The 56,893-nt window shown below is 66.0% G+C and carries 53 protein-coding genes, 4 tRNA genes and 2 pseudogenes (1 of these 59 only partly in view); 33 read left to right on the forward strand and 26 right to left on the reverse strand.

Annotation, left to right across the window (positions count from 1 at the left end):
- The 4 genes and pseudogenes from G6N25_RS13195 to G6N25_RS13210 form a co-directional block, all read right to left on the reverse strand.
- Positions 1–270, reverse strand: the 5' portion of a protein-coding gene (locus G6N25_RS13195) for an LCP family protein (RefSeq protein WP_083072241.1). It extends 1,824 nt beyond the left edge of the window; only the first 270 of its 2,094 coding nucleotides appear in the window; its start codon is at positions 268–270; its stop codon lies off the left edge, out of view.
- A gap of 81 nt (positions 271–351) precedes the next feature.
- Entirely contained in the window at positions 352–1,494 is a 1,143-nt protein-coding gene (gene dusB / locus G6N25_RS13200) for a tRNA dihydrouridine synthase DusB (protein WP_232065946.1), read from the reverse strand.
- A gap of 55 nt (positions 1,495–1,549) precedes the next feature.
- Positions 1,550–2,572, reverse strand: a complete 1,023-nt coding sequence (locus G6N25_RS13205) for an acyl-ACP desaturase (protein WP_083072239.1) — start codon at positions 2,570–2,572, stop codon at positions 1,550–1,552.
- 87 nt (positions 2,573–2,659) lie between these two features.
- Positions 2,660–3,348, reverse strand: a pseudogene (locus G6N25_RS13210) (TetR/AcrR family transcriptional regulator).
- A 67-nt stretch (positions 3,349–3,415) separates the two neighbouring features.
- Between G6N25_RS13210 and G6N25_RS13215 the strand changes: the two are divergent.
- Entirely contained in the window at positions 3,416–4,486 is a 1,071-nt protein-coding gene (locus G6N25_RS13215) for an oxygenase MpaB family protein (protein ID WP_083072237.1), read from the forward strand.
- 31 nt (positions 4,487–4,517) lie between these two features.
- On the opposite strand, the gene G6N25_RS13220 is transcribed toward G6N25_RS13215, so the two are convergent.
- Genes G6N25_RS13220 through G6N25_RS13230 form a run of 3 tightly spaced genes read right to left on the reverse strand, consistent with a single transcriptional unit; the run spans position 4,518 to position 5,709 of the window.
- The gene (locus G6N25_RS13220) at positions 4,518–4,721 is read right to left on the reverse strand and encodes a zinc transporter Slc39a7 (protein WP_083072236.1); all 204 of its coding nucleotides are present in this window, start codon (positions 4,719–4,721) and stop codon (positions 4,518–4,520) included.
- 39 nt (positions 4,722–4,760) lie between these two features.
- The gene (locus G6N25_RS13225) at positions 4,761–5,159 is read right to left on the reverse strand and encodes an ArsR/SmtB family transcription factor (protein ID WP_083072235.1); all 399 of its coding nucleotides are present in this window, start codon (positions 5,157–5,159) and stop codon (positions 4,761–4,763) included.
- Positions 5,160–5,208: 49 nt separating this feature from the next.
- Positions 5,209–5,709 carry a nucleoside deaminase gene (locus tag G6N25_RS13230; protein WP_083072234.1) on the reverse strand — a complete coding sequence of 167 codons (501 nt, stop codon included), beginning with the start codon at positions 5,707–5,709 and terminating at the stop codon, positions 5,209–5,211.
- Between the two features lie 90 nt (positions 5,710–5,799).
- Between G6N25_RS13230 and G6N25_RS13235 the strand changes: the two genes are divergently transcribed.
- Complete coding sequence (locus G6N25_RS13235; RefSeq protein WP_083072233.1) at positions 5,800–6,699, forward strand: class I SAM-dependent methyltransferase; 900 nt, start codon at positions 5,800–5,802, stop codon at positions 6,697–6,699.
- A gap of 10 nt (positions 6,700–6,709) precedes the next feature.
- On the opposite strand, the gene G6N25_RS13240 is transcribed toward G6N25_RS13235, so the two are convergent.
- Both G6N25_RS13240 and G6N25_RS13245 read right to left on the reverse strand, forming a co-directional pair.
- Entirely contained in the window at positions 6,710–7,519 is an 810-nt protein-coding gene (locus G6N25_RS13240; protein ID WP_083072232.1) for a TIGR04255 family protein, read from the reverse strand.
- A 136-nt stretch (positions 7,520–7,655) separates the two neighbouring features.
- Positions 7,656–7,728, reverse strand: a tRNA-Lys gene (locus tag G6N25_RS13245).
- Positions 7,729–7,852: 124 nt separating this feature from the next.
- On the opposite strand from G6N25_RS13245, the gene G6N25_RS13250 reads away from it, so the two are divergent.
- The 5 genes from G6N25_RS13250 to G6N25_RS13270 all read left to right on the forward strand — a co-directional run bounded on the left by G6N25_RS13250 (position 7,853) and on the right by G6N25_RS13270 (position 10,554).
- Positions 7,853–7,925, forward strand: a tRNA-Glu gene (locus tag G6N25_RS13250).
- A gap of 32 nt (positions 7,926–7,957) precedes the next feature.
- Positions 7,958–8,031, forward strand: a tRNA-Asp gene (locus G6N25_RS13255).
- A 29-nt stretch (positions 8,032–8,060) separates the two neighbouring features.
- Positions 8,061–8,137 (forward strand) — tRNA-Phe (locus tag G6N25_RS13260).
- Between the two features lie 1,432 nt (positions 8,138–9,569).
- Positions 9,570–9,917 (forward strand): DUF2384 domain-containing protein, encoded by a 348-nt coding sequence (locus G6N25_RS13265; RefSeq protein WP_083072231.1) that lies wholly within the window; start codon positions 9,570–9,572, stop codon positions 9,915–9,917.
- A 43-nt stretch (positions 9,918–9,960) separates the two neighbouring features.
- Positions 9,961–10,554: an RES family NAD+ phosphorylase gene (locus G6N25_RS13270; protein WP_083072230.1), complete on the forward strand. Its 594-nt coding sequence runs from the start codon at positions 9,961–9,963 to the stop codon at positions 10,552–10,554.
- Between the two features lie 216 nt (positions 10,555–10,770).
- Here the strand turns inward: G6N25_RS13270 and G6N25_RS13275 are convergent, their stop codons facing one another.
- Positions 10,771–11,790, reverse strand: a complete 1,020-nt coding sequence (locus tag G6N25_RS13275; protein ID WP_169924602.1) for a hypothetical protein — start codon at positions 11,788–11,790, stop codon at positions 10,771–10,773.
- A 189-nt stretch (positions 11,791–11,979) separates the two neighbouring features.
- Between G6N25_RS13275 and G6N25_RS13280 the strand changes: the two genes are divergently transcribed.
- On the forward strand, positions 11,980–12,420 hold the full coding sequence (locus G6N25_RS13280; protein WP_428838810.1) for a GMC family oxidoreductase: 441 nt from the start codon (positions 11,980–11,982) through the stop codon (positions 12,418–12,420).
- A 42-nt stretch (positions 12,421–12,462) separates the two neighbouring features.
- On the opposite strand, the gene G6N25_RS13285 is transcribed toward G6N25_RS13280, so the two are convergent.
- The 4 genes from G6N25_RS13285 to G6N25_RS13300 form a co-directional block, all read right to left on the reverse strand.
- Positions 12,463–13,743, reverse strand: coding sequence for a cytochrome P450 (locus G6N25_RS13285; RefSeq protein ID WP_083072229.1), 1,281 nt, complete (start codon positions 13,741–13,743; stop codon positions 12,463–12,465).
- Positions 13,740–15,323 carry a flavin-containing monooxygenase gene (locus tag G6N25_RS13290; protein ID WP_083072228.1) on the reverse strand — a complete coding sequence of 528 codons (1,584 nt, stop codon included), beginning with the start codon at positions 15,321–15,323 and terminating at the stop codon, positions 13,740–13,742. The genes G6N25_RS13285 and G6N25_RS13290 overlap by 4 nt, the downstream gene beginning before the upstream one ends.
- Positions 15,323–16,369 (reverse strand): hypothetical protein, encoded by a 1,047-nt coding sequence (locus tag G6N25_RS13295; RefSeq protein WP_083072227.1) that lies wholly within the window; start codon positions 16,367–16,369, stop codon positions 15,323–15,325. The genes G6N25_RS13290 and G6N25_RS13295 overlap by 1 nt, the downstream gene beginning before the upstream one ends.
- Before the next feature lie 142 nt (positions 16,370–16,511).
- The gene (locus G6N25_RS13300; RefSeq protein ID WP_083072226.1) at positions 16,512–17,405 is read right to left on the reverse strand and encodes a metal-dependent hydrolase; all 894 of its coding nucleotides are present in this window, start codon (positions 17,403–17,405) and stop codon (positions 16,512–16,514) included.
- A gap of 253 nt (positions 17,406–17,658) precedes the next feature.
- On the opposite strand from G6N25_RS13300, the pseudogene G6N25_RS13305 reads away from it, so the two are divergent.
- The 4 genes and pseudogenes from G6N25_RS13305 to G6N25_RS13320 all read left to right on the forward strand — a co-directional run bounded on the left by G6N25_RS13305 (position 17,659) and on the right by G6N25_RS13320 (position 21,776).
- Positions 17,659–18,391, forward strand: a pseudogene (locus G6N25_RS13305) (zinc-binding dehydrogenase).
- A 118-nt stretch (positions 18,392–18,509) separates the two neighbouring features.
- Entirely contained in the window at positions 18,510–19,118 is a 609-nt protein-coding gene (locus tag G6N25_RS13310) for a TetR/AcrR family transcriptional regulator (RefSeq protein WP_083072225.1), read from the forward strand.
- Positions 19,119–19,293: 175 nt separating this feature from the next.
- On the forward strand, positions 19,294–20,949 hold the full coding sequence (locus G6N25_RS13315) for an acyl-CoA synthetase (protein ID WP_083072224.1): 1,656 nt from the start codon (positions 19,294–19,296) through the stop codon (positions 20,947–20,949).
- The gene (locus G6N25_RS13320; RefSeq protein WP_083072223.1) at positions 20,946–21,776 is read left to right on the forward strand and encodes an enoyl-CoA hydratase-related protein; all 831 of its coding nucleotides are present in this window, start codon (positions 20,946–20,948) and stop codon (positions 21,774–21,776) included. Before G6N25_RS13315 ends, G6N25_RS13320 begins: the two co-directional genes overlap by 4 nt.
- Positions 21,777–21,881: 105 nt before the next feature.
- On the opposite strand, the gene G6N25_RS13325 is transcribed toward G6N25_RS13320, so the two are convergent.
- Positions 21,882–22,205, reverse strand: a complete 324-nt coding sequence (locus G6N25_RS13325) for a DUF5615 family PIN-like protein (RefSeq protein WP_197745678.1) — start codon at positions 22,203–22,205, stop codon at positions 21,882–21,884.
- Between the two features lie 15 nt (positions 22,206–22,220).
- Entirely contained in the window at positions 22,221–22,643 is a 423-nt protein-coding gene (locus tag G6N25_RS13330; protein WP_083072222.1) for a hypothetical protein, read from the reverse strand.
- Positions 22,644–23,230: 587 nt separating this feature from the next.
- On the opposite strand from G6N25_RS13330, the gene G6N25_RS13335 reads away from it, so the two are divergent.
- The 4 genes from G6N25_RS13335 (at position 23,231) to G6N25_RS13350 (ending at position 27,983) form a co-directional block, all read left to right on the forward strand.
- A complete protein-coding gene (locus G6N25_RS13335) occupies positions 23,231–24,664 on the forward strand; it encodes an FAD-dependent oxidoreductase (RefSeq protein ID WP_083072221.1) in 1,434 nt (477 codons plus the stop codon).
- Positions 24,657–25,754, forward strand: a complete 1,098-nt coding sequence (bioB, locus tag G6N25_RS13340) for a biotin synthase BioB (protein ID WP_083072220.1) — start codon at positions 24,657–24,659, stop codon at positions 25,752–25,754. The genes G6N25_RS13335 and bioB overlap by 8 nt, the downstream gene beginning before the upstream one ends.
- A 97-nt stretch (positions 25,755–25,851) precedes the next feature.
- Complete coding sequence (locus G6N25_RS13345; RefSeq protein ID WP_083072219.1) at positions 25,852–26,574, forward strand: maleylpyruvate isomerase N-terminal domain-containing protein; 723 nt, start codon at positions 25,852–25,854, stop codon at positions 26,572–26,574.
- Between the two features lie 92 nt (positions 26,575–26,666).
- Positions 26,667–27,983: a cytochrome P450 gene (locus G6N25_RS13350; RefSeq protein ID WP_083072218.1), complete on the forward strand. Its 1,317-nt coding sequence runs from the start codon at positions 26,667–26,669 to the stop codon at positions 27,981–27,983.
- 63 nt (positions 27,984–28,046) lie between these two features.
- Here the strand turns inward: G6N25_RS13350 and G6N25_RS13355 are convergent, their stop codons facing one another.
- The 5 genes from G6N25_RS13355 to G6N25_RS13375 all read right to left on the reverse strand — a co-directional run bounded on the left by G6N25_RS13355 (position 28,047) and on the right by G6N25_RS13375 (position 35,880).
- Entirely contained in the window at positions 28,047–29,138 is a 1,092-nt protein-coding gene (locus tag G6N25_RS13355; RefSeq protein ID WP_083072376.1) for a PDR/VanB family oxidoreductase, read from the reverse strand.
- Entirely contained in the window at positions 29,135–30,034 is a 900-nt protein-coding gene (locus G6N25_RS13360) for an alpha/beta fold hydrolase (protein ID WP_083072217.1), read from the reverse strand. Before G6N25_RS13360 ends, G6N25_RS13355 begins: the two co-directional genes overlap by 4 nt.
- Before the next feature lie 19 nt (positions 30,035–30,053).
- Entirely contained in the window at positions 30,054–30,962 is a 909-nt protein-coding gene (locus G6N25_RS13365) for a metal-dependent hydrolase (protein WP_083072216.1), read from the reverse strand.
- Positions 30,963–30,981: 19 nt separating this feature from the next.
- A complete protein-coding gene (locus G6N25_RS13370; protein WP_083072375.1) occupies positions 30,982–34,230 on the reverse strand; it encodes a thioester reductase domain-containing protein in 3,249 nt (1,082 codons plus the stop codon).
- 630 nt (positions 34,231–34,860) lie between these two features.
- On the reverse strand, positions 34,861–35,880 hold the full coding sequence (locus G6N25_RS13375; protein WP_083072215.1) for a diacylglycerol kinase family protein: 1,020 nt from the start codon (positions 35,878–35,880) through the stop codon (positions 34,861–34,863).
- A gap of 114 nt (positions 35,881–35,994) precedes the next feature.
- Here G6N25_RS13375 and G6N25_RS13380 point away from each other — a divergent pair, with 114 nt between their 5' ends.
- The 4 genes from G6N25_RS13380 to G6N25_RS13395 all read left to right on the forward strand — a co-directional run bounded on the left by G6N25_RS13380 (position 35,995) and on the right by G6N25_RS13395 (position 40,321).
- Entirely contained in the window at positions 35,995–36,876 is an 882-nt protein-coding gene (locus G6N25_RS13380; protein ID WP_083072214.1) for an oxidoreductase, read from the forward strand.
- Between the two features lie 146 nt (positions 36,877–37,022).
- Positions 37,023–37,952: a DMT family transporter gene (locus G6N25_RS13385; protein ID WP_083072213.1), complete on the forward strand. Its 930-nt coding sequence runs from the start codon at positions 37,023–37,025 to the stop codon at positions 37,950–37,952.
- Between the two features lie 138 nt (positions 37,953–38,090).
- Positions 38,091–39,719 carry a pyruvate, phosphate dikinase gene (locus G6N25_RS13390; RefSeq protein ID WP_372506951.1) on the forward strand — a complete coding sequence of 543 codons (1,629 nt, stop codon included), beginning with the start codon at positions 38,091–38,093 and terminating at the stop codon, positions 39,717–39,719.
- Positions 39,716–40,321, forward strand: a complete 606-nt coding sequence (locus tag G6N25_RS13395) for a MarR family transcriptional regulator (RefSeq protein WP_083072211.1) — start codon at positions 39,716–39,718, stop codon at positions 40,319–40,321. Before G6N25_RS13390 ends, G6N25_RS13395 begins: the two co-directional genes overlap by 4 nt.
- A gap of 19 nt (positions 40,322–40,340) precedes the next feature.
- On the opposite strand, the gene G6N25_RS13400 is transcribed toward G6N25_RS13395, so the two are convergent.
- Positions 40,341–42,062 (reverse strand): CocE/NonD family hydrolase, encoded by a 1,722-nt coding sequence (locus tag G6N25_RS13400; protein ID WP_083072210.1) that lies wholly within the window; start codon positions 42,060–42,062, stop codon positions 40,341–40,343.
- A gap of 62 nt (positions 42,063–42,124) precedes the next feature.
- On the opposite strand from G6N25_RS13400, the gene G6N25_RS13405 reads away from it, so the two are divergent.
- From G6N25_RS13405 to G6N25_RS13430, 6 genes are all read left to right on the forward strand, one after another.
- Positions 42,125–42,724 carry a TetR/AcrR family transcriptional regulator gene (locus G6N25_RS13405; RefSeq protein WP_142272451.1) on the forward strand — a complete coding sequence of 200 codons (600 nt, stop codon included), beginning with the start codon at positions 42,125–42,127 and terminating at the stop codon, positions 42,722–42,724.
- 11 nt (positions 42,725–42,735) lie between these two features.
- A complete protein-coding gene (locus tag G6N25_RS13410; protein ID WP_372506950.1) occupies positions 42,736–43,473 on the forward strand; it encodes a M15 family metallopeptidase in 738 nt (245 codons plus the stop codon).
- A 161-nt stretch (positions 43,474–43,634) separates the two neighbouring features.
- Complete coding sequence (locus tag G6N25_RS13415; protein ID WP_083072209.1) at positions 43,635–45,224, forward strand: methylmalonyl-CoA mutase family protein; 1,590 nt, start codon at positions 43,635–43,637, stop codon at positions 45,222–45,224.
- Positions 45,225–45,650 (forward strand): cobalamin B12-binding domain-containing protein, encoded by a 426-nt coding sequence (locus G6N25_RS13420; RefSeq protein WP_083072208.1) that lies wholly within the window; start codon positions 45,225–45,227, stop codon positions 45,648–45,650.
- Positions 45,635–46,591, forward strand: coding sequence for an LLM class F420-dependent oxidoreductase (locus G6N25_RS13425; protein WP_083072207.1), 957 nt, complete (start codon positions 45,635–45,637; stop codon positions 46,589–46,591). The genes G6N25_RS13420 and G6N25_RS13425 overlap by 16 nt, the downstream gene beginning before the upstream one ends.
- Positions 46,592–46,656: 65 nt before the next feature.
- Entirely contained in the window at positions 46,657–47,655 is a 999-nt protein-coding gene (locus G6N25_RS13430) for a CaiB/BaiF CoA transferase family protein (RefSeq protein WP_083072206.1), read from the forward strand.
- Here G6N25_RS13430 and G6N25_RS13435 read toward each other — a convergent pair.
- Positions 47,639–48,538, reverse strand: a complete 900-nt coding sequence (locus tag G6N25_RS13435; RefSeq protein ID WP_083072205.1) for a LysR family transcriptional regulator — start codon at positions 48,536–48,538, stop codon at positions 47,639–47,641. The genes G6N25_RS13430 and G6N25_RS13435 overlap by 17 nt on opposite strands.
- A gap of 164 nt (positions 48,539–48,702) precedes the next feature.
- Between G6N25_RS13435 and G6N25_RS13440 the strand changes: the two genes are divergently transcribed.
- Complete coding sequence (locus G6N25_RS13440) at positions 48,703–49,596, forward strand: SDR family oxidoreductase (protein ID WP_083072204.1); 894 nt, start codon at positions 48,703–48,705, stop codon at positions 49,594–49,596.
- A gap of 82 nt (positions 49,597–49,678) precedes the next feature.
- On the opposite strand, the gene G6N25_RS13450 is transcribed toward G6N25_RS13440, so the two are convergent.
- Both G6N25_RS13450 and G6N25_RS13455 read right to left on the reverse strand, forming a co-directional pair.
- Positions 49,679–49,996, reverse strand: a complete 318-nt coding sequence (locus G6N25_RS13450) for a DUF4286 family protein (RefSeq protein WP_083072203.1) — start codon at positions 49,994–49,996, stop codon at positions 49,679–49,681.
- Between the two features lie 30 nt (positions 49,997–50,026).
- Positions 50,027–50,365, reverse strand: coding sequence for a 2Fe-2S iron-sulfur cluster-binding protein (locus G6N25_RS13455; RefSeq protein WP_083072202.1), 339 nt, complete (start codon positions 50,363–50,365; stop codon positions 50,027–50,029).
- A 104-nt stretch (positions 50,366–50,469) separates the two neighbouring features.
- On the opposite strand from G6N25_RS13455, the gene G6N25_RS13460 reads away from it, so the two are divergent.
- The 4 genes from G6N25_RS13460 to G6N25_RS13475 are packed head-to-tail and all read left to right on the forward strand — an operon-like array spanning position 50,470 to position 54,606.
- Complete coding sequence (locus G6N25_RS13460) at positions 50,470–51,879, forward strand: class I adenylate-forming enzyme family protein (RefSeq protein WP_083072201.1); 1,410 nt, start codon at positions 50,470–50,472, stop codon at positions 51,877–51,879.
- On the forward strand, positions 51,857–52,762 hold the full coding sequence (locus tag G6N25_RS13465; protein ID WP_083072200.1) for an acyl-CoA dehydrogenase family protein: 906 nt from the start codon (positions 51,857–51,859) through the stop codon (positions 52,760–52,762). Before G6N25_RS13460 ends, G6N25_RS13465 begins: the two co-directional genes overlap by 23 nt.
- Positions 52,749–53,837 (forward strand): acyl-CoA dehydrogenase family protein, encoded by a 1,089-nt coding sequence (locus G6N25_RS13470; protein WP_083072199.1) that lies wholly within the window; start codon positions 52,749–52,751, stop codon positions 53,835–53,837. The genes G6N25_RS13465 and G6N25_RS13470 overlap by 14 nt, the downstream gene beginning before the upstream one ends.
- A 1-nt stretch (position 53,838) precedes the next feature.
- Complete coding sequence (locus G6N25_RS13475) at positions 53,839–54,606, forward strand: enoyl-CoA hydratase/isomerase family protein (protein WP_083072198.1); 768 nt, start codon at positions 53,839–53,841, stop codon at positions 54,604–54,606.
- Between the two features lie 6 nt (positions 54,607–54,612).
- Here G6N25_RS13475 and G6N25_RS13480 read toward each other — a convergent pair whose 3' ends face one another.
- Positions 54,613–55,485, reverse strand: coding sequence for a proline iminopeptidase-family hydrolase (locus G6N25_RS13480; protein WP_372506957.1), 873 nt, complete (start codon positions 55,483–55,485; stop codon positions 54,613–54,615).
- 228 nt (positions 55,486–55,713) lie between these two features.
- On the opposite strand from G6N25_RS13480, the gene meaB reads away from it, so the two are divergent.
- Together meaB and G6N25_RS13490 are read left to right on the forward strand one after the other, a co-directional pair.
- Positions 55,714–56,592 (forward strand): methylmalonyl Co-A mutase-associated GTPase MeaB, encoded by an 879-nt coding sequence (meaB, locus tag G6N25_RS13485; protein WP_083072196.1) that lies wholly within the window; start codon positions 55,714–55,716, stop codon positions 56,590–56,592.
- An 18-nt stretch (positions 56,593–56,610) separates the two neighbouring features.
- Positions 56,611–56,838, forward strand: a complete 228-nt coding sequence (locus G6N25_RS13490; RefSeq protein WP_083072195.1) for a DUF167 domain-containing protein — start codon at positions 56,611–56,613, stop codon at positions 56,836–56,838.
- Positions 56,839–56,893 lie beyond the last annotated feature (55 nt).

Below are 56,893 nucleotides of genomic sequence, written 5' to 3' on the forward strand. Positions count from 1 at the left end.
GGTGTCGGGCGCGACGTGACGGTGGCCGGGCCGGTCGGGGATCGTGGCTCCGACTTTGGCGATCAAGTCAGCGACGGTGAGTTCGCCGTCGGTGTGACATCCAGACTTTTCGGTCTCGCCCGCCTGGGGCCCGGCGGGCTGGGCGAGCGGCGGCTCGGCCTGCCATCGGTGAACGTTGTCGTCGGCCGGTGGTTCGCAGAACCGCTCCCACGGTGCCGGCTGTGGGGTGCGCCGATGGTCGAGAGTGGCGTCAGTGCCGCCGTCACTCATGTCCTATCGACCTCCGAAGCAGCACAAGGCCCACATCGTACTGAGTTATCGCCCCAGACGCGATGTCGAGCGCGTTAGCGCTCACCCGCCCGAGTGCATGACGTCCGCCCCGGCCGGCACCGTGCAGTCGTCGGGGTCGGTCAGCCAGCCTTCGGGCAGGGCCACGCGCGCCGGTGACCCCTGCCTGCCCCGCGGGCCGGTCGCCGCGTCCGGAAACGGGACAGCGCCGTCCAACCCATCGAGCAGACGGTCGAGTTCGTCGAGCGTCTTGACCAGCGCCAGCGCCCGCCGCACCTCGGATCCGGCGGGAAAACCATGCAGGTACCAGGCGACATGCTTGCGGATGTCGCGCATGCCTTTGTCCTCGCCGAAATGCTGCGCCAGCAACTGGCCGTGCCGGCGGACGATGTCGGCGACCTCGCCGAGCGTGGGCGGGGTGGGGGGTGGGCTGCCGGTGAACGCCGCCGAGAGCTCGGCGAACAGCCACGGCCGGCCCAGGCAGCCACGGCCGATGACGACGCCGTCGCATCCGGTGGTGGCCATCATCGCCAACGCGTCGCTGGCGTCGTAGATGTCGCCGTTGCCGAGCACCGGAATCGTCCGCACCTGCTGCTTGAGCCGCGCGATCTGGTCCCAGTCGGCCGTGCCGGAATACCGTTGCGCCGCGGTGCGGGCGTGCAGGGCTACCGCGGCCGCGCCCTCGGCCTCGGCGATGCGGCCGGCATCCAGGTGGGTGTGGTGCTCGTCGTCGATGCCGACGCGGAACTTGACGGTGACCGGGATGGTGGTGCCTTCGGTCGCGCGCACCGCCGCGGCGACGATCTGGCCGAACAGCCGCCGCTTGAACGGCAGCGCCGCCCCGCCACCGCGCCTGGTCACCTTGGGCACCGGGCAGCCGAAATTCATGTCGATGTGGTCGGCGAGGCCTTCGTCCGCGATCATCCTGGCGGCCGCGTAGGTGGTCGCGGGGTCGACGGTGTAGAGCTGCAGCGAGCGGGGCGACTCGTCCGGGGCGAACGACGTCATGTGCATGGTGACCGGATGCCGCTCGACGAGGGCACGCGCCGTCACCATCTCGCAGACATACAGGCCGCTGATGGTGCCGACCTTGGACTGCCCTCGTGGCGATCGCAAGCGCGGCGGAGCCGGGCGCGGCGGGTCGCCACGCATTGAACCAAATTCGCGGCACAGGGTCCGGAACGCGACATTGGTCACGCCTGCCATCGGGGCCAGCACCACCGGGCTGGCGAGCGTGATTGGACCGATGAGCAAGGCAGGACTACCGGCGGCTCATCACCAGCTTGCCGGCGGTTTGATGCAGCTCGTGTGCGGTGACCTTCTTGCCGGTACGGGCTTCCCGGTCGAGCTGGCGCTGCTTGGACACTTCGAACTTGTCGCAGGCCTGCTCGAGTTCCTTGATCAACAGGGCAAGATCGTCGCGCAATTCGGCCGCCTCACCGGTGATGTCCTCACGCTCGAAGAAGCGCCATTTCTTCAGCACCGGCATGACGACCTCGTCGAGGTGGATGCGTGGGTCGTATACGCCGCCGACGGCGATGAAGACGGCTTTGCGCCGGAATTCGGGCACCTGGAAGCCGGGCATTTGGAAGTTCCGCAGGATCTTGTGCAGCGACTTCGTCGCCCGGTTGGGGTCGATCTCGAACCCGGCCTCGCTGACGTCCCGGTAGAAGATCATGTGCAGGTTCTCGTCCGCCGAGATCTTGGCCAGCATCTGGTCGGCGATCGGCTCGTTGCAGGCCTTGCCGGTGTTGCGGTGCGAAATCCGGGTCGCCAGCTCCTGGAACGTGACGTAGATGACCGAGTCGAACAGGCTCTCGGCGAACAAGTCCTCTCGGACCTGGTGATTCTGGCCCGGGCTGAATCCCCGGTTGACCACCTCGATGCGCAGCTTCTCCAGTTCGACCGGGTCGATCGCGCGGGTCACCACCAGGTAGTCGCGCAGCGCGATCCCATGCCGGTTCTCTTCGGCGGTCCAGCGGTTGACCCACTGCCCCCAGGCGCCGTCCATGCCGAAGTTCATCGCGATCTCGCGGTGATACGACGGGAGATTGTCTTCGGTCATCAGGTTCTGCACCATCGCCACCTGGGCGAGGTCCGACAGCTTGCTCTGTTCGGGGTCCCAGTCCTGACCGCCGAGCGCGTAGTAGTTCTTCCCGTCCGACCACGGGATGTAGTCGTGCGGGTTCCAGGGCTTATGCATGCTCAGGTGGCGGTTGAGGTACTTCTCGACCACCGGTTCAAGTTCGTGCAACAGCTGTAGGTCGGTCAGCTGGGCTGACATGGCCCCTCCAGTTATCTGTGTCTTTGGGTAGCACTCAATATATCTGTGTCCCCCAGTAGCATCAAGTTTCGGTCGCCGCAGGGCGCGTCAGGGCTCTCGGTGTCGAACGTGCCGTGCGAAGCCCGCTTTTGCGGTTAGCCGGTGGGGTGCGGATGGAAACGCTACTCGGGTTTTCCCCGCTCGGGCGGGAGTACATGCGGCGCAGCCGAGGTGAAAAGCATATTGACGCAATAGTCGATGAATTGCGTGCGAGTGGCCCCCAGTTGGCCGTTGAGGTATGCGATGAAGAGGCTTGTCAGGCCGCCGACCAGGCTGGTGGCGAGCATTTTCTGCAGCACCGGGTCGCCGATCCGGGACAGCTTGCGCTGCAGCAGATCGATGAAGGTGGGCATCCACTCCGCGCCCGACCGGGTCAGTATCGGCTCCACCGCCGGCGCCAAAAGCAGCACGCGCCCGCGCACCGGGTCGTCGACCATCAGCTCGACGAATTGTTCGACGGCTTCGCGAGGGGTTTTCGCCGACGTAAGGGTATTCATCGCCCGTGTGCAGACGTCGTCATAGACCGCGCGCACGAATTCGTCACGGTCGGAAAAGCTTTCGTAGAAGTAGCGTTCCGTCAGCGCGGCCTTGCGGCACACCGCGCGGACGGTCAGCGCGGGCCCGGCATCGCTGCCCAGCAATTGCACACCGGCGGTGATGAGATTGTCGCGGCGGAGGGCGAGGCGGCTCTCTAGGGGGACGCCAGTCCAACGGCCCCGTCGTTGACCCGTCTGCACATCGCTCCTAAGCTTCGAAGTGACAACGCATGTAGTCAGAGTTGCCGATACTTGCAGGAATCTAATAGTGACTCAACATACGTCCGCAGCCTGCCCGCTGACCAGCGGCGTAGGCGGTAACGACCCGAACACCGCGGGCGAGGCGGCACTTCCCGGTGGGCCGCCGGACGGCTCCGGTGCGTCCAGCGGCTGTCCGGTGTCGCCGCTGGGCTACCAGGCACCGCCCACGCCGCTTGGCCCCGATTCGTTGACGTGGCGCTATTTCGGGGATTGGCGCGGCATGCTGCAGGGCCCATGGGCGGGATCCATGCAGAACATGCACCCGCAACTCGGTGCGGCGGTCATCGACCACTCGACGTTCTTCCGGGAGCGCTGGCCACGCCTGCTGCGCTCGTTGTACCCGATCGGCGGCGTCGTTTTCGACGGCGACCGCGCCCCGGTCACCGGCGCAGAGGTGCGCGACTACCACGTCGACATCAAGGGGGTTGACGAGCGGGGCCGTCGCTATCATGCGTTGAATCCCGACGTCTTCTACTGGGCACACGCGACCTTCTTTGTCGGCACTATCCTTGTGGCCGAGCGGTTTTGCGGCGGGTTGACCGAGGCGCAGAAACGGCAGCTGTTCGACGAGCACGTCGCGTGGTACCGGATGTACGGGATGAGCATGCGACCGGTGCCGGCGTCCTGGGAGGAGTTTCAGGCCTACTGGGATCACATGTGCCGCAATGTCTTAGAGGACAATCGGGCCGCGCGTGCGGTGCTCGACCTGACCGAGCTGCCCAAACCGCCGTTTGCCCAATGGCTTCCGGACCGGCTGTGGGCCGCCCAGCGCACAGTGCTGGCCCCGTTCTTCGTGTGGCTCACGGTCGGTCTCTACGATCCGCCGGTGCGCGAGCTGATGGGCTACCGGTGGTCACGCCGCGACGAATGGCTGCACCGGCGTTTCGGCGACTTTGTCCGCCTCGTGTTCGCCGTCGTGCCAAGGCGATACCGCAAGCACCCGCGGGCCCGGGCCGGCTGGGATCGTGCCAGCGGGGCGATCCCAGCCGACACACCGCTGGTGCACACGCCGGCGCGCAACCTGCCGCCGGTGGATGAGCGCGACAACTCGAAGCACTACTGCCCGAACGTGTCCTAGCCCATCGGTGTCCGGCGCACGCCGTGCGGCGCTAGCCGTGGGTGTGGTTGTGCCGGTCTTCCAGATCGGACTGGTGCACGTGCTGATGGGTGTGTTCGGTTCCGTCGTCGTGGGCGTGGGGGTGTTCATGCGCCAGATGGTCGTGCTCGTGCGTGGTGTGCGCGTGCGTGTGAGTCACGTCGGCATGGTGGTGTTCGTGCGCATGTGGCCCGTCGTGGGTGTGCTGTTCGGTCATGGGTTTCCCTTTCGACGTGAAATCCTCTGTGTTACTTCCTTATTCGGCCGGCATCCGACGTCTCCGCGATGATCCGGCGACCGCCTTCAGCTCGCTCTCGCCGCGGTGATGACGAGGAACCCCGGGACCGGCATGCTCGGCGTTGCAGACCGCATCGATGACCAGCTGGCGGACGTGGTCGTTCTCCAGGCTGTAGAAGATGGTGGTCCCGTCCCGGCGGGTGCGGACCAGGCGCGCCATTCGCAGCTTCGCGAGGTGCTGAGAGACGGAAGGCGCGGGCTTGCCCACGTGCTCGGCGAGTTCGTTGACGGACATCTCTCGATGCGTCAGCGACCAGAGCACCTGCACACGGGTGGCGTCGGCCAACATCCGGAAAACCTCGACGACCAGACCGGCCTGGTCGTCGGGCAGGCGGTCTTCGCTATTACCTGCATGCATACGCAGATAATAGCGAAGCGGGCGGCAGTCTCGCAATGCCGCGGTTGCTTCAGCCCGGTGGGACGGTCGTCGCTTTGCGCCGGCCGCCGTTGCGTTCGTTCCACAGGCGGTATACGTCGACCGCGGCCTCCCGGGGCTGGTAGCGCATGGGGAGGCGGCGCCGCTCCCAGGCCTTGGCGAATTCGTCGTAGAACGTGGAAACCTCGAAGTACTTGCGGTCATCGAGGTAGTACTGCTCGTACGACTCGCGGGCGATCAGGAAGATGACTTCCTTGGGCGAGCAGTAATACAGCGAGCCCAGGCACATCGGGCACGGGTGGGCCAGCGCGTAGACGGTGCTGTCGACCAGGTGCTCGGTGCCCAGCTTCATGCAGGCCTGTCGGATGGCCAGGATCTCCGCGTGCGCGGTCGGATCGTTCGTCTGGGCCACCTTGTTGGCGCTCTCGGCGAGGACCTCGCCGTCTTTGACGATCACCGTCGCGAACGGGCGACCGCCCTCCGCGACGTTTTGGCGGGCCAGGTCGATCGTCCGCTGGGCGAAGTCCGTCACAGGTCGCAGGGTAGTCCCGCCGGGGCGCGGCAACGGCCCTGTGGTAGTAACTAGATTGTCTATGTTTTCGGGTCGGGATGAGGGAGCACCATGGCGCGCACCGATCGTGATCGTTGGGATCTGGCGACGAGCGTCGGGGCGACGGCGACCATGGTCGCCGCCCAGCGAGCAATTTCTTCCGACGAGAAGTTGATCGATGATCCCTACGCGGCGCCGCTGGTGCGTGCCGTCGGAATTGACGTGTATGTCCGGCTGGTGAACGGCCAGATTCCCGTCGGCGGGGGGTCCGAATTCGATCCGCATCGGATGGCCCGGGGAATGGCTTGTCGCACAAGGTTCTACGACAACTTTTTCGTGGAAGCCACACGGAGCGGCATCGGCCAGGCGGTGATCCTCGCGTCGGGGCTGGACGCGCGTGCCTACCGCCTGCCGTGGTCGGCGGGCACCGTCGTCTACGAGGTCGACATGCCAGAGGTGATCGAGTTCAAGACGCTGACCCTAAACGATCTCGGCGCCGAGCCGACCGCGGAGCGTCGCACCGTCGCCGTCGACCTGCGCGACGACTGGGCCACCGCACTGCGGGAGGCGGGGTTTGACCCGCACGCTCCGGCGGCGTGGAGCGCCGAGGGGTTACTCGTCTATCTGCCGGACGCGGCCCAGGACGCACTGTTCGACAACATCACCGCGCTGAGCGCTCCCGGCAGTCGGCTGGCCTTCGACTCGGTGCCCGACACCACGGTGTTCGCCGACGAACGCTGGCGCGCGCACCACGACCGGATGAGCGAACTCGGCTTCGAAATCGACTTCAACGATCTCGTCTATCACGGCCAGCGCGGCCACATCGTCGACCACCTGACCCAGCGCGGCTGGCGGACGTCGTCGCAGACCGTCAAGGAACTGCACGCGGCCAATGGGTTCGTCTATCCCGACGACGACGTCGCCGAAGCCTTCGCCGACGTGACGTACAACAGCGCGGTACTCGCCCGATAGGGCCCCGGGCTTAGCTGCTGAGCAGGTCGTCCTTCAGGCGGTTGGTGAGCATCTCAGCGAACACCGTGCGCGCGGGTTGGTAGAGGTCCTGGAACGTCGTCAGCACCGCATCCCGGTCATATTCGGGAATGGCCCCGGTCGGAGTCCAGAAGCTGTCGATGTCCAGAAGGAAGAACGGTCCCTGTTGGGCCGGCAACGTCCGGCGCAGGTGGTAACTCGCGTCGAGCGCCTGGCCGACGCCCGGGCCGTAGCGCACGATCATCGACTTGCCCGGTTGGGCCTCGCGGTACACGGCGGCGCCCTGCCACTCGGTCAGGGTCAGGCCGGCCGGCGCGATGCGCTGCGGTCCGAGCAGCGGCTCCGCGATCCAGTTGCTCCACTCGATCCGGCCATCTACGCCCACGGGGACCCGGACCTCGAGGACATAGCGCAATCCGAGGCGCTCGACCCCGACGATCGGTGAGAATTGTGAGCGGGCGTCGACGACCCGCATCACCACATCGACCAACTCGTCGAAGTTGGTGTACGCGGTGGTCTCGATGACGACCGCCTGGGTCTTCATCGAGGCGGCAATCGTGTTATCTCGGTTGACGTAGCGGACGAAACGCTCGGCGGCCGGCGTCGGGTTTCCGCCAGCTCCCATCGCCCAGGCCACGTCCTGCGCCTGGCGTTCGATGGGCAGGTGGTCGGCGAGCAGGCGTCTGAGCTCTCCGCTCGATGATTCGGTGAGGGAATCCGTTGCTGGGTGACGGATTTCCATCGTTACCAGGGCTACGGGCGGGTTCTGGGAGGCCGCATCGACAGTCATCTTGCGAAGCATAGCCAAGCCGTTTTACGGCTAAACCACTGCCTGCCAGACGTGGGCCGGACCGGACAGCGTCAAGGGATGCCCGACGTCACCGCCGGGCATCAGCCGAGGTAGCGTGCGTCTTTCGGCGTCTTTCGGCGTCTTTCGGTGCCCCCACTAGGACTCGAACCTAGGACCTGCGGATTAAAAGTCCGTAGCTCTACCAACTGAGCTATAGGGGCTGCGAAAATTCAGGATACTGGGTTCGAAACGAAGCTCGTTTGAGGATTGGGCCCGCGGTGACCTAAGCTGGCGTGGCTCCCAACGGTAATTGTGTTGCGAGTGCCCCGGAGAGATTCGGTTCTGGCCCCCTTCGTCTAGCGGCCTAGGACGCCGCCCTTTCAAGGCGGTAGCGCGGGTTCGAATCCCGTAGGGGGTACCCTGCGACGCAGTGACGCGGAGCAGCAGCTAGGCCCTGTGGCGCAGTTGGTTAGCGCGCCGCCCTGTCACGGCGGAGGTCGCGGGTTCGAGTCCCGTCAGGGTCGCCGATTCGGCGAGGCATTCCCTGCCTTCCGGCCAGGTAGCTCAGTCGGTATGAGCGTCCGCCTGAAAAGCGGAAGGTCGGCGGTTCGATCCCGCCCCTGGCCACCATATTGTTTATGCAGGTGAGAAGCGCATCAGAGTGTGAATGGGCGTCGGCCCGGGGCGGTCATGCGGCCCTACTATGGGGCCAGGTTGGGGCCGCACGACCTGGTTGCTGTCTGACGGAAGGTCAGCCAGCGAGTCACACGCACGGCGATGTTGTCGAATTGCTCGTCGGCGTAGGTGTCGGCGGTCGCCGTGATCGCCGCATGGCCCATCGCCCTCCGGCAAAGGTTTGGGGTCGGCACTAGCCTGCGTGAGAAGCGATGTGTGGGCACGCCATCGTTGTGGTGGACGCCAACGTGAGCGTCCGGCGCCGACACATCGCGCCGTTTACGGCGAGGCGTGGCTCTGCGGGCTGCTGCTCCTCGTCGCCTCCGCCGCGCGGCGCCGCCGCGAGGACTCGTTCATACGACGCTATGGCGCAGGTCCAGACTGGTCAGAATTGTGCTCGGTTGAATCGTGCCGAGGTTCAGTGTGAGCCGAGATCCGGCCAGTGCCAGGGAATTACGTGACAGCCGGGAGGGAATTACGTGACGGACAACCGCTCAAACCTGGGGAATACGTGACCGCTGACACCAAGCACCGACCATAGGAGGGCGTTGGCCATCCGTTCTGGAGCTGTTCTTCATGGATAACATCAAGCTATGAATGCGGCGCCGTATGTCTTCGACTTCTCTGCGTCGACAACGGTCGACGTTGACGCAGCGGCCGCTGGCCTTTTATCCACTGTGGTACCAGTCTTTTTCATTGATAACCTGTTACCGAAGATTGTGGGCACGGCATTCTGCATCGCAACGCTGGCCAACGGCGAAGCTATCTACGCGACAGCGGGCCACGTCATTGCGGAGCTGAGGGAGTCGGCAGCGTCGAAACCCCGAGAAACGACTCCGATACGGGATCCACGCACTGGATGCTGCCATACACAAGTGACAAAGTCGTTGGGTTCCGCCAGGGGCCGTGTGATGTACACCTATTCGCGCCGACGCCACTGCCATCGACGTCCGAAGGGAAAGTTGGGACCCGACGCGGAGATGATGTCGGATGCCAATTTTGGCTGAGCATCGGCAACCCACACGGAGAACGCGCTAAACAGGCCAGACGCGATGGCAGAGCCGCGAGAACGGGAGTGCGACGTACCGGCAGTAGAGCTAAGCAGTCTCGTGGCAACAGTCTTGTCCGCCTCGGCAACCAAGCGGCAGTGCCTCCGACCTGAGCAGTGCCGTTCAAGGTTTTGCTCCGTGCGCAGAATCCAGCACTCGCAGTGGACGGGTGGCCACGCTCCGATCACGCTGTGATTCGGTGATCTGGTCACAGGCCTCGACTTGTCGAGCTGGCTGCAAGCCCTTAAGGCGCGTATCGATTGTGCGCGCCTTCTGGCAGTATTCACCGTCATCCGGTAGTGTGACCGGTAGTGAAACCGGAAGTACGGAGGCACGCTATGGCACTTACCTTGGAACGGGCCGTCGAGGCAAGCGAGATCGTGGATGCGCTGAAATCCTTCGGTGTCACGCAGGTCGACGTTGCCGCTGTGGCGCAGGTCTCCGACCGAGCGGTGCGTGGGTGGCGCACTGGCGACATCCGCCCGGACCGATATGACCGGCTTGCACAGCTTCGTGACTTGGTTCTGCTGCTCTCAGACTCGCTCACCCAACGCGGCGTCGGCCAGTGGCTGCATGCCAAGAACCGCTTGCTGGACGGTGCACGCCCGGTTGAACTACTCGCTGAGGACCGCTACCAGGAGGTTCGCGGCGCTGCCGAATCCTTTATCGACGGCTCCTACGTGTGACGATTGAGGACGCGGTCGGCACTGCACTGCACCGCGGCGCAGGCTGACCGGCCGTTACTGGCACCAGGGCCCCACCCGGCATCCCTTGGCATCCTGCGCAGACCCCGCCAAAGGGGATGGTCGCTACCACCGTAAAGGGGAGCCGGGGGTTTGGTACGCCTCCAATCGGGAGCAAGGCGCCTGGGCGGAGCTTTTTCGTCACTTCATTGATGACGGCGTGGATCCCTTCGAGGTGAAGCGCCGCATTGGCCGGGTCTCGGTCGACCTCGAGGTGCTCGACCTCACCGACAAGACGACACGATCACATCTCGGCGTGACTGAGGCGGACCTCGTATCCGACGACTACGCCTTAACGCAAACCATCGCCTACGCCGCTCGCGATGCGGGGTTTGACGCCATACTCGCCCCGGCAGCTGCCCTACCCGGATGCGAAACGCTGGCAGTGTTCGCTCATGCACTGCCCGACATCACCGCCGAGCGGTCCACGGTTCGCCAACCCCCGCCACGGCTGGCGGACCTTCTCCCGCAGATTCGACCACACGAAGACGTGACGGACACAGCGCGTCGGATTCTTCTAACCGTCGGACAGTTTGGGGCCGAAGCGATTCGGCGCCGCCGTTCGCTGAGCGATCAATAAAGCTTCACTGCAACGGTATTCGGAATAGTCAGCGAATGCGGTCGACCTGTTAATCGCTTCCGCCGTGTTCGTCGAGCTCGGTAGTGCCGCGCCGACTTGATCCCGGGCGGGGAAGCGGTGCCTCAAGGCGTCCCCCGTAGTGATGCATCACGCGCACCAGGGCGAGTTCGGCCGCTCGCCTGGCTGCGGCGGTCCGGATCGGTTCCATTTCGTCATTCATAGGGGCGTCATCTCATCACGTAAGTGTTCAGCCGCGTCTTCGCCGCGCACCCCGCTGATTCGCAGGTCGGCATATGCGCGCGGCCACAGCACCGAACGAAATCCGTCGGCAATCGTCTCGGTGATTTTCGCGCCGGCCGGTGTGGGGAACGGGCGCAGCACCAGGCGACCGCCGTCCATCTCTTGCAGGCCGGCTGCCAACGCGGCTCGGCGAACATCACTCCATGTCTTGCCCGCCACGTAGATCTCCCAGGGAGCCACCTCGGTCTGCATCGGCGCAAGCACACTCGCCGAAAGTGCGCTTGTGGCAGCCCAATCGATACCGGCAGCTTCCAAGAACTGACCGGTCTGGATGGCCCCCGCGACCGGGTCCCGCCACAGCACACCGACCCGGATCGAGATCGGCGACCGCAGCCGCTCGGCCGCCGTCGCGTAAGCGTCGAGGAACTCGTCACGATCGGCGACGCGTCGCGCGGCGCCGGGGCCCCGGGCCGCGGAGCTGACCAGATGGCCGTCCTCTTCGAGGAATTTCAGCGCAGTCACCGCACTGCCCATCGATATCCCGGCGGCTTCTATCACGGAGTTGGCGGTCGGGGTTGCCTGTCCCGAGAGGATTGCCTCGCAGACGGCGAGCGTGGCTGGCTTCCACCCGATGCGCGAGTCGTGCGGCACCGACGACGGCTTGCCCGTTGTGTCGATGATGATCGTCGTCCCCGAGGTGTCCCTAATGACGATGTCGGCTGCACCGGATTCGTCAACCCAGCCGACGCCGGCTTTCTTGGCGGCGGCGCGCGCTCCCGGTGACATCCGCGGCGCGGCGATCACGTCCGGTCGGGGCTTATCGCGAAGGGCCTCTTGGACCTGCTGCGGCCAGCCGACCGTTAGCCAGCGGACCAGGAGATCCTTGTTGTCCAGCGTCACGATCAGATCCCGGTTCGGACCCTTGGCGGTGCGCGCGCGGAGCGCGGTATGAAGCACGGTTTCCAGGGCGGTGACGGCTCTCTCCTGGTGCGCCATGACTACCACTATACCTCAATAAAAATAGGTACCTCACTGATATAGTGATGTACGCTATACTATTGAGGTATGTGCCAAGGTCACGCCAATCTAAATGCGTAAACACATACGCCAACCATTGGCGAGGGGCGTCCGGGCTTCGTCGGGAAGCTGGTTCCATGGGGCCGAAATGGGGCCAACCCGGGGGAGGTGACGCTCAATAGCGATGACCCGCATGAGCAGCCCGACATCAAGCTGAACTACCTCTCCAGTGAGCTTGACATCATCGGCTTGCGCGAGGGCGTCAGGTTCGCCTACGACATCCTCACCAAGGGTGATGGCTTCAAGGACATCGTCATCGGCCAGTACCCGTGGGATATGCCTCTGCACTCCGACGAGCTGATGAGGACGTCTATTCAAGACCGCGTTCAGACGTCATACCACCCGTGCGGCACCAACCGGCTGTCCAAGAACATCGACCAGGGCGTGGTCGACCCCAAGCTCAAGGTCCACGGCGTCAACAAACTGCGCGTCGTCGATGCGTCCGTCTTCCCGATCATCCCGGACTGCCGCATCCAAAACACCGTCTACATGGTGGGCGAGAAGGGCGCGGACCTGGTCAAGGCTGACCACAAGGATCTGTACAAGTAATGCTCTTGGCCGCGATCCTATTGTGTACCAATGATATGAACCTCATCTCACGACCCGTATCGGCACCGATGTGGGCCCGGACAGCGATGGGGTGGTGGTCCATGTGACAGGGCCGGCCAGTTCGATCCGCTCTGCGGCGTCGAGGATTTGATTCAGTGCGACACGCACTTCCAGGCGCGCCAGGTGCGCACCCATGCAGAAGTGCGCGCCGTGGCCGAAAGCGACGTGGCCGGCGCCGCCGCGGTCGATGTCGAAGTCCTCGGGCCGGTCGAAACGATCGGGGTCGTGGTTGGCGCCGGCGTAGAACAGCACTACCCGCGAGCGTGGAGGAATGGTGATGTCACCGATCGTGTACGGCGCCAGCGTTGTGCGCCCAACCCACTGCACCGGGCAGCCCCACCGCAGCGCTTCCTCGGTCGCGGCGGGAATCAGATCCCGGTTCTCCCGCAACCGGTCGTAGAGGCGCGGATCGCGGGCCAGTTGCATCAGCAGGATCCCGAGCAGGTTGGTGGTGGTCTCGCTGCCGGCGACCAACAGGATCAGCGCGGCGGTTAGTGCCTCCAGCATCGACATGTCGCCCTCGTCGAGGGCTTGACGCACTCGGCCCAGCACATCATCGGTGGGCGCGGTCGTTCGTCGGTCGAGTTCGTCGAGGATCAGGCTGCGCATCGCCAGCATCCCCGGCAGCGCCCGTCGGGTGGAACTGGTCACCTCAGCCAGTGAGCTCACCGCGAACACGGATCGGAAATCCTCGGAGTACCTCTGGAATTCACCGCGCCTGGTTTCATCGACACCCAAGATCAGCGCGATCGCGGCTACCGGCAGCGGCACCGTCAGCGCCGAAACCACATCGACTGTCTGGCCGCCCAGCAACGCCTCGACTCCGGGCTTGGCGAGATCGCCCAGCGTATCTTCGAGTCGGCGCACCGCACCCGGGGTGAACGATGCCGCGGTGATACGCCGCAACCGGCTGTGGTCGGGCTCGTCGGTGCTCACCACACCGGGCATGGGCATGGACCGCAACAGGATGCCCGAGGCCGACGACAACGTGTCGTGGGCGCGCGCCGCGGCGACGATGTCGTCATAGCGCGACAGCATCCACACGTTCAACCGCTCGTTGACCGCCACCCGCTGCGCACGCAGCCGCGCCAGTTGCGGGAACGGGTTGGCGATGGCATCGGGTCGGGTGGGATCGAAGGTGGTCCGCGCAACCCGCGGGCCGGCGTGGCGTACCTTGGCGCGGCGCAGATCTTGCAGGACACCGCGGCCGATCATCGACCCCGAATCACGCACCGCGCCCGCAACAGCGCGCACCGAGTTCATGAGGACTGCGCCCGCACCGTCACGACCTCACGCTGATTCCCGGCGGGGCGGCGAGAGAAGCGGTAGTCGACCGTCGGGGATCGGCGGGCCTGCCATCGGGCGCCGATGATGGTCTGGGGCCGGTGATAGACCGTATCGCCCTGGGAGTTGACGAAGTAGGTGTTGATGCCGTCGTTGCAGCGGGTGAAGTAAAGATGCGCGGTCTTTCCGGCGCTTTGCATCCGCGCGTGGTAGGCCTCAAACGCCTCCGGCGTCACGGCGACCGCGACGTCGATGCCCGCGCAGCGGGTTTCGTCGATGACGCGCGCCGCGTGGTCGGCCATCATCTCGACGAAGTCGGTCCAGCCGACACCGACGAACCCCAGCGGCCCGACGATCTCCCAGCGATTGGGCAGTCGGGGGTGCGCGGTGCCGGCATAACTGCGCAGCCCGTGCACGCGGTAGTCCTCGGCCAGGTCGAACCCGTCGGCTCCGAGAATGGTGTTCGGCCGGTAGGTTTCGGGATCGGTCCACAGCTCGTATCCGGTGGCGGTCACGATCAGATCGGCGCCATGCTCGACACCGTCGACGGTGCGTACCCCGTTGCGCGTGATCCGTTCGATCGGGGTGGTGATCAGGCTGGTTGTCGGCTCGTTGAACGCTGGCAGGTAGCTGCTGGAGATGATGGGCCGCTTACCCAAAATACCGTGGCGTGGAAGCAGTTTGCGCCGTGTGGACGCGTCGTCGACCACCGCGCGCAGCAGGGCGCGGAACCACAGCCGCGAGAACGCGTCGTAGGCGCGCATCAGCCCGACCAGGACGCGGTCGGGCATGTGCGGCATCACGTGCACCACCGGGACGAGCATGAACAGGTCGAACGCCAGTCGCCCGCCATGATGGATCGCGGCCATGACGCGGGGCAATCCCAGCACCGCCCGCAGGCGCGGCGTGATCTCGACGTCGGGTTTGGGCAGGATCCAGTTCGGGGTGCGCTGATAGACATCGAGTCGGGCGACCTTGCCTGAGAGCGCCGAGACGATCTGGGCGCCGCTGGATCCGGTACCGATCACCGCGACCTTCTTGTTCGCGGTGTCGTACTCGTCATCCCACGCGTTGGGCCGCAGGATGGTCCCACCGAACTCGGCGATGCCGTCGATGTCGGTGGTGGACTTGGCGTTCACATAGCCACCGACCGAACTGATGACGAACCGCGCCGTGATCTCGCCGCCGTCGCGGATCGACAGCCGCCACCGCCCGGCATCGCCATCCCACACCTGCCGGATGACGTCGCTGCCGGGCCTAAGAAACGGGTAAAGGCCACACTGGTGGGCGGTGTCGGTCAGATACCGGTAAATCTCAGGCCCCGGCGCGAACAGGCGACTCCAGCGACGATTGCGCGCAAAGGACAACTCATACCAAAAGATCGGGATGTCGACGGCCAGGCCGGGGTAGTGGTTGTCGCGCCAGGTACCGCCGAAATCGTCCTCGCGCTCGAGGATCACCAGGTCGGTGATACCGCGTTTGAGTAGCAGGTGGGCCGCCGCGATACCGCCGGGCCCCGCACCGATGATCGCGACCTCGAAATGCGAAGACTCACTCATCACACTGTCCTCACGCCGAGCGCGCCGTCGCGACGATCCGCAGGGTGGGTAGGCCTCGGTGTCAGCCGGAACATGGCGATTACCAACAGCGTGGCAATGACGAAACAGGCTGCGGCATAGGGTAGCACGCCGGTGGCGGTGCCCGATGCCGTGACGCCGTTGACCGCGGCAAAGTAGTCAGGCAGACCGCTGCCCCAGCTGATCGCCATGGTTGCCAGAAACGCCGCGCCGAACACCTTGGCGTAGGTGGTGTCGTAGGCCGTCCCCTCGCGCCGGGCCGGTGGCCACGCTCGTAGAACCGTGAGCGCGCCGATGATCATCACCGCCGAGATGGCCAGCCAGTACATCACCGCTTCGGCCAACGGGCTACCCCGCAGCAGCCAGGCGGGCACACCGAGTGCACCGAGCGATACGGTCGCCAGCACACCGACCAAGATGGCGCGGGCCGCCAGGGCGCCGAGGCCGAGGTGTTTTCCATCGGCCACCGGCTCGGCCACCCACCGGTGTATCAGGAAGGCCACCACGATCGGGGCCAGGGCGGAGAACAAGGCGATGCTGGTCAGCGGTACCGCACCCAACACCGGTGTGGTGGAGTAATTTTGGGTGTTCCACACCCACCACTTCAGTTGCGGCCCGATATGGTCGAACACCTCGTAGAAGCAGCTGTGCACAAAGCCGACGCACACCGCGCCGATCAGTGCGCCATAGCGGGCAAAGATGCCCAAGGCGCGCACGATGTCGTAGGCCAAGGTGAGCAAGGCCGGATAGATGGCGACGATGTAGAGCGGCAGCCGGTCGAACATGAAGTCCACGGTGAACACGTTGTGCACGAACACGATTCCCAGTTGATGCTCCACACCGAACACCCGCGGAAAGTAGATCGGCGGTTCGATCACCAGAAGGTAGACGATACCGCTGAACCACAGCACCAGCCGGGTCGGATCGCCCAGTGCGCGTCCTTGTTTGATGGCGATGGCCAACGAGGCGACCGCGCCTGCGACGACCGTGAACTCCAATAGCGGCAATGTCCAGTTGGCCAGCTCCATTGGGTTCCGTAGATGGATTAGCGCTGGCGCGTGGGCACAGGAGAAGCCGAGTTCATCGGCGAGCCGAGCAACATCGGGAATACATATGTTGGACAAAGTGATAAGCCCCTACGTGTGTGATGAAGCGGGTTGCGATGGACGGTCAGCGCGACGCGGCCGCAGCGCTGTACCAATGTGCGATGTCGGCGCCGTCGTTGTATCGGCGGAACCATCGGTCGGCGAACCGTGGAAGCGGTTGGTCGGTGGGGTTGTGCCACGGTGTTTGCGATTCGAGGATGCGCAGCATGGCAACGCTCTTTTGCCGATTGGACAGGTGGGCGAGTGCCGGCGGCGCTGGGCGTGGCCGGCGCAGCGCACTCGGTGTTAGGGCGGGGAGGGCCCGGTGAGCGTCGATGATGCGATCGGCTTCGGGCACATGTTTGTTGAAGCCGTCAACGACGATCACCAAGGCCTGGTTCATGTGCTTGAGGATTGCCGGCAAGGCCCGAACCCGATGTACTCGATTGTGGATGAGTGCGTCGTACACGATGAGCGCGGAGCTGCGATGCTCGACTTCTTCGACGAAGTGCCAAAGGAACAGCGAGGCCACGCGCTCGTCGCCCGGTGCGAACAGGGTGGCTTCGTTGTCCAGCAGGAGTTTGAAATACGGCGTGAACGTCGCTTCCAGGTTGGCCGCGTAGGCGAGTCGAAAGTCCAGCGGCGCGGTGCCGGTGAGTCGGTCGAAGCACCGCACCGCGTCGGCCAGTGTCTGCTCAAGTCCCGGATAGCGTCGGGCCAGCGCGCGGATGTGCTGTCGGTGCGCGTTGGCGTGCTGAGCTTCTTGGCGCAAGAAGGCCTCCGCCTCTGATTTCGCCTCGGGATCGGTGATGAGAGGAATGGCTTCCCGGGTCGCTGCCACGATGAGTTTCTCGAACGCGATCGCGATGATCGAGACCGCGTTGGTGAGCACCGAGAACGTGGGATTTTGCGGATTCCAGATGAAGGGGATGTCGCCGTCGAGATCGAAGCGCACCCTGCGAAGTTCCAGTGAGGTCATCTCGCGCCTCCTCCAGCAGCCGAATATGTGACGTGCTTGCGCAGCGGATCAGCGGCGCATCGCATGGGCAAGCATCAACAGCGGACCTCCAACTTTTCGCCTGGATGGCCAGCCTAACGATCGACTAGACATATAGTCAATACTGTCCAGTCACTCGGAGTCGGGAGCTCGCCCGTGGCCAGTGCATGCGACTGGACGTTTTGCTACTTTTGTCCAATCACTGGTTGAGAGTGTGGACGAGAAGGAGCTTTGTGTGCGTGCGGTGATCATGGACAGCAAGGGCTCGGTGCACATCGCGAACCGGCCCAACCCGACATTGCCTGGGCCGCAAGGGGCCATCGTCGCCGTGGAGGCTACCGGGATCTGCGGATCGGATCTGCACTTTTACGACGGCGATCTGCCGTCGATCGACGGGTTGAGTATCGGGCACGAAGCCGTCGGCGTCGTCGTCGAGGTCGGTGGCGCGGTCAATCGCATCGCCGCAGGCGATCGGGTGGTGGTCTCTTGCATCACCGGCTGCGGGTACTGCCACGGTCTTCGCCTACGACCCGGTCGCGGGCAGACGAGCGCGGGCGCAGGCGTGCGGGGCGACGGCGATCAGCGGACCCGAGGTTGCCGCCGAGGTGTCGCAGGCCACCCGCGGCCGCGGCGTCGATGTGGTAATCGACGCGGTGGCCACCGACGCATCCCTGGACTGCGCTGTGAGTGCGGTGCGGGCCGGCGGCACCATCTCGGTGGTTGGCATTCACAACATGCAGCCCTACCCGTTGCCGATCCTGCAGGCGGTTTACAAGTCGATCACCTTGCGGATGTCGATGGCCGCGGTGCAAAGCGCATGGCGCGAATTGCTGCCGTTGATCGTCGCCGGACGACTGGACGCCTCGGGCATCATCACCCACCGGTATCCCCTCGAGGAGGCATCCCAGGCCTACGAGCTGGTGGCCGCGCGCAGCCCCGAGTGCACCAAAGCGCTGCTCATCCCGTAAGTCAGGTTTGACACCAGGAACCGAGCCCCGACAAAATCAGCCAATGAATGCGCAATCACCCGCGCGGACCCGCCGGTCAGCGGTGCTGACGGTGATAGGTCTGCGGTAGGACCGCGCGGTGCGGACGCACGGGTGGGGCGGCGCAACGCCGGCCAGCGACCAAGAAGCCGTCGACCGGATCCTCGATGCCGCCGACGACGCCATCGAGGCCCGCGGGGCCGATATGCGCATCGTCGACGTCGCACGGGCATTGGGCGTGTCGCGCCAAACCGTCTACACGTACTTCCCGGGTTCAGGTGCGTTGCTCGAAGCGGCGGCCACCCGTTCGGGCCTCCGGTTCCTCGAACCCTTGGCCGACCATCTAGCCGGCATCACCGACCCCATCGAGGCCCTGGTGGAAAGCCTCGCCTACACCCTGGAATGGCTACCCGGGGATCGCGCGATCCAGGTGATGCTCGCCCACGACTTCACCAAAGCCTCCACTGGCATCACCTCCGATGCCTGTGTGCAGTTCGGCCACGCAATCCTGGCGGGCCTAGACGTCGACTGGACAGATCTGGGACTCGGGCATGCCGAGCTCGACGATCTAGTCGAGTACATGCTGCGCATCCTGCAGTCCTTCATGATCGACCCCGGCCGGCCGGCCCGCAGGGGCGCGGTGCTGCGCGACTACCTGCGCAGGTGGGTGGCGCCGGTACTGTACGCCGAGATCACCGCACACCGCTAATGGACAACCACAATCAGCCGCTGACTGCTTCCTCGGCCCAGGTGAAACTCGGTCACTCCTGCGGCGCGACTCCCTATGTCGGCGTGCCGGTTTCGGCGATAGGACCCTCTGAGTTCATAGCGCCGACGGACTTGGCGATCTATGATTCGATATAAACGATCGGTAGGTTTCGTGAGTGACTTTGCACATCGCTGATTTAGTCGAACACGCTGTTGACGTTGTACCCGATAACACGGCCCTGATCGTGAACGAGCAATCGCTTACCTACCGGGAGCTCGACGAAGCCGCTAATCGTATCGCTCACTTTTTTAGCAGCAAAGAGATCAGGCGCGGAGCGCATGTAGGCCTATTTTCGAGAAACACGATCGAACATGTTGTTGTCATGTTGGCTGCCTTGAAGATTCGTGCGACGCCAATAAATTTGAACTATCGCTACACGGCAGCCGAACTCGCCTACGTAGCGGAAAGTGGCGATCTCGACGCAATATTCTTCGAACGCGGTTTCGAGGCTACGGTCGCGACCGCGACCTCAGATATTCCGCGGGTGCGGCACTTCTTAGTCGCTGAGGATGGCACCCCAGCGTCGGGACAACTCGAAGCCACGGAGTACACCCAGGCGTTGGCGGCGGGTTCTCCGCACCGAGACTTCGGGCAGCGTTCGGCAGACGACCTCTACATCCTATTCACCGGTGGGACAACCGGTTATCCCAAAGGGGTCATGTGGCGTCATGAGGACATCTGGCGCGTCCTAGGCGGCGGTATTGACTTCATATCGGGTGAGCGACTCGGCGAGTTCGACCAAGCCGAACGTGCGCGAGTCGGGCCGCCGATGATGACACTACCGTTGAGCCCGCTCAGTCACGGGGCGGCGGTCTGGGCGACCTTGATGCATCTGTTCGCCGGTCATACCACGATCCTGCTGAACAAGTTTGACCCCATTGCCGCCTGGAGCACGATCGACCGTTACAAGGTACAGATCGTGTTCATGACAGGAGATGCGATGGGGCGTCCCCTCATTGAGGCCTACGACGCCGGCGGTTTTGACGGATCGTCGTTGGTGGCAGTGGCGAGCAGTGCTGCTGTGTTCAGCGAGACGATTAAACGCAAATGGATGACGACTTTTCCGAACGTGACGTTTACGGACTCGGTGGGTGCGACGGAGGTCGGTTCGTCGGGCGTCGGGCTGTTAACCGAAGAATCCATCACCGCCGAGGGCCCGGTGGTCGCACTGGCACCCGGCACCATCGTGGTCGACGACGACAACAACATCATCGACCCCGACGCACATGTCGGGCGAATTGTGCGTACGGGTCGTGCCGGCCATGTGCCACTTGGTTACTACGGCGATCAGGAGAAGTCGAAGGCGACGTTCTTCGAAGCCGATGGGGTGCGCTATGCGATCACGGGGGACTACGCGCGTCTAGAAGAGGGCCGTCGGTTGACCCTCCTCGGCCGTGGTTCGGGCTGCATCAACACTGGTGGCGAGAAAGTATTTCCCGAGCAGGTCGAGATGACGCTCAAGGCACATCCAGACGTTTACGACGCGCTGGTAGTGGGCGTCCCCGATGAACGTTGGGGCAATCGCGTGAGCGCGGTGATCCAACCGCGTCCCGATACCCGCCCGACGGTCGCATCGATCCAAGAACATGTCCGCAAGCATCTCGCCGGCTTCAAGGTCCCGCGGTCCATCGCGCTGGTCGATGAGATTCCGCGCCACGTCACCGGGAAGGCGAATTATCCGCTGGCTAAACAGATCATGCTTGAGTCACTTGCCAGTGGTGAGTCATCAAATCTCGACGATGCACCAGAAAGTCACAGGAGTGGCCAATGAGCGATCAACATCTCACCTTCGAACGTGACGACAAGGTCGTCACCCTGACCATGAACAATCCGCGCCGCAAGAATGCTCTGACCCCCGAAATGATCACTCTCATGGCGCAGGCGTGGGACGAAATCGATTCCGACGACGGCATCCGTGTTGCCATTCTCACCGGCCACGGTGATTCCTACTGTGTGGGCGGCGATCTTGCCGACGGGTGGATGGTGAAGGGCGTCAAGGGCAATCGCTCCTCATCGGATTCGGATGGGACCGCGCAGCAGACGCCGCCGCCGAAGTCACGCGGATCGATCATCACCGACGGCCTGCTCTTAAGTCGCAGCCTGACCAAGCCGCTCATTGCCGCCGTCAACGGCCCATGTCTGGGCGGTGGGTGTGAAATGCTGCAGCAGACAGATATTCGTATCGCAGAAGAGCACGCGGTCTTCGGATTGCCCGAGGCCAAGTTCGGCCTGATCGCCGGCGCGGGCTCCACGGTACGGCTCAAGCGCCAGATCCCCTACACGAAAGCCATGGAGATGATCTTGACCGGCGAGCCGTTGACGGCGGCCGAGGCATATCACTTCGGGCTGGTCGGACACGTAGTGCCAAAAGGGCATTCGTTGGCCAAGGCCCATGAAATCGCTGCCCGGGTAGCGGCTAATGGCCCACTAGCGGTCCGAAACGCGAAGGCTTCGATTCTGGCCAGCGGCTGGCTTGACGACTCCGACGCTCGAAAGATCGAACAACGCTTCGTCATCGAAGTGATGACTTCACAGGATGCGAAAGAGGGTTTAGCCGCGTTTGCCGCCAAACGCGATCCCCGCTTCACCGGAAAGTAGTCGGCCTCCAATGGTTCGGTAGCCAGCCAAGCCACCGATGCTTCCAACCCCAGCGCCGCCTGAACTGTCGCCGTGTGCGGTTCGACCGCTGCAGGCGCGGGCGCTTCACGTCGAGGGACAATGCAATCCGAGGTAAGGCTCGGGGTTCGCGGTGGCCCAGGCGTCGAGCATCTGAGCAAGGTGCTCGGCCATGCCTTTGGCGGACAACCGCGTTTTCAGCACGCACACCACGGCAATATCGCGTTCGCCCGCGAAGTCTTTGACGTTCTCGGTGACCAGCGCGCGGTTCTCACGGGCTGCGACGGCGGCGACTTCCCAGTCCGGACGAGCATCGACACCACGGTCCCGCACGTGCACCGCGTCATGGCCGCTGTCCGCGAGGAGAGAGCACGTTTTCGGTGGGAACATCTCGTCAACCAGGAAACGCACTGAGCGATTCCGCCACTAGGCCATCAGATCGGTGCGGCTGGCAACAAGCTCGCGTGTCTCGTCGGCCGCTCGATCGTTGGCCGCAATCTCCTCCTCGATGACGCTGCGGTGGGTTGCGGCAAAGTCAATCGCCGTGCGGATGTGGCGCGGATGCAGATCGAACTGCTCGGCCAGGGCGGCCACCCGCTGCTCGGGGCTGCCCTTCGTATAGCGAAGCGCGGACGCGACCTCCCAGATGTCCGGTCCAACCGCCAGGGCGGCGCGGCGCCCCGTCGGCCCATCCCGATAGACGACACCAGTGTGGTGCGACGTGTCTAGCCCCTCGGTTACCAACCGTTCCAGCAGCGCCCGTTCCGTGATCCCTTCTGCAGCCGCCTGCCGCTCCAGCCGGGACTTAACGGCGGGATCTAGACGGTACGAGGTCGCACGAGCCACCATCCTCCAACTCCTTTGCGGTGACAATGTACCGCAATTGTAACAAAGGCATCGCGTGGCCGGAATCGGTCCGGACGCTGCCACGGCGCGATACCCGGTGGCACACTCGGTCGCGGCTGCGGGGCAACGACCCGATCAACTGCGATCGATCCCGCCCCTGGCCACCGGAAACGCACAGCTCAGCGGTTGTTTGGTGGGGCCGACCACCGCTGCCGATTGTATTTATCCGCTGTATTGATCCGCCAAAATCCGCCGCAGCACGACCGTCCGCTCGCGGAACTGAAGGTCCCACGGGGACCGCACTTCACTCGACATGCGGCCCGCCGGCGCAAGCCAAAAAAGGTTCAGTCAGGTCATGGCGACGAAGAGGCAGCGCCGGTGCGTTCGCCTCCATCGCCGCACCCGAGTTCAGGCGACAGACACGTCTTAGCGTTACCTTACGGTACTCTTACTTTTCTTATTTTTGGTGTACGGTCGTTCTCCATGGGCTCGACGAAGCCTTGCGTGGCAGTGATCGCCCGGCTCGTTGTGTGGTCGCCATGCCGCACCTGGTGCCCGTCAGTGAGCACCAGTAATGGAAAGGGTCGTGTGTGGGTGAGATCAGCGGACAAGCCGTTGTGTTGGGCGCGGGTATGGCGGGTTTGCTCGCCGCGCAGGCTCTTTCAGAGTTCTACGATTCGGTGACCCTGGTGGAGCGCGACAGGTTGGCTGATCATCCGAGCGGGCGTAAGGGTGTGCCGCAGGATCGACATCTCCATAACTTTTTAGGCCGCGGCACGCAGCTGCTGGCTGAATTCTTTCCCGGACTGCTTGACGAGCTGGCCGAAGCCGGAGCGGTCGTCGTCAACGATGGAGACTTGTCGCGGATCTATGCACGCATGGGCCGCTGCGAGTTGAAACGCTCGGGCAGGCTGGCCGATCCGTCGGCGTTGACGCTGTGTCTGGCCAGCCGGCCATTTGTCGAGTTCCACATGCGCCGGCGTGTCATGGCCCTGCCCAATGTGACGGTGGTCGACGGCCACGACGTCATCGAACCGGTTGCTATCGGCGATGCCGTCACCGGGGTGCGAATCATCAACCGCGACAACGGGGTAGTAACCGCGTTGGACGCCGATCTGGTGGTCGACGCAATGGGTCGCGCCGCGCGTACACCGGCATTTCTGGAAGGTCTGGGGTATGGCCGGCCGGTCGAGAAGCGTTCCACCACCGCGCTGGGTTATTCCAGTCAACGGCTCCGTTTCCCCGCAAGTTGCATTAACGAGCAGCTGGTCGCGGTCAATCAGGGACTCGGCCGGCCTGGGGCTTTGCTGATGGCATGCGAGCACGACACCTGGATGCTGGCCGTCGGCCGGTCCACCGACGACGGCGGTGCGCCGGCCGATTTCGCGACGATGCTCGCCGTGGCCGCCGAAGCCCTACCCCGGTCCATCGCGGACGGGTTGCGCCGCGCCGAACCCGTTGGGGAGATCGCGATGTTTCGTAACCCAGCCGCAGTGTGGCGCCGCTACGACCGGATGCCGAAATTCCCGCGTGGATTGTTGGTGGTTGGCGATGGGCTGTGCAGCCTGAACCCTGTCTATGGGCAAGGCATGACGATGGCGGCGCTGCAAGCTCTCGCGCTACGCGACTGCCTGCGTGGCGGCGATCGCGACTTGGCCCAGCGCTTCTTTCGCGCCACCGCGGACGATATCGGCCCGACGTGGGCCCGCAACCAAGCTAACGACCGCGTCCCGTTGCCTGTACGCAAGCGATCGATGCGCCACAAGGTGCTCAGTCAGGTAGTCAAGGCCACGTTGATCGCCGCCGCCTACGACATCACCGTGACCGAACGCCTGCTGCGGGTCGCTCACCTCATCGATCCGCCCACCCGACTGAACGACCCCGCACTACTACCTCACATCGTCGCCGGCAACCTTCGGCATCTGTTGATGCGGACCCGAAACCGGCTTGCCAGGGCGTCGGTCGATTTCGATGGGCGGGCCGCCGCATTGATCGACAACCGAAAAGGAGAAGCCCATGCATGACCCAACGGCCGTGACAAATAAGGAGTTTGAGCGGCGATTGTCGGCGATCACCGCCACAGCGTTGCAGCGACGGCATGTCGATCGCGACGACTTGTTGGCCGTTTTGACCAGTAGTGACGATGACCTGCTCGACGTGATCGCCGCGGCCGGGCGGGTGCGCCGCAGGTTTTTCGGTCGGCGGGTCAAGCTCAACTACCTGGTGAACATGAAATCCGGTATGTGTCCGGAGGATTGCGGCTATTGCTCGCAGCGGCGCGAGTCGACCGCTGAGATCCTGAAATACTCCTGGGTCGACGCTGATGAAGCCACCCGCCACGCCCAACGCGCGATCAATGCCGGCGCCAAACGCGTCTGCCTGGTCGCCGCTGGCCGCGGGCCGAGCGACCGTGATCTCGAGCGGGTCGCCGAGACGGTCGCCGCCATCAAGGACTCCGCCCCAACGGTGGAAGTGTGCGTCTGCCTGGGGCTGCTCAAACGCGGGCAAGCCGACCGGCTGCGGCGGGCCGGCGCCGACGCCTACAACCACAACCTCAACACCAGTGCCGACAACTACGCCCGGATCTGCTCGACCCACACCTTCGACGACCGAACCGCCACCGTGGCCGCCGCCAAAACCGCTGGGCTGTCGCCGTGTTCGGGTGTCATCGTCGGAATGGGCGAATCCGATGAGGACATCGTCGATGTCACGCTGGCTTTGCGTGAACTCCAACCGGATTCGGTGCCGGTGAATTTCCTCATCCCGTTCGAGGGCACCCCGCTGGGTGAGCATTGGGAGCTGACCCCGCAACGCTGCCTGCGCATCCTGGCGATGTTCCGGTTCGCCTTCCCCGACGTGGAGGTAAGGGTCGCCGGGGGACGCGAAATACACCTGCGCAGCCTGCAACCGCTCGCCCTGCACCTGGCGAATTCGATGTTCCTCGGCGACTACCTCACCAGCGAAGGACAGCCCGGCCACGCCGATCGGGCGATGATCGCCGACGCCGGCTTCATGATCGAAGGCTTCGACCAGCCGACCCAGGCCGCGCACCACCGCGACCTCGTCATCAACCGCCACCGCGGCACGGGAACCACCACACCCGCCAACACCTAAAACATCGAAATCCACTCCACGAGAGTCCAATAGGATGCCCAACACTGAATTCCAAGAGGGATCACTTCGGTCCCACACAGGCCGACCACCCCGACTGTTGCCGATCTCCGACGCCGCAGCGGCCTACCGCCTCGTCTACGGACGCGTCGACGCGCTGATCCGCGGCCGTGCCGAAGTCGCCGAACTGGCAGTACCGGCCTGTCCCGCCTGGACCATCCGCCAGACGGTTGCTCACCTGGCCGGGGTCGCACAGGACATCGTTTCACGCAATATGGAGAAAAAGGGCGCCGACTCCTGGACCCAAGCGCAGGTCGATCGCGTCGGCGGGTCCAGCCTCGACGAGTTACTCGACCTGTGGGGGCAGATGATCGACCCTGTGACAGCGACGCTCGCTCTGGCCCCTCAAGCATCCGCATGCCAGCTTGTCTTCGACACACTCACCCATGAGCACGACATGCGCGGCGGGCTGAATGAACCGGGCTCTCGCACAGGCGATCTCGCGTATGATCCCGCTCTGGGATTCTTGACAACGATGGGCGACCAACTCTACCGACACGCGGGGCTGTCGGCGCTCCGACTGATCACCCCCACGATCGGAGCCGTACAGCTCGGCGACCCGGACGTCACACGAGCTCAAGTCGCCCTCAAGATCTCTGATTTCGAAGCGCTACGCACCTTCGGCGGACGACGCAGTGTCCGGCAACTGCTAGCGCTGCCCTGGCACGGAGACCCGACAAACCTACTGCCCGCCTTCACACACCTGCTGCCCGCGTTCAGCAACGACGGGATACGACCCCCAACCAACGACCTCATCGAATGAGCGAAACGTAGCTTGCTCGCACCGCGTCTGTAGGCGTAGGTGAGCGGTGGCAGTAGGCTCGTGTCCAGCCAATTGCCAGGGAGTGTGAGCTCATGGACGTGTCTGTTCGAGAGTGGACGCATTGGGCGGCGGGGTATGGACTTCCAGGCGCGACGCTGAAACTACTAGCACGGCGCGGTGATCCGTTTGCGCAACTCCTAGCAATCGACAACGACCGGGCCAACAATATTTATCCGCTGATCGAGCAAGTCCGCGGGCGCGGGCGCATGTCCCCGGTGGAAAGGGTCGGCTGGGTCAGCGCTGACGCGCAGATTGTCCGCGGGGTGCTGCGCGACGGCCGGTTCAGGACCATCAAACAACGGGACCGGTCACCTTTTCGTCTCGTCCAGTGGATCCTGGCCAAAACCGCCCCCGATGTGCCGAATCTCGTGGAACCGCCCTCTATGTTGGTCACCGATCCGCCTGAGCACACGCGGTTGCGTCGACTGGTTTCGCGGGCGTTCACGCCGCGGGCGCTCGATGGACTTCGCACCCGCATTCAGGAAATCGCCGACGAGTTGCTTCGCGGCCTGGAGGGCAGGGCCGAGTGCGATTTGATCACCGAGTACGCCTCCCGGGTCCCCATTGCGGTCATCGCTGAAATGCTGGCGATACCCCGCGACGAGACATGGCGTCTTCTTGAAATCGGCGAATCAACAACGAGATTGATTGGCACCACCATCGTATCCTGGCGCGACTTTCGGGCGGCGACGAAAGCTCTGCGCGAGTTCGATCGATACCTCGCCGAGCATATCGAGCGGCTACGTCAAGACGACGCCGACAACAGCATCCTGTCGGACGTCGTACACAACGGCGATCTCACCGAAACCGAGATCAGGATGCTGGCGGCGCTGCTCCTCGGAGCGGGATTCATCACCACGACTCATGTTTTGGGCAAGGCCGTCGTGGCGCTCGTCGGTCACCCCGACCACCTGGCTGCGCTAGGCGCGAACCCCGAGGGATGGCCCAACGCGATCGAGGAGATCCTGCGCTATGACACCACCGGTCAATTGGCGGGCCGGGTCGCCACCGAAGATGTTGACATCCTGGGATACCCCGTACGGGCAGGCGAAACGGTATTTCTTTTGGTGGGCGGGGCCAACCGCGACCCGGCAGTCTTTGAACACCCCGATATCTTCAACGTAACCCGCACCAACGCCCGCGAGCACATCAGCTTCGGGACCGGTGTGCACGCCTGCCTCGGCGCGGCGCTGGCTCGCATGGAGCTACATATTGGCCTGCAGTCATTGTTCGAGCGCTTCCCTGAGCTGGCCCTGGCCGGTGAACCGACCTTCAACGACAGCATCGGGCTGCACGGACTCAAGCATCTACCGGTGTCACTCCGAGCGGCCAATGCAACTGTTCCGTAGCTGCCCAGGCGTCCATGGGCCTCTCGCTTCAGTCCCGCCGCCCCTGGTCACGCTGGTCGTCGATCAGGCGTCGATCACCACGCGACCGTTCTTCGCCCGCGAGACACAAACCAGCATGTCGCCGTCGCCCTCCGCGGCGCGCCCCCGGCGATCGACCTCGCCGACCAGCACCTTGACCTTGCAGGTCCCGCAGAACCCCTGCCGGCATGAATATGCGGTCGTCCGATCGCGGTCGAGCATGACGTCCAGCGCCGACCGATTCGCCGGCACGCTGAGCACCCGCCGCGATCGCGCGAGTTCCAGCTCGAAGGGCACGCCGTCGACGACGGGCGGCGGAGAAAACCGCTCGTAATGCAGTGGTGCGCGGGCGTATTGGTCGCGTGCGGTGCGCACCGACTCCAGCATGGCCGTCGGGCCGCACACGTACACCGCCGTCGTCGGCCCGGCCTCGGCAAGCAGGTCCTGTGCGGTGGGGATCCGGCCGCGTTCGTCGTCGGCCCATACGGTGACCCGATCCGGCGCCACCGCCACCACCTCGTCCAGCAGCGGCATGTAATCCCGGCTGCGCCCGGCGTAGACGGCACGCCAGTCGATTCCGTGCCGCTGCGCCGCCCGAATCATCGGCAGCATCGGCGTCACCCCGATGCCGCCGATCACGAACAGCACGTCCCGCTCGTCCGTGACGAGATAGAAAGCGTTGCGGGGACCCTCGAACTCTAGCCTGTCGCCCACGTCGAAGGTCTCATGCATCTCGATCGAGCCACCGCCGCCGTCGGCGATGCGGCGCACGGCGATCCGGTAGTCGGTGCGCCGCCCGGGCGGGCCGCACAGCGAGTATTGCCGCCGGCGCCCGGAGGGCAGTTGAACGTCGATGTGTGCGCCGGGTGTCCAGGACGGCAACAATCCGCCGTCCGGGTCGGCCAACGTCAAGGCGACCACGTCGGGTGCGAGCAGTTCGCGTCTGATGACGACCGCGGTGTTGGTCCGCCGCACCGGCGCTATCCGCGACGGGTTCCACCGCGACGCCGACGCGAAGCCACCGAAGACAACGCCCACTCCCCACAACGCGGTGTAAGCGCGGTCGCGCTGGCGGCGACCGTACAAGTCGGCGGGTCTGGTGTTCCAAATGGTGTGCGACACAGTTCTTCTCGCTATCTCCGTCGAATGTCGGTGATCAGATCGATCCACTCGCCGGTGAGCCGGGCGACGACATCGGGATGCGAGGCCACCACCCAGTGCCCACCCTCGATCGGGACGACCCTGCCGTCGGCCGGTATCGAGCCGGTGAACCGTTGCAGCGCGGGCGTCACGAAATAGTCCTGGCGTGCTACCAGCACCTGCACCGGGACTTTCGTCTGCGGCAGCCATGCCGGCGGCGCCAGAATCGGCGCGGGCATGTTGGCGCGGTACAGGTTGAGCCCATTGAGGTAGTCATCGATCGACCGCAGAGTCGCCGCACGCCGGCCACGGGCACCCGATCGACCGATAAGTTCAACCGCTTCAAAGGCTTTCACGGCCACCCGAGACCGGAACGCTACTTCGGGCGCACCCGGGCACAGGAAGAACCAGATGTAGGAGGAGGCCAAAACCTGCCTGACGACATCGACCACGGCGCGAGGTGTGCGCGGTGACCGCAGAAACCTGCCCGCGTAGTTCAGGTGCGGCCCGGAGATCGACGTGAACGACGCGATCCGGCCCGTCACCGCGTCGTCGGTGACCGCCGCCCAGCCCTGGATCGAGCCCCAGTCGTGACCCACCAGGTGGACCTCGTCGACCCCCAGGCTGTCGATCACCGCGCCGATGTCGGAAACCAGTTGGGGGAGAAGGTATCCCGACTGGCCGCTCGGGTGTCTCGATTGGCCCGCCCCGCGCACGTCGTAGGCTACGAAGTTGTGCCGGTCACCAAGGTGCCCCGCCAGCCCGTCCCACACGCGGTGGTTATCCGGGTAGCCATGGATGGCCAGGACGGTCGGGCGCAGCCCATCGATCTCTGTGTAGGCGTGGACCGCCAAAGGCACGCCGTCCGAGGCGATCACGGTGCTGCGGGTCATGAGTCCTCCGGGGAAGCTCTCAGTGCGAGGCGCGGGCGGCGGGCGATCTCGCCAAGTAGTCGACCGCGCGCCCAACCCCACCCAGCTGGGACGGATGGAAACTCGGCTTGTAGTAGGCGCCGATGACCCCGAGGAACTCGAATGGCCCGGGCACCAAACCGCGGCGCGCCGCGTCGAAATAGTCGCGCCAGCGCGGCTTGGTCCCCGGCGGAAGGTGCGGGTCGACCGAGTACATGAACCGCACGCCGCGCATGAACAACCACAGCAACGCCGGCGTCACCAGCAGCTGGGTGCGCACCTGCCGCCAATACCCGGCGCGCAGATGCTTCATGGTGTCGAACGCGACCGCTTTGTGTTCGACCTCTTCCGCGCCGTGCCAGCGGATCAGATCCAGCATCACCGGGTCGGTGCCGAGGGCATCGTGTTGCGGGGTGTCGAGAATCCACTCGCCGAGGATGGCGGTGTAGTGCTCGAGGGCCGCCACCATCGACACCCGCTCGAGCAACCAGCTCTGCCGTCGTCGCCGGCTCCACAAGGGCCGGTCGCCGATGAGCTTGCCGAAGAGCCAGGCCATCTGGTCGGTAAACGGCGTGACGTCTATGCCCTTGGCCGCGAAGTGCCCGAGCGCACCGGAGTGCGCTTGGGAATGCATGGCCTCCTGGCTAATGAATCCCTGCACGTCCAGCCGCAGCTGATCGTCTTTGATCAGCGGCAACGCCCTCTTGAATGCCTCGACGATGAACTCCTCGCCCGCCGGCAGCAGCAGGTGCAGGACGTTGCAGAAGTGGGTGGTGAAGGGTTCGTTGGGCACGTAGTAGAACGGCAGCTTCGCCCAGTCGAACTCGACGTCGCGCGCCTGCAGGACGATCCGCTCGTGATCGGTCGAGGCGTCATGAGGACCCGCCGCCTGGTCGTCGATAGTGAACATCGTGAAACCCCTTGAATCATTAAGCAATGCAGCGCTTTTCGTCCTGGCTCTCGGTGATCAGACCCTCGCTGCGCAGGAACCGGACGAGATTGTCGACCGTCTCGGCCAGGGCCGGCTCTCGCAGGTGGACCTTGGCCAGCGCGCGAGCCTGCCGGTACCGGGTGTTGCCGTACCGCTTGTCGCGCATCGCCGCGATCTTGTCCGCCGAGCGCGTCAGGAAATCGACCAGCGGATAAATCGGATCGCGCGGCGTGCACCGGCGGTTCATCTGCTCGGCGAAGGACGGGATGTCGTGGTAGGCAAAGCGATAGCCGTAGCGCTCGGACAAAACGCGGGTTATGTCCATGAGGTTGTAGTACTCATCTGCGGTCATGTTGAAGACATGACCGCGGACGGCCTCGGCCGGCAGATCCATCAGCGCGACAATGTGATCCGCGATCAGGTCCGCCGGCAGCAGGCTGAGCTGGTTGAGCGCGTTGGCGGCGATGCCGTGCTCGATCATGAACGCCATGGTGCGCACCAGGATGTCGTCCTGACTCCCGAAACCCGCGCTGGTGGGAGAGATCAACGAGGGCCGGTAGATGCGCACGTCGAGCCCCTGCCGCCGCGCGGCCAGCGCCAGCTGCTCGCCAACCCACTTGGTCTGCGAGTAGCCGAAGTCCAGCGCGTTCATCTCCGCGTTCGCGTCGGACTCTCCGACGACCAGCTTGACGCTCCACCCGTAGATAAAGGTGCTCGAAACCAGATGGAAGGTCTTCCGGTGCGCGGTCATGGCCAGGCGCAAAAGCTCGTGCGTACCAACCACGTTGGCGGGCCGCAGGGCGTCGTAGGTCCGCACGTAGTTGACCAGGGCGCCGTTGTGGACGACGGCGTCGACGCTCTCGGCCAGTCGCTGGAACGTCGCCTCACCGATCCCCAGGTGAGGCTCGGCGAGGTCGCCGCAGACCACCCGCACCCGCGCCCTCACCTCGGCTTCGAAAGCCGGCGACCATAGCTGGGCCCGGCGCAGCGACGCGACGATCCGGTCCAGGCCGTGTGCGGCGTCGGTCGCGCGGACCAGCGCGTGGAGGGTGTAGGGGGTCCGCGCGAGCAGGCTGCTCAGCAGGAACGGTCCCAGGAACCCGGTCGCGCCGGTCAGCAGGATGTCGCTCGGCGCGCCGGGTCTCGCCGGCGGGAGAGCCGGTAGGGGCAGCCGCGCGTCGGCACGCATCTGCGCGGCCTCGTGTGCCTCGTACTCGGTGGAAATCTGATCGAGCGCCTGCCGCAGCGCATCCAGCGGCTGCTCGGACCCCTCGCCGAATTGCCGCATGAGCCCGAAGAACTCGGCGACACTTAGGCGCTGCAGCAGGCGCGTATTGACCTCGTCGGCCAGCTGCCCGGCGCCATGCTCTTCCAGCAGGGCCTGCAGGTCCGCCCGGAGCTCGGCCAGCGCCAGTGAGTCGATGCCGAGATCGGCGAAGGAGCAGTCCTCCTGCCCGGTGAGGTCGTAGCTCTCGATCAGATGGCGGAAGCGGTCGAGCGGACCCGCGCCCGGCCCTTCATGCGTCTGGTGGGCCATCGGGTTAACCCAGCCGGCCAGCACGGGCAGCTTGTCGTCCAGCCAGAACCGGCGGGTGTCCGCGCGCCTGATCTTTCCCGAGGTGGTCTTGGGAATGCTGCGCTGCGGCACGAACAGGATCGTGTGTGGGTCGACGTGGGCGTGCCTGCGGATCGCGCGCGCCAGGGCCTTGCCGTCGGGCAGCGCGCGCTCGTCCCGCACCTCGGCGACCACGACGAGCGCTTCCTGTTCCTCGCGCTCGACCGAGAAGGCGGCGACGCAGCCGCCACGGACTTGCGCGGCCGACCGTTCCACGACGGCCTCGACGTCCGAGGGGTAGCAGTTCACGCCTCGGACGATGATCAGGTCCTTGCTGCGGCCGCAGACGAACAGCTCGCCCTCATACAGGAAGCCGAGGTCGCCCGTCCGCAGATAGGTGCGGTCGTCACCCGGGATGCGGGCCCCGAACGTCTCCGCGGTGAGCTCGGGACGGTGCCAGTAGCCGCCGCCCTTGGACGGTCCGTCCACCCAAATCTCGCCGACCCGGCCCTCACCCAGGGCCCGCCGGGATTGGGGATCGACGATGCGGACCACGTTCTCGTCCAAGGGCTTGCCGCAGCTCACCACGGGGGCCTGGTTGCTGTTCTGAGGCATGGCCTTCTCGACCCGCGCGAGATTCTTCTCCAGCGCGCGCTTGTTCAGGGCCAGGGTCTGGCGCCCCCGCATGGACACGATCAGCGTGTTTTCGGCCATGCCGTAAGCGCCGAGCAGTGCGTCGGGTCGCAGTCCGTAGGGAGCGAAGCGCTCTCGGAAGCGGGCGAAGGTCTTGGCCCGCAAGGGCTCTGCCCCGATGACCATGCTGTCGAGGCTGCTCAGGTCGATCCCGGCCAGCTCGGACGCGGGCAGCTTGTCCTCGCGCAGGCAGTACTCGAGGGCGAAGTTCGGCGCCGGCGTGTGGGTGGCGCGCACCTCGCTGATGAGCCGGAGCCAGGCCGACGGCCGCTTGAGGAAGTCCAGCGGCGACATCGCGTGCGTGGTCCCGCCCGTCAGCAACACGAATAAGTAAGCGGAGATCAAGCCCATGTCGTGGTGCTGCGGAAGCCAGGTGGCGCACACTTCGTCGCCGGTGAAGGCCGAGCCGTTGGCGATGACGTTGGCGTGGGTCACGATCACGCCCTTGGGATCGCTCGTAGAGCCGGAGGTGTACTGCAGGAAGAGCACCGGACCGGGCGTGTCCGCCACGTGGGCACCGCCGAAGTCCTGCGTGCCATCCGTTCCGAACCAGGGCAACTGCGGCGACCGCTCGGTGTCCGGCCAGGGCAGCGCGCCCTGTCGGCGGCCGAGCAGCATGCGGTAGTCGTACTCGAACTGCTTGGTCGACAGCACCGCCTTCGCCTGGCAGTCCCGCGCGATGAAACTGAGCTTTGCCAGGCCCGCTTCGAACGCCATGGGCAGGGGAGGGCTGACCGGGACGGCGATCACGCCGATGCGCGCGCAGGCGAAGAACGCGGCCGCCATCTCCACCGAGGGCGGGTAAACGAGCAGCGCTCGATCCCCCGGCCGGAGCCCGGCCTCCACGGACAAGTAGGCGGCCAGTTCACGCGTCCGCTCGGCGAAGCTCCGATAGGTGTAGTGCTCGATCTCTCGGCCTTCGGCGTCGACGAACCGGAAGAGGGTCTGGTCCGGCTTCCGCTCTTCCCACATCCGCAAGTAGTCGATAAGTGTCTCCATGGTGGAAGTCACTCCCCCTTCCAAGGTTCGTTGGACGGTCTTAACCGAATCGATAGAACGCCTTCGTAATCACAATTGATAACCCGAGGGTAGCGCCGTCGATCGATCTCAGGCAAAGAGATTTCGGGTTTTTATGGGCGCTGCACATTAAGCTCACAGGCTGGACTCAGCTACTAAGCAAAGCTTCACATACCGGAGCCGTGTCCCTCCCCGGCCGGGCGCGCAGTCCAAGGGTTCCGTAGATACCCATATCAGTATCTCAGTCCAGAATTTCCAGGCATATATCGTGGTAAATAGGCATAAATACGTTATCACTGAGATACTGATATCCGCGTCTACGTATCCGATGAGGAGGCCTCCGCGCTACCCCGCTCGGCCGCCATCGTCGTGAGCGGCAAGGGTTGAACCGCAAAGGAAGAATACGCGGTGCTCACCACCCGCGTCCCTTGGTATGCCGATATCACAGCAAATGGCGTCGACGCCGCCGGAGCGATTCGCTCAGGCAATACCGGCTCGCCGCCACCGCGGCCGCGTCCGACAAGTTCGGCACAAACTCATGATCGACGGAGATACTGATACTGACGTACTGACATACGCGGCCCCGGGAAACTGCCGTGGCCGTCGATCACGTCACACGGCCGCGCGTCGCGGCAGGACGGCAGTTGACGACCCGACCTGCGCGACGCGGATGCGCGGCCCCGCGCGGGCCACCAGCTTGACGATGCCGACGAAACGCTCGCCGTCGATGATCGGTGACAGCGGCTCGTCCTCGGCCTCGATGATCATCTCGTGCCCGTTGACGTCGCGTATCAGATCGCCGCGCAGCGTGCCGCTTCTGAGCGCGGCGGGAAAGCGCACGATGATCCTCGAGGGCCTCAGGTTGCCGGCCTGGAAATGCAGCGCACCAGGTTTCTCCGCTTTGGGGAAGAGCCGGAACCCGGCGCCGATATGGAGGTCGATCGCGCCGGCATGCAGCAGCCTGTGCGTCCGCGTCGGGACCTCCTCGCCGTCGATGACGACGCGGGCCTGCGTCGGAGCGAACAGACTGGTCGCATAGTTGGGTTTGCCGGTGTGGACGACCTTGTTGCTGACGTAGTCACCGAACGAGCGGGCGAGCACCCGAACGACGTCCGCCCGGCCATGGGTGTGGTTGCCGTAATACTTCTCGTAGAACCGGTTGCCGACCCCGCCGGCCGCCAGCCCAAAGCACAGGCGGTGGAACGGCGCGCCGTCCGCGCTCTCGCCGTCGAGTGCCAGCGTGTCCAGGAACATCTCGGGCGGCGGGCGATCCGTCTCGGCGGCAGCCGCCAGCGCGCGCAGAATCGCTTCGGGCCGCCCGCGCACTCGGGCCTTGCGCGCCACGGCGTTGACGCTGCCCCCGTTGGTGGGCACGAATGTCGGCCAGCGTTCGGGCTCGGTGACGTGTCGCTGGACTTCGTTGATCAACCAGTTCAGCGACCCGTCGCCGCCGTCACTCACCAGGTGGGTGATCCGCGGAAAGAGCTGCTGCACGGCCGCGCGGAGGTCCTCGACGGACGCGGTTTCGCGCACCTCGCCCCAAGGGCCGACGATGCCGCGCAGTTCGGTGGCGCGGTCACCCGCGGCAACGTTCCTGCGCGCGAGCGGATTGACGATGACGCCTAAATACATCCGGACGTCCTCGATTCCGCTGCCATCCCAGCACGATACCCGCGATGTCGGCCCTGCCGAGCCGGACCACTGATGCCGTCGGCGCCCTTAAAACCCCCGATTAGTGTGGCTGCAATGCCTCAATGGACCGCAGCAGACCTGCCCTCGTTCGCCGGGCGCACCGCCATCGTCACCGGCGCCAGCGGTGGGCTGGGCGAGGTGACCGCCCGCGAGCTGGCCCGGGTCGGTGCCCACGTCATCCTGGCCGTGCGCAACACCGACAAGGGTAAGGCCGCCGCCCGGCGCATGACCGGCCCCACGACCGGCCGAGTCGAGGTGCGCCAACTCGATCTGCAAAACCTCTCCTCGGTGCGGGACTTCGCCGACGGTGTGGGCACGGTCGACGTTCTGGTCAACAACGCCGGCATCATGGCCACCAGATACGCGCTCACCGCCGACGGCTTCGAGGGCCAGATCGGCACCAACCATCTCGGTCATTTCGCGCTGACCAACCTGCTGCTGCCCAAGCTCACCGACCGCGTGGTGACGGTCTCCTCGCTGCTGCACAACATCGGCTACATCAGCCTCAAAGACCTGAACTGGCAGTCCCGGCCGTACTCGGCGTGGCTGGCCTACGGCCAGTCCAAGCTCGCCAACCTGTTGTTCACCAGCGAGCTGCACCGGCGCCTGGATACCGCCGCCACGTCACTGCGCGCGCTGGCCGCCCACCCCGGCTGGTCGCACACCAACCTGCAAGGCCACTCGGGCCGCAAATTGACCGACGCGGCGGTATTGGCCGCCGACCGCGTCGTGTCCACCGATGCCGACTTCGGCGCCCGGCAGACGCTGTACGCGGCATCGCAGGACCTACCGGGCAACACGTTCGTCGGCCCGCGATTCGGCCTGTACGGCCGCAGCCAGCCGACCTGGCGAGGCTGGCCGGCCAAGCGGGCAACCACCGCCGCCGCGCTCTGGGAGCTGTCGGAGCAGCTCACCGGCACCAAATTTCCGCTGTAGACACGGGTTCGCAACCCGGTCGCTCGCCCGCCCGGTGCGGCCATCGACGCGCCCCTCTCACGGGTCGTGGCTAGATTGGTGGAGTAGTCAGTCAGGCGGTTTCGGCGCAGTCCTGTGACGCCCGATGCCGGCGGAGAGGTCGGCCCATGTCGGGGACGGATATGGCGGCATTGCTCGCCTTGTGCGCCGCGCTGGCATCCGCGATCGGCAACGTGATCCGCCAGCGGTCCGCGCAGGAGGTCACCGACAAACCGGTCGGCCACCTGGCGCTGTTCGGCATGCTGTTGCGTGACACCCGCTGGTGGCTGGGCGGTGTGGGGGACATCTCCAGTTACTGCCTACTTGCCTGGGCCCTCGACAAGGGCTCGGTGCTGCTGGTCATGTCGCTACAGGTGACGGCGCTGCTGTTCGCCCTACCGATTTACGCGCGGTTGACCCGCCATCCGGTGAGCCGTCCGGAATGGATGTGGGCGGTGTTGCTGGCCGCGGCGCTGGCGGTCGTCATCGCGGTCGGGCAGCCGGCGGGCGGCCAGGAGCGGGCATCGCTGCAAACCTGGGTTGCCGTCGCCGCCGTGCTGGGTCCGCCGCTGGCGTTGTGCCTGCTGGGTGCCCGGATCTGGTCGGATCGTTCGGTTGCCGCGGTGCTGCTGGCGGCGGTGGCCGGCTCGTTGTTGGCGGTGTTCGCCGTGCTGATGAAGGGCGTCGTGGACATCGTCGAACACGGGCCCGGCCAGTTGTGGCATACGCCCGAGCTGTATGCCTGGGTGTTCTGCGGGGTCACCGGGATGATCTTTCATCAGTCGGCGTACCGCGCGGGCGCGCTCACCGCCTCGCTGCCGACGATCATCGTGGCAAAGCCCGTGGTGGGCGGGGTGCTTGGGGTCGTCGTGCTCGGCGAGACCGTGCGCGCCGGCGGCCCGGAGTGGTTCGTGCTGGCGGCGGCGGCGGCGGTGCTGGTGATCGTCGCGACGGTGGGCCTGGCTCGCGGCGAGGCCGCCACCATGGCGGCCGGCACGGGGCGCGACGTGAAGGTCGCCGGCCGGCCCGCGGCGCTGTCGCAGGGCTTGAGCGGCTGACGAGTTCGGCGTTGCGGCGCGCCTTCGGCAACTGTCGGCTGATACATCTGGCGTAACGTCAACGTGCTTAAGCTTGCGCCCCTAGCACGGAAGTCGAGCGGCAGGAGAGTCATATGTCATGGCGCGCCGGGTGGCGCGGTGTCTGACGGCGTGGCCGGATTCAGCGCGCCGCCGGTTGTGCGGTTGGGCGGTGATTCGGGGCTGTCGCGGGAGTTGCTGGGAAACAAGGCGCACGGAATCGAGGTGATGCGCGCCCACGGCATGCCGGTGCCCCCGGCGTTTTGCATCACCACGGAGGTATGTGGACGCTTCCTGGCCGACCCCGACCACACCCTCGACGCCGTCTGGGATCAGGTTGTGACGGCGATGGGATGGTTGGAGCGGGAGACGGGCCGCTCGTTTGGCCGCGGGCCGCGACCGTTGCTGGTCAGCGTGCGCAGCGGCGCCGCGGTGTCGACGCCGGGCATGCTCGATACGGTGCTGAACCTCGGCATCACCGGCGCGGTGCATGACGCGCTAACGGCCGCGTTCACCGCGAATTTCGCCGACGACACCCGGCGCCGATTTTGCGAGATGTACCGACGAATCGTGCTGGCCGACGACGACGGTGTGGCGGTCCCGGATGACGCCTATGGCCAGCTGCGCGGCGCGATCGAGGCGGTGTTCCGCTCCTGGAATTCATCGCGGGCACTGACCTATCGGCGCCACCACAACCTTGACGACGTCGGCGGCACCGCGGTCGTCGTGCAGGCCATGGTTTTCGGGAACTTGGGCGCCTTGTCGGGCACCGGCGTGCTGTTCTCACGCAACCCGATAAGCGGCGCCGACGAGCCGTTCGGGGAGTGGCTCCCCGGGGGTCAGGGCGACGAGGTGGTGTCGGGGTCCACCGACTGCGAACCCGTCACGGCGTTGCGCGATGAGCAACCCGCCGTTTACCAGCAGGTGCTCGCGGCGGCACGCAAACTCGAGCAACTCGGCCGCGACGCGCAAGACATCGAGTTCACGGTCGAGGAGGGGCGGCTGTGGCTGCTGCAAACCCGCACCGCGAAACGCTCGGCTCAGGCCGAGGTGCGGCTGGCGCTGCGGTTCCGCGCCGAGGGACTCATCGATGACGCCGAAGTCCTGCGCCGCGTGACCCCGGCCCATATCGAGACATTGCTGTTGCCGTCCTTGCGGCCCGCGACCAGAGCGGCCGCGCCGCTGCTGGCCCGCGGTCTGCCGGCCTGCCCCGGGGTCGCGTGGGGCCGGGCCTATACGGATGTCGAGGCCGCCATCGACGCCGCCGAGGGCGGCGAAGACGTCATCCTGGTGCGGCCGTCGACCAGCCCCGAGGACGTGGCCGGCATGTTGGCGGCGCGCGGCGTCGTGACGGAGGTGGGCGGCGTCACCTCCCACGCCGCGGTGGTCAGCCGGGAGATAGGGCGCCCGGCGGTGGTCGGTTGCGGCGCAGGGGCGGCCGCGGCAGTTGCGGGCAAGCTCGTCACCGTCGACGGGGTGGCCGGTGAGGTCAGAGAGGGCGTGTTGGAACTCGCCGCGTGGTCGGAGCGCGACTCGCCCGACTTGACCGAGCTTGCCGACATCGCCCGCGCCGTCAGCCCATTACGGGCGCACCACGACGGCCCCTATGTCCGCTTGGACAACGTGTCGCCTTCGGCGGTCAGGGCGGCCCTCGCCGCCGGACACACCGACGTCGTCTCGGTCACGCCGCTCATTGCGATGCTGACCGCGTTGCATAACGTCGGCCATCCCTCGGAAAACTCTCCGTGATCGAACTCGAAGTGCTGCAAGCGATTCGCCTGAAGGGTCGCGTCAGCCCCGACGATCTGGCGGCCACCGTCGGCAATGACCGGGCCGCAATCGCCGCGACCGTCGCACGGCTGACCGATTCGGGACTGTTGGTGGGGGAGAAGACGGTGCGCCTGTCTCGGGAGGGATGGGCCCGGTTGAAAGAGCTCCTGGCGGCGGAACGGCGGGCGGCCGACGGGGATGCGATCGACGCGGCGTATCACGAATTCCGAAGGATAAACCGGGATTTCAAGGCGTTGGTGACGGACTGGCAACTCAAGGACGGCGAACCCAACGCACATGACGATCCCGATTACGACGCCGCGGTGCTAGCGCGCCTCGACGGCATCCATCAGCGTGCCATCCCGATCATCGAGTCCGCCGCGGGCCAGATCCGGCGGCTGTCCGTGTACGCGGACAAGCTGGCCGACGCGTATGCCAAAGTGCGGCAGGGGGAGACGGCGTGGTTGACCCGGCCGATCGTCGACTCCTACCACACCGTGTGGTTCGAACTGCACGAAGAGCTGATCGGCGCGGCCGGCCTCACCCGCGAGGGTGAGGCCAAAGCCGGCCATGCCGAGTAGCGCGCCAACCGACCCGGTATTACCCCAGCACGGGAATCAGCAGCCGCGACGACGAGCGAACCGTGTTCAGGCTGCTGGTGCCGACGCCGGCATGCCGGAAGTTCATGATCGCCGGCGTCGACGGGTCCTGGTCGTCGCTGGTCAGCACCAGTCGAATGCGGTGTCCGGCCTTGAACCGTCGGGCGTTGGGCACCAACGGAATTCGGTACGCGACGTCCTCGCCCAGCGGTACCGCCTGCGGGTTGCGGCACGGCAGGACCGGCGCGCCCGGACGGCTGGCCGCCTCGTCGACCTCACGCAGGCTGGCACGCAACCAGCCCGCGGTCACATCGGTCGCGTCGCCGTCCGGCGCGACGTCCTGCAGCGTCGTCATCCAGGCGGTATCGATCGCCGTCGCCGAGGCGACGAGGCGCAGCTCGACGTCACCCACCACGTCCAGGTCCTCGGTCAGCGGTTCGGTGGTCCAGGACAGCGTCGACGGCGGGTCGATCGCGCTGGGCCTGGCGCGTCCCAGGCCCGCGCCCAAGACCATGAATTCGCGGACGCCCGGCTCGCCCTGGTCCTCGCTCAACGTGCCGTCGGCGCGCAGGGCGAGTTCACGATGCCGCGCGTCGGGCGGCGGCCAGGAGTCCGCGGTGCGCCACTCGTCGGCACCGGGCAGGTAATACCGGATCGGCGGCCCGTCGGTGATCCCGGTGTCGCGGCCCTTCAACCAGTGGTCGTACCAGGCCAGCGCCTCCGTGTGCATGCTTTCCCAGGGCCACGTCAGGCCGAACTTGCCGAGCATGCCCATCCGCACACATGCGTTGTCCGCCAGGCCTTTCCACGCGGCAAAGGTCGAGGGAAGGTGCAACGGCACGTTCTCCCAGTCGCAGCCCAGATACACCGGGATGTCGATCTCCTTCAGCAGTGGCAACAGATTTCGCTCCTCCCACCACTCATCGCGGGTGGGGTGCTTCACCGCGGCCTCCTGCCACAACTCGTCCCACGGGTGCGGGTTGTGCGGCAGTTTGAGTAGTTGGCGCAGCATGGTCACCGCCGCCTCTCCGTTGGCGGTCTCGAACTTCTTGTGTACGCGTGGCGTTTTCAGCACGCGGCGGGCCAGCGCGACGGGCTTGCTGCGCCACAGCTTGTCGCTGCGTTCGGAGGTCAGGCCCATCATCGCGAGGAACGGCGTCACGAAGGACGAACTCAACAGCCCATGGTGGTTGGCGCCCTCGTACAGGTCCGCCGTCACGGCGAGCGGGAAGATCGCCCTGAGGTGTGGTGGCCGTTCCACGGCCGCCTCGAGTTGGGTCATCGCGAAGTAGCTGATGCCGATCATGCCGACGTTTCCGTCGCACCACGGTTGGGCCGCGACCCACTCGACGAGGTCGTAGACGTCCCGGCGTTCCTGGGCGTCGAAGAAACTGAAGGTGCCGCCGGAGCCGCAGGTGCCCCGCAAATTGGCGATGAGGTGCACATAGCCGCGCGGCACCCAGAAGTCCGTCACCCCGGCCTCGATGAATCCGGCCGGGGCGCCGAGGTCCTGCATCTGCCGCGGGTACGGCGAGGCGGCGAGCAGCGCGGGGAAGCGGCCATCCGAATCGGGCCGATGGACGTCGGCCAAGAGGGTTGTGCCGTCACGCATGGCGATCGCGGTGTTGATGTCACGGCGCGACGCGTACCGCGGCTCGCTGAGGTTTCGGTATTGCCGTCCGGTGGTCTGCGGGCCGTTGAGCCGTTTCGTGGATCCAAACATAGTCTCACGCTACGTTGAAACTAGTTTCAACGCAAGATGAAATTTCACGGTAGGGTGAGGCGGTGGCCAAGCGATCGATCACCCCCGGCCCGCGCGACGAGCGGGGCGTGCTGGCGGCGCGCATCCTGGCCGCGGCCCGTGGCGAATTCGCCGAACACGGTTGGGCCGGAACGGCAATCAGGGCCATCGCCCGCGCCGCGGACGTCGACCCCGCGCTGATCTACCACTACTTCGGCTCCAAGGAGGGCCTGCTCGATGCCGCCACCACGCCGCCGCGGAAGTGGCTGGACTCGGTCGCCGAGACGTGGGCGACGCCCAGGGCGGAGTTGGGTAGGCAACTGATCCGCAACGTGCTGGAGGTCTGGATGGACGAGGACGTCGGTCCGGCCCTGCGCGCGGTGGTGCTGACCGCCGCCCATGAAGACAGCACCCGGGAAAAGCTTCGGCTGATCGTGGAACGCGGTCTGATCGGTGGATCGACCCTCGGCGACGACGAGGACGAGCGGTTGCGTCGCAGTGGGCTGATCGCCAGCCAGCTCATCGGCTTCGCGTTGTTGCGCTACGTCTGGAAGATCGAGCCGATCGCGTCGATGCCCGACGACGAGGTGGTGGCGGCGATGGCCCCCAATCTGCAGCGCTACGTCGACGGCGACCTCTCCTAGGGCGCGGCACGGTGCGGTTGATCGGGAGGAACCGCGACAATGACCAGATGTCTCGTGTGCGGTGGGCCGGGTCCCTCGTGATCGCCCTCGGGCTCCTCGCGGCTTCCGGGGCGGCAACCGGCAACGCCGGCCCCGACGTCCCGCCCGTCAGCGACGCGGCCCGCGCGGCCGGATTCGTCGACGTTCGTAGTGTCGTACCCGACGCCCTCATCGACCTGCGGTACGCGACGACGAACAACTTCACCGGCACGCAGTTGTACCCGTCCGACGCCCGATGCTTGGTGCACCAATCGATGGCCCCGGGGCTGGCCGCGGCGGCGACGGCACTGCGCCCCCAGGGCCACGTGCTGGTGTTCTGGGACTGCTACCGGCCCCACGACGTTCAGGTCCGGATGTTCAACGTGGTCCCGAACCCGGCGTGGGTGGCCCGCCCGGGTCCGTATGCCCACAGCCACGAATCCGGGCGTTCGGTCGACGTGACGTTCACCAGCGCGCAACAGCAGTGCCCGCCCGAGCGGCGGGCGAACGGGCTGTGCCTGGCCGACATGGGCACCGACTTCGACGATTTCTCTTCGCGCGCAACGGCATTCGCAACCCAGGGCGTCAGCGTCGACGCCCAGGCGAACCGGGCCCGCCTACGGGACGCCATGAAATACGGCGGGCTGGCCCCCTACTCCGGGGAATGGTGGCATTTCGACGGTCCCGGTGCGGCCGTCGACCGCCCGATCCTCGACGTCCCGGTCGACTAGAGGCGTCACGCATATCGAGACAGATATTTCGGACGGATGGCTGTCGATACCGCACGGGGAAGTCCTCTGCCGGGCCTAGGTTCAGCCCGTAAAACCGCTGTTTGGGCAGGCCAGCCCCATGGTATTGGCATTCTCTTTTTTTGCAAGTACGTTATTCATCGATGGATAACGCCGGTCAGACTCCGTCGGGCATCCCGCTGCGGCCCGTGTATGGGCCGGCGGACGTAACCGCCGAACCGCCGCCTCCCGGGGAATTTCCCTTCACCCGGGGCAACTTCGCGTCGGGTTATCGGGGCAAGCTGTGGACGTTGCGGCAGTACTCCGGCTTCGGTACCGCCGAGGAATCCAATCGCCGCTATCGATACCTGCTGGACCAAGGGGGGACGGGGCTCTCGGTGGCGCTCGACCTGCCGACCCAGTGCGGATACGACTCCGACGACCCCGAGTTCGGCGAGGAGGTCGGCCGCGTGGGCGTGGCGGTGGACACCCTGGCCGACGCCGAGATCCTATTCGACGGCATCCCGTTGGACAAGATCAGCACCAGCATGACGATCAACGGAACGGCGGCGATCCTGCTCGCGTTCTACGTCGCGGCCGCCGAGCGCAAGGGGATCCCGCGCGCCAAGCTCACCGGGACCATCCAGAACGACATCCTCAAGGAGTACGCCTCGCGCGGGACCTGGATTTGGCCGCCGGAGCCGTCACTGCGCCTGATCGCCGACACCATCGAGTTCTGCGCGGCGGAGGTCCCGAGGTTTAACGCGATCTCGGTGGCGGGGGCGCACTTCCGCGACGCCGGGGCCAACGCGGTGCAGGAAATGGCGTTCACCCTGGCCGACGGCGTCACCTATTGCGACACCGTGGTGCAACGGGGCCGGATGACGATCGACCAGTTCGCGCCGCAGGTCTCGTTCTTCTTCTACACCCACGGCGACTTCTTCGAGGAGATCGCCAAATACCGTGCGGGACGGCGCCGGTGGGCGACGATCGTGCGGGAGCGCTACGGGGCCCCGGACAAGTCGGTGACGGACAGGGCGTCGATGTTCCGCTTCGGCTGCGTGTGTGGCGGAGCGTCTTTGTATGCGCCGCAAGCACATAACAACGTGGTGCGGGTCGCCTACGAGGCGATGGCGGCGGTCTTGGGCGGCGTGCAGTCGATGTTCACCGCGGCCTGGGACGAACCGTTCGCGCTGCCCACCGAGGAGTCCACCACGCTGGCGCTGCGCACCCAGCAGATCCTGGCCTACGAAACCGGGGTGGCCAGCGTCGCCGACCCGCTGGGCGGCTCCTACTTCGTCGAGGCGCTCACCGACGCCACCGAAGCCCGCATCATCGAGATCATGGACGACCTCGAGCGGCACGGCGGCATGGTCAGCGCGATCGAGGACGGCTATCTGCAGGGCCTGATCGCCGACGAAGCCTTCCGGACGCATCACGACATCGAGGCGGGCACCCGCCCGGTCGTGGGGGTCAACCGATTCGTGTCCGAGGAGCCGGAACCCGATGTCGTGACCTACGAGCTCGACGCCGAGGGCCGCGACCTGCAACTCAAACGCCTCTCCAGCGTGCGGGCCGAAAGGGATTCGGCCGCGGTGCAATCCACACTCGCCGAGCTGTCGCGCGCCGCCGAGGGAACCGACAACCTGATGCACAAGCTGATCGACTGCGCCAACGCCTACTGCACGCTGGGTGAAATGGTCGCGGCCCTCAAAGCGGTGTGGGGCGAATTCCGGCAACCGGTGGTGTTCTAAATGGCCGTGCGGATTCTCGTTGCCAAGCCCGGCCTTGACGGGCACGACAGAGGCGCCAAGATCGTCGCCCGCACCTTGCGCGACGCCGGCTTCGAGGTGATCTACACCGGCATCCGGCAGCGCATCGAGGACATCGCCTCGATCGCCGTCCAGGAAGACGTCGCCGTGGTGGGCCTGAGCATCCTGTCCGGTGCTCACCTGGCGCTCACCGCGCGGACCGTCGAAGCGTTGCGCGCCGCGGACGCCGCCGACATCGCCGTCGTCGTCGGTGGCACGATCCCGCACGCCGACGTGCCCAAGCTGCTCGCCGCCGGCGCCGCCGCGGTCTTTCCCACGGGGACACCGCTCGACGTACTCGTGCGCGATATCCGCGCCTTGACCGGAACCCCCGAACCCGTTGTGGAGGAACAGTGCGCGTCGGAGTGATGATCGGCGCCGAGCGTGGCGATATGGCCCGCAAGGTGAACAAGCTGGCGTCCGATATCGAGTGGGCCGAGTCTGCGGGTCTGGACACCGCGTGGATGCCGCAGGTGCCCGACGACTTCGACTGCCTGACCATGGTGACGCTGATGGCCGCGCACAGCTCGCGTATCGAGTTGGGCACCGCGGTGGTGCCGCTGCAGGCCCAGCACCCGATTGCCCTTGCCCGCCAAGCGCTCTCGACGCATGCGGTGGCCGGCGGGCGGTTGGTTCTGGGCGTCGGACCGTCGCACCACTGGATCATCCGGGACATGCTCGGCTTGCCGTATGAGAAGCCGGCCGCCTACACCCGCGACTATCTGCAGGTGCTCAACGCCGCCATCGCGGGTCCGGGACCCGTTGACGTCGAGAATGCTTCGTTCACCGTGCACAATCCGACCGCGCTCGGGGCCGATACCCCGATGCCGGTGCTGGTCGCCGCGCTGGGTCCGGTGATGCTGCAGCTCGCCGGTGAACTCGCCGACGGCACCGTGTTGTGGATGGCCGACGAGCGCGCGATCGGCGATCACATCGCGCCCAAGATCACCAAAGCCGCCGCGGATGCCGGGCGCCCCGCGCCGCGGATCGTCGCGGGCATCCCGGTATGCCTGTGTGCCCCTTCGCAAGTCGACGAAGCCAAGGAGCGGGCCAACCGTGTCCTGGGCGAGGCCGAAGTGTCGCCCAACTACCAGCGCCTGCTCGAACGCGGCGATGCCCGCGATGTCGGCGACCTGTGTGCGGCCGGTGACTCGGAACAGATCCTGGCCCGCATGCGTCGCTTCGCCGACGCCGGCGTGACCGATCTGTCGGTGCGGCTGCTGCCGATCGGTGACAACCGGGACGAGCTGGTCGCCTCCAAACGCCGAACCCGCGAGATGATCGCGGCGCTCGCAACGGAGTTGCGGTGACTCAAGAAACGAGCGGGGGAGACCCCGGGCCACTGGCGGGAATTCGTATCCTCGAGGTCGGCACCATGCTGGCAGGTCCCTATGCCACCATGCTGCTCGCCGACCTCGGCGCCGAGGTCACCAAGATCGAACCCGCCGGCGGTGAGATCTCGCGCGGGGTCGGGCCCAGCTACTTCGCCAGCCTCAACCGCAACAAGCTCAGCCTCTGCCTGGACCTGAATTCCGATGCGGGACAGCACCGTTTGGGCGAGTTGGTCGCGGAGTCGCACGCGCTGTTGGTGAACCTGAAGTCGTCGGCCATCCGACGGCTGGGACTCACCTACGAGCAGCTGCGGCGGTTCAACGAGCGGATCGTCTGCGTGGCGATCACCGGCTTCGGGCTGCACGGCGGCGACGATCCGGCCTTCGACTACGTGGTCCAGGCGTCTACCGGTATCGCCGCGCTGACCGGCGATCCGGAGGGCCCGCCGACGCTGCCCGGCTATTCCTCGGCGGACAACTCCACGGGAATGTGTGCGGCGCTGGGACTTCTGGCCAAGATCATCTCCGGCTCCGGCGGGCAAGTGGATGTGTCGCTGCGCGACGTCATGCTGTCGCAGCTCAACTACCACGCGTCCGCCTATCTCAACAACGGCGTCGAGCCGCAGCGCCGGCACAACGGTGCGCACTCGTATTACGTTCCGGCCCAGCTTTTTCCGACGGCGGACGGTCACCTGGCGCTGTTCATCACCCACGACGGGTTCTGGAAATCGTTTGCCGCCGAGGCGGGCATCGGTGGTTTCGAGACGATGACCGAGCGGGTGGCCCGCCGCGACGAGGTCCTGGGCGTCGTCACCGCGGTGCTCGCGACCGATACCGCCGCCGGCTGGGAGCGGCGACTGCGTCCGCTCGGGGTACCGGCGGCCGCCGTTCGGACGCTGCCCGAGGCACTCGACGCGGCTCCCGAAGCCGTTGTGATGGCAGGGGATTTCCGCCTCGTCGGCAGCCCGATCCAGATCTCGGGGTATCTGCCCGACTACCGGCCGCCACCGAGGCTATGCCCGTCCCCTAACCGGGACCGGTGAGGTGGGCTTCGGCGAGTTTGCGAAACGCGGCCACTAGACGGCTGCGGTCCCCGGAGCGGCTCGCCAGCACGACATGGCTGGGCTCGACGCCCTCCAACGGGACCGTGGTGATATCCGGCCGCAGGCTATTGCCGTGAAAGCCGGCCGTGACGGCGACCGCCTGCCCCGAGGCAATGAGCTCGAACTTGTCCTCGAGCGCTTCGATGAACGGGCCATCGGGCGCGCGGCGCCCACCGGGGCGAGGATCGATGCGCCAGAAGGCACTCCAGGCCGGATCGGAGTGCCGGACCCGCGGCATGGGCTCGTCGGCGATGTCGTCCAGGGTCACCGATTCCCTGCCCGCCAGGCGGTGATCGATCGGGACCGCCAGCACCCGAGGCTCGTCGTAGAGAACCGTCACGTGCAACTGGTCGGTGGGGAACGGCAGCCGCGTCACGACCGCATCCACCCGGTGGTCGAGCAGCGCGTTACGCGCTTGGTCCCAGTCCAAGTGCGTGACTTGCACGTCGGCGTCCGGGTTTTCGCGGCGCAACTCGCGCACGGCCGGCGTGATGATCATGCCCGTCGTGTAGCCGATGATGATGCGGCTGGGCTGGGCGGCCGCCCGGGCCTGCGCCATCGCCTGGGCGGCGGAGCGCAGCAGCGCCTTGGCCCGAGGCAGAAACACCTCGCCGGCGTCCGTAAGCCGGGTGCCCTGCGGCGTGCGATCCAACAACCGGGCGCCTAGCTGTTGCTCCAGCCGGCGAATCTGCCGGCTCAACGACGGCTGCGCGACGCGTAGGGCGGCGGCCGCCCTGCCGAAGTGCCGGTGCTCGGCCACGACGACGAAGTACCCGACCAGCCGAAGATCGAGGTCCACCACCGGTGATGCCGAGCCCGTCATGCGTCAAGTGTAGCCGCGGTGGTCGAGGCGGTGCCGCCAATGAGCGTCATCCATCTGCTGTGATGCCTGAATTGCATCGCGCCATCCGAAATGGGACTTGGACACGCGCCGCGAGCCGTCCTTGACTTGAAGGCGTCCACGAACGGGGACAGAAGGGATCTTCCATGCACGTCTTTGTCACCGGCGCGACCGGGCACATCGGTTCCGCCGTCGTCACCGAACTCCTCGAAGCCGGGCACCGGGTCACCGGCCTGGCCCGCTCGGACGAGGGCGTGGCCGCGCTGACCGCGGCCGGAGCCGCGGCGCGCCGCGGCGACCTCGACGACCTCGACGGCTTGCGGGATGCCGCCGCGGCGTCCGACGGAGTCATTCACCTCGCCTTCAAACACGACTTCAACGACTACGCGGGCGCCGCCGAGACGGATCTGCGCGCCGTGGAGGCCATGGGGGAGGCGCTCGTCGGTTCCGATCGGCCCTTTGTCATCACCTCGGGAACGCTGCTCCTCGCGCTTATGGGGCAGGGCGGCGTCGGGACCGAACACGACGCGCTGGCGGCCGGACCGCGGATCGACTCGGAGAACGCGGCGATCACGCTGGCCGAGCGCGGGGTGCGGTCGTCGGTCATCCGGCTCTCACCGTTGGTGCACAGCAACCTGGATCACCACGGCTTCGCCCACCACCTCATCGGGACCGCCCGCGACACCGGCGTGTCGGCCTACATCGGCGACGGCTCCAATCGCTGGCCGGCCATCCACACGCTCGATGCCGCGCACATGTACCGACTGGCTCTCGAAAAGGCCCCCGCGGGAACGCGATTGCATGGCGTTGCCGACGAGGGCGTGCCGTTCCGTGACATCGCCGCCGTCATCGCCCGCCATCTCGACGTGCTGCCGGTCAGCATTCCAGCCGAAGAAGCCGGCCACTTCGGCTTCCTTGCCCTTTTCGCCTCGCTGGACAATCCGACCTCGAACGCCCTGACGCAGAAGGTGCTTGACTGGCAGCCCGAACGGCCCGGGCTGATCGAGGACCTCGACGAAGGCCACTACTTTGGCGAGTGAGTGCGGTTGTCGCCCAAGGCAATCCCGCGTGCATCGTCGGTGCCCTAGCCGTTGGATGCAACGGCAACGGATCGGGGACCCACTACGCCCCGCCGCACTCGGTTGTCACCTCGAGGAGTCGCGGGATCGGCGCAGGATCCAACTGCAGGGCATCGGACATGTGTAGCTGGCCCGCGTTGGCGAGCATGTTGTCCAAGATGGCCTGCAGGTCGTCGCCCTCGATTTCGTAGATGGCGACGTACGGGCCGTCGCCGTCAACCGGACGCAGCCGGCGCGCCGAGACGAACCCGTCCAGGGCGACGAGCTCGCCCAGGTGGACTTCGTCGTACCAGGTGTTGTACTCCTGCTCGCGATCGGGCGAGCTGGGTCGACTCTCAACGAGGATGATGCCCTTGGCCATCTTGGATATCCTAAGCCGCCTCTCTTACACCTACTCGTAGCGCACCGTGATCGAATCGGTGTCGGGCACGCCCTGGCACGTCAGGACGTAGCCGTCGGCCACCTCGTCGTCTTCGAGAACGTCGTTGACCCGCATGGTCGCGTGGCCCTCCTCGAGCCGGGCCATGCAGGTGCCACAGTTGCCGGCCTCGCAGTTGAACGGCGGCTCCAGGCCGGCCCGCCGCGCGCTTTCCAACAGGGTCTCGCCGGGAACCCGTGGCACCGTCACCTTTTTGCGTTCCAGGTAGATCGTCACCGTGCCGGCCGCGGCAGGGTTTGATGCGGGATCTGCCACCCGTGGAGTCTCCTCGATGGTCCGGGTGACCGTCACCGTGACCGCCCCCTTCCGTACTTGCGTTCTTCAGTATAGAGAATACTATTCTCGCTAAGCGATAGGATCTTCTCAAGACCGCGCCTGCCGGGGAAGGACGGGACGTGACCGAGCCGACCGCGCTCGTGTTCGAGGAACGCCGATTCAGTCTGCCTCAGCTCGACGCGTTGGCCGACGGGCTCGCCGCGACCCTGATCAAGGGCGGCGTCACCGCAGGTCAGCGGGTTGCCGTCATGGCGTCGAACCGGCCGGAGTTCGTCGCCGTCGTGCTGGCGATCTGGCGACTGGGCGCCACGGCCGTGCTCATCAGCCCCGCGTGGAAGCGCGACGAGGTCGACCACGCACTTGCGCTGACCGAACCGGCGCACGCCGTCGGGGACCATCCGGTGCTGGCGGCGCTGATGCCCATGCTGCACCTGGACGAACCGATCACCGCCGGCGAGCCGATAACCCGCTCCCTGCCGCCCCGCGACGCGGTGCTGGTCTTCAGTTCCGGTACCACCGGTCTGCCGAAGGCCGTCCGGCACACCCACGCGGCGTTGGATGAGGCCGTGGGGCACTGGCGCCGAGCCCTGCGGCTGACGCGGCGAGACCGGATCCAAGTGGCCACGCCGTCGTCCCACATCCTCGGGCTGCTCAACATCCTCACGGCGCTGCGAACCGGAGCCCGGCTGCGGCTACATGCGCGATTCGACGTCGACGGGATGCTGCGGCACATCCAAAACGACCGCATCACGGTCGAAATGGCGGTCGCGCCCATCGCTTTGGCGATCGCCGCGCACCCCAAGCTCGAGTCGTATGACCTGTCTTCGCTGCGCTTCATCATGTGGGGAGCAACGCCGGTCAGCCCCAGCGTCGCCGAGACCGTGACACGGCGGACCGGCGTTGGCTGGCTCCCCGCCTACGGCACCACGGAGTTGCCCGTCATCGCCTGTAATCCCTTGAAGGGGGTCCGGCTTGACTCGGTCGGGCGTCCGGTGGCCGGGGTGCGGGTGCGGGTGGTCTCGCTGGAGACCGGAGAGCCGGTCCGGCCGGGGGAGGTCGGCGAAATCCAGGCGCGCTCACCGTCGCTCATGGCCGGCTACCTTCCGGCGGAGGCGACCGCCGAGGCGATCCGCGAGGGCTGGTACCGGACGGGGGACGTCGGCTGGCTGGATGCCGACGGTTGGCTGCGAATCACCGACCGGCTCAAAGAGATGATCAAAGTTCGCGGTTTCCAGGTCGCCCCCGCCGAAATCGAGACGGTGCTGCACGGTCATCCGGCCGTCAAAGACTGCGCGGTGTTCGGCATCCCCGACGGCAGCAACGGTGAGGCGATCGTTGCGGCCGTAGTGGCGCGCGTTCCCGATAACCCCGCAATCGCCGCCGATCTCACCGCCCGCGTGGACGAAAAGCTAGCATCCTACAAACACCTGAGCCGCGTCGTGTTCGTGGACGATATTCCGCGCCTGCCGTCGGGCAAGGTGCTGCGCCGACTCCTCAAGGAGCAATATGGATGTACGTCTGACGCCTGAGCAGCAGCAGCTGCGTGACGCCGCCGCCAAGCTGGCCGACGACCTCGGGCCCGGGGCGGTGCGGGACCTCGACGACAAGAGTCGAATCGCACGTCTGGACAAGCAGATCGAAACGACGGGCTGGAGGTCGCTGCGTTCCGACGGGGCCTCCGGCGTCGAAGTGGCCATCGTCGCGGAGGAATTCGGGCGCCGACTGGTCGACGCGCCGTTTCTGGGACCCGTGCTGGTCGACGACCTGGCGCGGCACCTCGGCGCCGACGGCGCGGGGGCGACCACGGCCTTCGGCGAGCGGGCAATCGACACGCGGGGCGCTCAGCGCGCCCTACTGCTCTCCGGCAACACGGTCCTGGCGAGCGACGTGGGCCCCGGTCGCACCGGCGCCGATTTGACCCGGGCCGAAGCGGACATCACGGGATCGCCGGTGGCTCTCGGTGAGGTGACCCCCGGCGTCGCCGCGCGGTGGCTGGCGCTCGCCCTGGTCACCACGTCGGCGGACCTGGTCGGAATCGCCCGCGGCGCGCACGCCGTCGCCTGCGACTACGCGAAAATGCGCGAGCAGTACGGCAAAACGATCGGGTCCTATCAAGCTGTCGCACACATGTTGGCCGAAAGCCTTGCGCTGATTGAGGGTTCGGTGAGCGTGTTGCGTCACGCCGCATGGTCGGTCGACGAACTGAGACCGGCCGAAGCCATCCGGGCCGCGCAGGTCGCGAAGGTGTATTGCGCGCGCGCCACCCGCACCGTGTGCGAGACGGCGGTGCAGGTGCACGGTGGCATCGGCAATACCTGGGACTGTCTGGTTCATGTCTACCTGCGCCGCGCGCTGACATCGACCAAATTGTGGCCGGTAACTCTCAAGGAGATCGACTTTGGACTTTCGTGACTCACCAGACGAGGCCGCCTTCCGGGAGCGGCTGCGAACCTGGCTCTCCTTGCACGTCAAGGATTTTCCCAGCTCCGGTGACGAGTACTGGGCGCGCCAGGCCCAATGGCATCAGGCCCTCTACCAGGGTGGTTTCTTCGGTCTGTCATGGCCCCGCGGGTACGGCGGCCAGGAGCTGCCGCCGGTGTACGACGTCATCGTGGACGAAGAACTGGCGCGCGCCGGCGCGCTACCGCGCCCCAGCGTCGGCTACCTGGTCTACGGAATCGGGAGGCACGCCAGTGAGGAACTGCGAAAGCGCTTCCTGCCCGGCATCATCAACGGCACGGAGCGGTGGTGCCAGGGTTTCAGCGAGCCGGGCGCCGGCTCGGATCTGGCATCGCTGACTACCACCGCCACTCGTGAGGGTGACGTCTATGTGGTGCAGGGGCACAAGATCTGGACGAGCTACTCCGATGTCGCCGACTGGTGCCTACTGCTGGCCCGCACGGACCCCGAGGCGAAACGACACCGCGGCCTGTCGGCGTTCATCCTCGAGATGAAACAGCCTGGCGTGCAACAGCGCCCGCTGCGGATGATGAACGGAGTCACCAACGAATTCGGCCAGGTGTTCTTCGACGGCGCAACGGTGCCGGCGGACCGGATGGTCGGTGCTCCCGGCGAAGGCTGGTCCGTTGCCATGACCGTCGTCGGTCACGAGCGCGAACCGTCCACGCTCGGCTACGCGGCCAGATACGGCAAGCTCGTCCGAAGCCTGTTCGCGCGCACTGATCCTCCGGTGCCCGAAGAGCTCGCCTGGGCCGCGGTTCAGTCGGAAATGCTGACGCATCACGTTCGGCGGCGGCTCTCCGAACAGCTGGACGGGGTGTCGCATGGGCCCGAAGGGTCTCTCGACAAGCTCCTGATGACCTGGGTCGAGCAATCCGTGGGTCACGCCGCCCTGGCGGTCGCGGGGACCGGTGATCCGGATCTGCTCAGCGCCTATCTATACAGCCGCGCGCAGAGCGTGATGGGCGGCACATCACAGATTCAGAAGAACATCATCGCCTCGCGCATCTTGGGATTGGGAGTCTGACGTGTACGACATGCCTGTTGAAATTGACGTCTGCGCCGACGGCGCACTGCGGATCATCACCCTGAACCGGCCCGACTCGCTCAACTCGGTCAACGACAACCTGCACGTCGGACTCGCGCGGCTGTGGCAGCGGCTCAGCGACGACCCCACCGCCCGCGCCGCGGTGCTCACCGGCGCCGGCCGGGCGTTTTCGGCGGGCGGCGATTTCGCGTATCTCGCCGAGTTGGCGGCCGACGCCGACCTGCGCGCCAAGACCATCCGAGACGGACGCGAGATCGTGTTGGGCATGGCGCGGTGCCGAATTCCCGTGGTGGCGGCGGTCAATGGCCCGGCCGTCGGGCTGGGCTGCAGCCTGGTGGCCCTGAGCGACATCGTCTACATCGCCGAAGACGCCTACCTCGCCGACCCGCATGTGCAGGTGGGACTGGTCGCCGCCGACGGCGGACCGCTGACCTGGCCGCTGCACATCAGCCTGCTGCTCGCCAAGGAATACGCGCTGACCGGCACGCGAATTCGCGCCGAGCGGGCCGTCGAACTCGGCTTGGCCAACCACATGGTGGCCGCCCCCCTCGCCGAGGCGATCGCCTGTGCGCAGCGGATCATGGAGCTGCCCCAGCAGGCGGTCGAGAGCACCAAGCGCGTGCTCAACATTCATCTGGAGCGCGCGGTTCTCGCCAGCCTGGACTACGCGCTGTCGGCCGAGCACCAGTCGTTCACCACCGACGACTTCCGGTCGATCATCGCCAAACTGAATGCGGGAAAGAACTGACCGGGATCACCGCGCTCGCGGCGAGTCGTGTAGCCGCAGGAACGCGCGCATCACCCGATCGAACCGGTCCGGCTCCTCGATGAACGGCATGTGAGCGCTCGACTCGAACAGCTCGAACCGGGAGCCCCCAATACGTTGGTGCATTTCCCACATGTGTTCGGGCACGCACTCGTCGAACCTGCCCGCGAGGATCAGGGTCGGCAATGTGATCTCGGCCAACCGGTCGAACACGTTCCAGCTTCGGATGGTCCCGACGATGTGAAAGTCGCTGGGGCCGAACATCGTCTTGAAGATCTGGGTGCCGGAGTTCCTGAAGGCCTCCACGAGCTCTGGGGGCCAGGGGCGAACACGGCAAAGGTAAGTTTCGTTCCAGGTGCGGATCGCGTCCTGGTATTCGGCCGCGTAGGTGGTCCCGGCGGCTTCGTGACGTTCGATGGCGGACTGAACTGTTGGATCCAGTTCCGATTTCAGGCGGGCCACCATGTCCGAGAATTGCGGTATGGACGCGATGCTGTTGGAGATGGTGAGGCTGACGGCCCCCGACGCGACGTCAAGCGCGTACTGTTGCGCGAGCATCCCGCCCCACGAATTGCCGAAGATGTGAAAGCGGTTCAGGCCCAACGCCGCCGCCACGGCATTCATTTCGGCCACCGAGCGTTCCATCGTCCAAAGTTCGGTATTCGACGGGCGTTCGGACTTCCCGCAACCGAGCTGATCCCAGAAAATGACTTCCCGCTCGTCGGCCAGGCGTTCCAGCGAGCCCAGGTAGTTGTGCGGTAAACCCGGTCCCCCATGGACCGCGAGCAGCGGAAGACCCGGCCCGCCGCCGACCCGCTTGAACCAGACATTTCCCCCGGGGACCGCGATTGTTCCCTGCAGCTGAGCCATTGCTAGCTGTGCCTCCTTTGCTTGGTGAGCAGACGCAGAATCGCACGATCCGGCGCGGCCATGTGCGATTCCGCGTCTGCTCGCGAGCCAAGGCGCGGGAACCGGCCGCCTTCTTGCGACCCGCGCTCTCGACTTGAGAGAATAATATTCTCGTGAATGTGCTCCCCGACCTGGAGTAGACCCGTGCCCGAAGCCGCCATCGATGTCCCGGCTCTGTAAATGACCATCCCCGACCTGATCGCCGACGCGCGCAACGGATCTCCGCGCGCGGCGGGCCGACTACTCAGCCTCGTCGAAGGCGAACGGCGCGACGAGGTGCTGGCGAGCGTCGAGCCGTCTGCGATCCGCGTCATAGGTGTCACCGGACCGCCGGGTGCGGGTAAGTCGACGACGATCGCGGCCCTGGTCGGTTCCTATCGCGAGCGTGGGCGCCGGGTGGCCGTGCTGGCCGTGGATCCGTCATCCCCCTTCAGCGGCGGTGCGCTGCTGGGTGATCGAATCCGAATGGCCGCGCATATCAACGACTCCGATGTCTTGATCCGTTCGGTGGCAACCCGTGGCCATCTCGGGGGCCTGGCCGCAGCGGTTCCGGCGGCCATCCGCCTGCTGGGCGCGATCGGTTACGACGTGGTCCTGCTCGAAACCGTGGGGGTGGGGCAGTCGGAGATCGAGATCGCCGCCGTCGCCGATCCGACCATCGTCGTCCTCAACCCCGGGGCCGGCGACGCGGTCCAGGCCGCCAAGGCGGGAGTGCTGGAAGTGGCCGACATCGTGGCGGTGAACAAGGCCGACCGGGAGGGCGCCGAACAGACCGTGCGGGACCTGCGGGCCGAAACCAACGCCCCGATTGTCAGTCTCGTCGCCGCCCGGGGCGATGGCGTTGCCGATCTGGTGGCCGCCATCGACGACCACCACCGCACCGACAGTCGGGAGCGCCGGCTGGCCCGTGCCCGGGCGCAGATCCTGTCATTGGCGCAAACCCGGCTGCGGGCGTGGCCGGACCTCGACAGGCTCGCGGAGGCGGTGGTCGACGGCCACGACGATCCCTACGCCGCGGCCGAAAAGCTGTTGCCCCCACCACAACCGAAAAATGGATAAGCGGGGTAGCCTTACGGCATGAGCGACTCCGTCGTCGTCAAGGTCAAGCCCGGAAGTCGCAAGGGACCGCTCGTCGAGGTCGGTCCTGACGGTGAGCTGACAATCTACGTCCGGGAGCGGGCGGTTGACGGCAGGGCCAACGACGCGGTCACGCGGTTGCTGGCAGCGCACCTCCAATTACCGAGAAGCAGAGTCGAATTGGTCTCCGGAATGACATCCCGGGTCAAGCGTTTCCGGGTGAGCTGATGAACAGGCGGTAGCCGGCCCGATAACCGCCTGACCCATAGCCCTGCAAGACCGC

It is taken from the genome of Mycobacterium heidelbergense, assembly GCF_010730745.1.
Classification (GTDB): Bacteria; Actinomycetota; Actinomycetes; order Mycobacteriales; family Mycobacteriaceae; genus Mycobacterium; species Mycobacterium heidelbergense.

Excerpts from the sequence above, each read along its gene's own strand:
- G6N25_RS13235 (WP_083072233.1), top strand. The coding sequence starts at position 5,800 with ATGGCGCGCACCGATCGTGATCGTTGGGATCTGGCGACGAGCGTCGGG.
- G6N25_RS13290 (WP_083072228.1), bottom strand. The coding sequence starts at position 15,323 with ATGAGTGAGTCTTCGCATTTCGAGGTCGCGATCATCGGTGCGGGGCCC.
- G6N25_RS13450 (WP_083072203.1), bottom strand. The coding sequence starts at position 49,996 with ATGGCCAAGGGCATCATCCTCGTTGAGAGTCGACCCAGCTCGCCCGAT.
- G6N25_RS13300 (WP_083072226.1), bottom strand. The coding sequence starts at position 17,405 with ATGACCTCACTGGAACTTCGCAGGGTGCGCTTCGATCTCGACGGCGAC.
- G6N25_RS13285 (WP_083072229.1), bottom strand. The coding sequence starts at position 13,743 with ATGAACTCGGTGCGCGCTGTTGCGGGCGCGGTGCGTGATTCGGGGTCG.
- G6N25_RS13220 (WP_083072236.1), bottom strand. The coding sequence starts at position 4,721 with ATGACCGAACAGCACACCCACGACGGGCCACATGCGCACGAACACCAC.
- G6N25_RS13430 (WP_083072206.1), top strand. The coding sequence starts at position 46,657 with ATGCTGGCAGGTCCCTATGCCACCATGCTGCTCGCCGACCTCGGCGCC.
- G6N25_RS13205 (WP_083072239.1), bottom strand. The coding sequence starts at position 2,572 with ATGTCAGCCCAGCTGACCGACCTACAGCTGTTGCACGAACTTGAACCG.
- G6N25_RS13350 (WP_083072218.1), top strand. The coding sequence starts at position 26,667 with ATGGACGTGTCTGTTCGAGAGTGGACGCATTGGGCGGCGGGGTATGGA.
- G6N25_RS13370 (WP_083072375.1), bottom strand. The coding sequence starts at position 34,230 with ATGGAGACACTTATCGACTACTTGCGGATGTGGGAAGAGCGGAAGCCG.
- G6N25_RS13225 (WP_083072235.1), bottom strand. The coding sequence starts at position 5,159 with ATGCATGCAGGTAATAGCGAAGACCGCCTGCCCGACGACCAGGCCGGT.
- G6N25_RS13375 (WP_083072215.1), bottom strand. The coding sequence starts at position 35,880 with ATGTATTTAGGCGTCATCGTCAATCCGCTCGCGCGCAGGAACGTTGCC.
- G6N25_RS13275 (WP_169924602.1), bottom strand. The coding sequence starts at position 11,790 with ATGGCGCACCAGGAGAGAGCCGTCACCGCCCTGGAAACCGTGCTTCAT.
- G6N25_RS13265 (WP_083072231.1), top strand. The coding sequence starts at position 9,570 with ATGGCACTTACCTTGGAACGGGCCGTCGAGGCAAGCGAGATCGTGGAT.
- G6N25_RS13415 (WP_083072209.1), top strand. The coding sequence starts at position 43,635 with ATGGATAACGCCGGTCAGACTCCGTCGGGCATCCCGCTGCGGCCCGTG.
- dusB (WP_232065946.1), bottom strand. The coding sequence starts at position 1,494 with ATGGCAGGCGTGACCAATGTCGCGTTCCGGACCCTGTGCCGCGAATTT.
- G6N25_RS13320 (WP_083072223.1), top strand. The coding sequence starts at position 20,946 with ATGAGCGATCAACATCTCACCTTCGAACGTGACGACAAGGTCGTCACC.
- G6N25_RS13490 (WP_083072195.1), top strand. The coding sequence starts at position 56,611 with ATGAGCGACTCCGTCGTCGTCAAGGTCAAGCCCGGAAGTCGCAAGGGA.
- G6N25_RS13385 (WP_083072213.1), top strand. The coding sequence starts at position 37,023 with ATGTCGGGGACGGATATGGCGGCATTGCTCGCCTTGTGCGCCGCGCTG.
- G6N25_RS13440 (WP_083072204.1), top strand. The coding sequence starts at position 48,703 with ATGCACGTCTTTGTCACCGGCGCGACCGGGCACATCGGTTCCGCCGTC.
- meaB (WP_083072196.1), top strand. The coding sequence starts at position 55,714 with ATGACCATCCCCGACCTGATCGCCGACGCGCGCAACGGATCTCCGCGC.
- bioB (WP_083072220.1), top strand. The coding sequence starts at position 24,657 with ATGCATGACCCAACGGCCGTGACAAATAAGGAGTTTGAGCGGCGATTG.
- G6N25_RS13380 (WP_083072214.1), top strand. The coding sequence starts at position 35,995 with ATGCCTCAATGGACCGCAGCAGACCTGCCCTCGTTCGCCGGGCGCACC.
- G6N25_RS13435 (WP_083072205.1), bottom strand. The coding sequence starts at position 48,538 with ATGACGGGCTCGGCATCACCGGTGGTGGACCTCGATCTTCGGCTGGTC.
- G6N25_RS13295 (WP_083072227.1), bottom strand. The coding sequence starts at position 16,369 with ATGGAGCTGGCCAACTGGACATTGCCGCTATTGGAGTTCACGGTCGTC.
- G6N25_RS13330 (WP_083072222.1), bottom strand. The coding sequence starts at position 22,643 with ATGGTGGCTCGTGCGACCTCGTACCGTCTAGATCCCGCCGTTAAGTCC.
- G6N25_RS13360 (WP_083072217.1), bottom strand. The coding sequence starts at position 30,034 with ATGACCCGCAGCACCGTGATCGCCTCGGACGGCGTGCCTTTGGCGGTC.
- G6N25_RS13240 (WP_083072232.1), bottom strand. The coding sequence starts at position 7,519 with ATGCTTCGCAAGATGACTGTCGATGCGGCCTCCCAGAACCCGCCCGTA.
- G6N25_RS13400 (WP_083072210.1), bottom strand. The coding sequence starts at position 42,062 with ATGTTTGGATCCACGAAACGGCTCAACGGCCCGCAGACCACCGGACGG.
- G6N25_RS13465 (WP_083072200.1), top strand. The coding sequence starts at position 51,857 with ATGGATGTACGTCTGACGCCTGAGCAGCAGCAGCTGCGTGACGCCGCC.
- G6N25_RS13365 (WP_083072216.1), bottom strand. The coding sequence starts at position 30,962 with ATGTTCACTATCGACGACCAGGCGGCGGGTCCTCATGACGCCTCGACC.
- G6N25_RS13420 (WP_083072208.1), top strand. The coding sequence starts at position 45,225 with ATGGCCGTGCGGATTCTCGTTGCCAAGCCCGGCCTTGACGGGCACGAC.